Here is a 54,466-nt window from a genome sequence, read left to right as displayed (position 1 = left end):
ATCAATGTGATCAGCGGTGCGGTGGTGGCCGGGTTCCGGCACATCGGAGTGCTCAAGGCCATGGGATTCACCCCACCTCAGGTGGTCGAGGTCTATCTGCTGATGGTGTGCGCCCCGGCGATCCTCGGCTGCGGCGTCGGCACCGCCCTCGGCAACGTCCTGGCGATGCCGCTGCTGAAGAAGGCATTCGAGTCGTTCATCTCAGCGGGTGTCATCCTTCCCGCGAGCGTGAGCCCCCTGGTGGATGTCGCCTGCCTGCTGGGAGTACCGGCCCTGGTCGGCCTGTCCGCGCTCGTCCCCGCACTCCGTGCCAACCGCATGCCCGCGGTGGAGGCGCTCAGCGCGGGCAGCAGGCAGCACGCCGGGCGGGCCATGCGCATCCAGCGCTGGCTCGCTGGCACGCGGCTGCCCCGCTCGGTCAGCCTCGGCCTCGGCCTGCCGTTCGCACGACCGGCCCGCAGCGCCCTGACCATGGTGACCGTGGTACTCGGCGTCACCGTCGTGACGTTCGCCATCGGCCTGACGGGCACGCTCAACAAATTCCAGAATGCCGACCCCTCCCACAACAGCGCTGGTGTCCAGGCCGTACTGCAGGCGGGCGGACCCCAGGGCGAGCGGGAACCCAGGACAGCGGCCACCACGAAGCTCGGTGACGAAGGAACGCAAAAGCTGCTGCGTTCGCTGCCGGGCGCGGTCAACGTGACCGCCGAGGCCGACGTCCCGCTCAACATCGCGAGTTCCACACAGACCATCGGCACCACCTTCTACCGGGGCAGCAAAGGGAACCTCGGCTTCAAGATCGTCAAGGGCCGCTGGTACCACGGTCCGGGCGAGATCGTGCTCTCGTCGAAACAGGTGTACCAAAGCGGTCTCGCGGTCGGCGACGGACTCACCCTGGACCTGAGCGGCAGGCAGACCCACGTGACCATCGTCGGCGAGGTCATGACCGGCCCGGGTGACTCCTTCGCCGACTGGACCACGCTCCAGCGGCTCTCTCCGCACGCCACGGCCCAGAACTACAACGTCCAACTCGCCCACGGCACCGACGTCAGCACTTACCTCACCAAGGCGCAGGCCGCCGATCCCGGCCTGTCCAAGGGACAGCCGCCCACCACCTCCACCACCAACGTGATCATCACCAGCTTCGCCTCACTGATCACCCTCATGCTGGGCACGGTCTCGGCACTCGGCGTCCTCAACACCGTCGTCCTCAACACCCGCGAGCGCCGCCGCGACCTGGGCATGCTCAAGTCGATCGGAATGACCCCCCGCCAGGTCACGGCGATGGTGGTGACATCCATGGCGGCTCTCGGCCTGCTCGGCGGAATGCTCGGCGTGCCGCTCGGAGTCGCCGCACACCGCCTGATCATGCCGCTCACCAGCCGTGCGGCCGAGACCGACCTCCCCAGCTCCATGCTCGACGTCTGGAACGCGCCGATGCTCGCACTGCTGGCACTCGCCGGAGTCGCGATCGCCGCACTCGGGACACTCCTCCCGGCAAGATCGGCGGCACGGCTGACCATCGCCGAGGTACTGCACAGCGAGTGACGAAGTCCGGCCTGAGCACCCCACACCGGCCATGCCACCAGGGGAGATCAGGCCGGACTCGTGGGCAACTATGTCGCACCGTTGGGGCGTGCGCCGCCGTGCGACCGGTGTCACCAAGCACCACTTGTGGCTCCAACGACGCAAAGCGCTCTGACACAAGCTCCACCGTACGGAAACGATTGTTCGCGTTACACCTTGGCGGTGTGTCAGTTTTCGAAGTCGTCTGCACGGATGAGCTGCGGGTTCACCACTGCGTGCAGGGGAGTATGGATACGCCGGGCAGCACGAAGTCGTCTGCACCACGGTGAAGGTGGGCCGGAGTCGCGTGCGCGCCGGAGCGCCGTGGGACGCGGCGGGCTCAGTCGGCGGCGGGTACGGCGCGCAGGTAGCTGTAGACAGTCTCGCGGCTGATGCCGAACTCTCGGGCCAGTACGGATTTCTGTTCGCCGGCGGTGGCGCGCTCGCGCAGTTCGCGGGCTTGCTCGTCGGTGAGCGCGGGCTTGCGGCCGGTGTAGGCCCCGCGCTGTTTGGCTGCGGCGATTCCCTCACGCTGGCGCTCCAGGATCAGTGCGCGTTCGAACTCGGCGAACGCGCCCATCACCGACAGCAGCAGGGTCGCCATCGGAGAGTCCTCCCCGGTGAAGGCGAGGTTCTCCTTGGCGAACTCCACCCGCACTCCCTTGCCGGTCAGCATCCGTACCAAGCGGCGCAGATCGTCCAGGTTGCGTGCGAGCCGGTCCATCGAGTGCACCATCACCGTGTCACCCTCGCGCACGAACGCGATCAGCTCTTCCAGCTTCGGGCGGGCCGCGTCCTTCCCAGATGCCTTGTCCGTGAAGACGCGTTCCACTTCCACGCCATCGAGTTGGCGGACGGTGTTCTGGTCGACGCTACTGACCCTGATGTACCCGACCCGCATCCGCGTGCCCCCTCCGAACCCGACTACCCGCCGAAAACGTCCGAGTGAACTCTAAGAGCCTGCCGGACGAGTGTAAAGAAATTGCTCTAGGGACTCTATTCTGACGCCCTTTCGTGGCCGGGGGCGTGTGGCGTTGGGGTGTACCCCAACGCCACACAACGCCAGGGTCTACTGGGCATCGCGCGAACGATCGTCTGCGTACACAGCGGCAGCGATCCGGATCATCTCCTGCGGGTACAACTGTGCCAACACCGGCAGAGGCGTCAGACACCCTCCCAGCACAAATGCTTGACCCAGCAAGTGACTGGCCCGCGGTAGCCCCACCATCTTTGCCACCTCGGTCAGCGCCCACGCCTGTAGGTTGGGGTCGGTGATGGTCCGGGCGAGCTGCTCGGCCTGCTCAGGCTTGCCGGCTGCGGCCACCGCCTCGGCCACCCCTACCAGAGCCCACGCCTGTAGGTTGGGGTTGGTGATGGCCCGGGCGAGCTGCTCGGCCCATTCAGGCTCGCCGGCTGCGGCCACCGCCCGAGCCACCCCGACCAGCGCCTCCACCCGCTGGTTGGGATCGGTTATGGCCCGGGCGAGCTGCTCGGCGTCGGTGGCCAGTCGGCAGGCCTGCTCAGGCTTGCCGACTGCGGCCACCGCCTCGGCCACCCCTACCAGAGCCCACGCCTGCAGGTTGGGGTCAGTGATGGTCCGGGCGATCTGCTCGGCCCATTCAGGCTTGCAGGCTGTGGCCACCGCCCGCGCCACCTCGGTCAGCGCCTCCACCTGCTGGTTGGGGTTGGTGATGGCCCGGGCGAGCTGCTCGGCCCGTTCAGGCTCGCCGGCTGCGGCCACCGCCCGAGCCACCCCGACCAGCGCCTCCACCCGCTGGTTGGGATCGGTTATGGGTGCGGCTCTTCCGTAGGGAGGGGGTGAGCTGGGAGTTGGGCGCTGGGGCTGTGGTCTTGGGAATGCTGCTTCTACGGTGTGGTCACGACCTTGGGGGCGGCGATGGGTTCGTTGTTCGAGGAACTGGACGCGCGGGAGGCGGCATCCCGCGCACGGATCGGGGAACTGCGGTGGCAGGCCGCCGAGTTGACGCAGGCGATCGAGCACGAGGAAGCGACGCTGTCGCGTTTGGTGATCACTCGGGAGACGGTCACGGAGATCCTAGGCCCGGCCCCGGCCCCGGCCCCGGCCGAAGGCGCGGGCGCGGGCGAATCGCCGACTCAGGTCGGACAGGAGTCCGGGGCCGCTGGCGGCTCGCCGATCGGGGTGTTGACGGTGCGGCCGTGGCAGGCGGGCATCTCGGCGGCCGTGCTGCCACGCGCCTACCAGGACATCCTGGAGGTTTTCGCGGACCACGGGGCAGGGATGCTGCGGGCCGGGCGGGTAGCCGCGGCCGTCGGCCTGGGGAGCGACAAGTCGAAGATCGAGGGGCTGCGGTCGAAGCTGAACAAGCTCGCCGAGCGCGGCTGGCTCGACCTTGAGGGTCCGGGGATGTTCGTGCTGCCGCCGCGGGTGGCCGGGTCCGTAGCGCGCAGTGTTGGGAAACCCGCGCACTGACGGGCTCTTCTTCCTACCGTCGAAAGTGCGACCAATCGATGCGCCCGGAAGAAGAGCCCGATGGAACGGTACGACACTGCTGTGGCAGCTGACCCCTTTGCCCGCGCGACGATCTGCTTCCAGGAGTTACTGTAACTGGAGAGCTCGGCTCCCTGGGGGCGGGTCGGCTCACCCACGACGAGTTGGAAGACCTGCTCACCGAGCGCGGCCGACAGCTGATGCGGCAGTTGCTGCAGGACCACCTCGACCTGCGCGCCCTGCGGGAGGAGGCCGACCATGCCGCCGCTGCGGTGGCGGCCGGGCGGTCGCGCGTCGAGCGGGGGCACGGGCGGGCCCTGGCCACGGTGGTGGGCCCGGTCACCGTGCGCCGCCTGGCCTTCAGGGCTCCAGGGAAACCGAACATCTACCCGGCCGATGACACCCTGGCGCTCCCGCTTACCCGGCACAGCCTCGGTCTTCGCCGCCTGGCGGTGATCGAGGCGGCTCGCGGCTCCTACGACGACGTGCACCGGGCGGTCGAGCGCCGGTGCGGGCAGGTGGCCGGCAAGCGGCAGCTGGAGGAACTGGTCCGGGCCGCCGCGGTGGACGTGGCCGCCTTCTATACGGCGCGCACCCCGGTGCCGTGCACGGGTGAGGTGCTGCTGGTGCTCTCCGCCGATGCCAAGGGCATCGTGATGAGACCGGACGCGCCGCGGCCGGACACCGCGAAAACGGCGGCGGGCAAGAAGCGCGGACGGGGCGTCTTCCGCACTCGCCTCGCGTCCGGGGAGAAGAGCTGCCGCAAGCGGATGGCCGCGCTGGCCTGCGTCTACGACGCCGCCCCGGCACCCCGGCGCCCGCACGACGTGATCGCCGTGCCCGGTGGCCGGACCGGCGGCCGTGCGCTGCGCAAGGGACCGCGTGCCCGGGCCAAATGGCTGACCGCTTCGGTCGACCGTGACGCCGCCGCGGTGATCGCCGCCGCGTTCGACCAGGCCGAGGCCCGCGACCCCGCCCACCGGCGGTGCTGGGTGGTGCTGGTGGACGGCGACCGCCACCAGATCGAACTGGTCGAGGCCGAGGCTGCTCGCCGGAAGGTGACGATCCATCTGATCGTGGATCTGATCCACGTGATCGAGTATCTCTGGAAGGCGTCCTGGTGCTTCCACGCCAAGGACGATCCGGCCGCCGAAGACTGGGTCGCCGAGCATGCGCTGGCCCTCCTGCACGGCCGTTCCGCCGAGGCGGCCGCCCGCATCGCGCGGCAGGCCGACGACCTGGGGCTGACGACCGAGCGGCGCGGGGGCGTCGAGGAGTGCGTGCGCTACCTCGCGAACAAGGAGCCCTACCTGGGCTACGCGCAGGCCCTGGAGCAGGGCTGGCCGATCGCGACCGGGGTGGTGGAGGGCGCGTGCCGCCACTTGATCGCGGACCGCTTCGACATCACCGGATCCAGGTGGAGCGTCGAGGGTGCCGAAGCCCTCCTCCTGCTCCGCTCCGTGATCATCAACGGAGACTTCGAGGAATACTGGCTGCACCACATCGAACAAGAACATCTCCGCACTCGGCAGGCCCGCCACCAGGACGGATACGCCCTCACCGCTTGACCGAGCAGGTCACTACGAAAGAGCTGCACCCATCGCCGATAACCACGTGCAGCGCAACGTGCCCGGCGAGGACGGCGGGGAGTTCATTCTCTGGCTGCTGGTCATCGTGGCCGTGCTGGCGTTGGGCCCACTGTTCCTCGGGGTCTGGATGGTGCCCCACGCCGAGGCGGCCGGCCGGACCATGACGCACGGCCGGTTCGTGCTGCTGCTGGAGATTCCCTGGCTGGCGGTCCTGTGGGGTTGAATGTTCAACGGCGGTGCGGCGGCCTGGTCCTCGGCCGTGGGCACCGCGAGCGCGCTCGGAGTATGGCACGGTACCAGGTCACCGGCGAGGCCAGTGAGGCGCGTGAGGCCGCCAATAAGAAGCCTGAGGAGAGGCGCCTTTGGCGCCGCCGCCAGTAGCCGTCTGACGACCCCGATTTGCTGCGCACCGGTCGACGTCGAGTCGGCCGGAGCGCAGCCGTCTCCGGCATACGTCAGCCCAGGGCCTCGATCGCCTTCAGAACCAGGGCGCGTGCCTCTGGGCCGTACACGGCGAGTTGCTGCAGCCGGGCGAAGCCGCACAGGTAGATGCCCAGTTCGCCGGGCGCGGTGACCGTCACCTTCGCGGCCAGCAGCTCCACATGGACCCTCGTGTCGTCGAAGACGGTGAACTGCTCCAGCGGCCACATGACGTGCTCCCGTGCGGCGGTGGCCGGGATGATGCCGAGCGCGATCGACGGCAGCGCCATGGAGGCGAGAAGGTGGCCGAGCTGGGCCGCCATCACCTCCTGGTCGCCCACCCGGTGGTGCAGAACGTTCTCCTCGAGGAGCGTGGCGAACCGGTGGTCTCCCTCGTGGACGACATGGGAGCGGCGCATGCGCGCCGCGACTGCCTTGTCCAGGTCGTCGGGGGTGTCACGGAAGCCCGCGATGGTGCCCATGAGGGCCTTGGCGTAGCCGGGAGTCTGCAAGTAGCCAGGGACGACGTGGGAGGCGTACACGCGGAACGTGCGGGTGCGCTCGTACAGGGGCGTGGACACCTCCTGCAGGTGCCGCATGCCAGTGCGTTGGAGCCGCTTCCACTGCACGTACATGGACGTCGCGTGTCGGTTCGCTGCCACGAGGTCCGCCGCCTCGTCCACGGCGCCGGACGCCGTACACCAGGCGCGAATGTCCGCGTCCGAGGGCGCCGTGTGCGCATTCTCGATCCGAGACGACTTGGCAACGGACCAGCCGCAGCGGGCGGCCAGTTCCTTGCCGGTGATACCCGCATCCAAGCGCAGCTCCCGCAGGCGGCCTGCGAGAGCTGCGCGCGCTTCCTGCACGCTGGACGTGGGGAACGGGGAGGGCATGGCCGGGCTACTTGACCTCGTACTCGTCGTGCGGGATGGCGCGTTCCCACACCTGCTCGAACGCGGCCTGGCGGATCCCGACCAGGTGAGGGTCGCTGACCAGTTCCTTGCCGGCCCAGTGGCCGTCACCGGAGAAGTGGTGGACGCGCACCTTGCGGTCGTCGAATACCCAGTAGTCGTTGGTGGGCAGCAGCAGGTCCACGGCCTGGTGCCGGGGCAGCCACCGCACCAGCTCGCCGGCCTCCAGGTTGGCGCGGGTCTGGTAGTGCTCCCACCTGATGTAGTCGGTGACCGGCTCCGAGACGATGCGGGCCCGGCGTACGGTCACGCCGCGGGCGACAGCGTCCGCGATGTTCTGGTGGTACGGCCGCCACCACGAGGCGCGGTCGTCCCAGTCGACGCCCTGCCCGTTCTGCCACGCCTCGAGGCGCGGGTTGCTGAAGTAGACGTCCCGCATCTCCAAGTGGACGGCCGATCGTCGGCAGTCGGCGATGAGCTCAGCGAACTCCGGAATCGAGCTCATCGCACGCCTTCCTGATGACCGGAATCATCCGCTTGGGGATCCGGATGACGGTCTCGCCGGCCGGGATCGGCGCCTGGGCCGGGGAGAACCGGTCGCACGTCGCAGTGGTCTCCTCGTCGGCCTGGTAGCCCTGGATGAGCAGGTCTTCTGTGCTGTCGTCCACCCACACGGTGGGGCATCCGTCCTCGTCCGTGTCGGGGTCTATCCCAACGAACCGAATGTTCACGGCGGTTGACCCTTCTGCGCTTACCGATTGCACGGAATTACACCACGGTCTCCGGATGGAAGGTGCTCCGTCAAGAGGGCGCGGTGTCGGGGAGCTGTGCATCTCAACTCGCGTGTAATTCTGTGCAACTTCGTGGCGTGCGCCTGACGCGGGTTTCTAGCGTCAGGGGCTACTGACGAGATCCCCGGTCGCTCGACTCGCCCGGGGTGTAGTGACGCTCGAGGAGCGGTGACATGACGCGACCCGGGGGTTCCTGATGACCGACGTGATGCAGACGGAGAACAGCATCCAGCCGGTGGACATCGCCACGATGCGACAGACCATCGGCCAGCTACTCCCGCCCGACGCCAAGCCGGCCGGCATCAGCGAAGTGGAGACCCTGACCAACCTGCTACGCGACCACATGCAGTTGATCATCCCGGAGATCGAGCAAGCGGCCGGGAAACTGCCGACGGATGATGTGCCCCGGTACTGCGCACTCGCCTGCATCGGCGAGGCCCGCGCCAAGCTGCGGACCGCCGCCGGCCACGGGCCGCACCGGGCTGTGGCCTACGCCCGGAAGCTGGCACGCTCCCTGGCAGCGTTGTGTGACCACTACGAGGCGCTGACCGGCGTGGAAATGTGTCTGGCCTGCGACCAGCCGATCCGTGACCGTGCGGACTCGGTGGCCTACGGCCAGGTCAGTGCCTCCGGTGGTGCCACCAGCGCAGGGCACATCCACACCCGGTGCGCCCACACAGGCCGCCGCCGGTGACCGGCACTCCTCAGCCCGGCAACCTTGCCCCATGGCGGCCACCTCGAGGGCCGTGTGCGTGGGCGTGGACTGCCACCGGGCGCCGACCACCTCGGGTCGCGGGACGTACACGGTTTGTCCCCGGTCGGACGACGGCGCACGAGGCCACTTGGACACCTTTCGCGGCGGCACCACGATCGCCGCCCACCCCCACTAATTCCGCCACCCGCATCTGCATCCCGATGGAATCATTCGATGAGCGCCCACCCCACCGGCCCGACAAGCCCCACCACGAGCCTGCTCGTGCCCTATATCACCAGCCGCGAGGGCGAAGAGCCCGACCTGCTGTCCTCGCTACGCGCCCTGCACGGCCCCGACGGAGACCTGCAGCTGGGCTACTGGGACGAGCTCCGTGAGGACCGTGACCTGCGCGGCGTGCTGTGGGGGCGCTGCTCCCAAACCATCGGCGCCGGCGGCCTGCCCACCGGCCGGCCACGCTGGCGGATGGTCCACCCCTCGAGGCAACGCGAGACCATGCTGCAGTTGCGCTGCCAGGTGCGTGCCCAGAGCGCCCGCACCCGCCACGGCATCGTATTCCTCGCCGGACCGGGTGAGGCGCGGTCCGAGGATGCGGTGGTACGCACTGCGCAGCCTCCGGTCTGCCTCGAGCACGCCCGCCTGGCCGCGGAACAGTGTCCCCACCTCGCCGGGAGGCCAACCGTCCTTCGCGTGCACAGTGCCCCGCTGTACGGGGTGATCGGCACCCCCTACCAGTACGGCCACGGCGGTCTCCAGGCACTGCCCGCCACCGACGAGGCACTGCCCTACGGGCATCCCAGCCTCAGCTGGTTCCTCGCCTCGCAGATGGTGCGGCAGCTACGCGCCTACACCATTGTCGGCCTGGGCGACCTCCCCGACCTGTGACCGCTCAGCTTCCTCAAACCCCCGCCCCCTTGCTCTGGCAGCCCCCGGCCGGACGCAGGGGGCGGGCCCCACCCCGGTGCCGGGCCGCTCCCCTTCCCCCCGGCCCGGCACCGGGGCTCCCACCATCTAACAGCGCATCCGCCACCTGCCCTGCCCGGTTCGCCACGACTGAACGACCTGTTGACGAAGGCGACTTGGTCGGTCACGGTGCCTGCCCGGTGGCCACGGATCCGGTGAGGCTTCGGCCATCGGGCAGCACCAACTGTCGGCGCGTTGAGCCGATGGCCGCGGCACGCCCCTTCCAACGATCCGTCCCTGTACGTCATCGGCTCACGAGAGCGTCTCAACGTCCGCACCAGCCCCACGTGCATCCGACCCGGCGTTTCGGCCACATCCGCATTGCGGGACACCTCGGCGGATCAACGGTCCGTGGCGCTTACACCGGCCGCTTTTCGCTTGGCCATGCGGATTCCTCGCCGTCCGAAACACGTGTGTTCGAACCGGTGGCCCGCTTCGTTGACCCCGATGTCGCCGCAGCACGTCCTCAACGCCGAACCGGAGGAGCCCCATTTTGGCCTCGACACAAACCACCGAAGAGCAGGTCAGTAGCATTCCTCCGCCGCCGCCCGCTGAGATTACGTACTCGGGCGAGCACTCCGTCAACGCGCTCGGCGAAGCATCGTTTGGGAAGCTGAGCGCGCAGATCCCCACCGTGCTGCGCCGCATCGTCCGCATGGCGTGGCGTATCGACCACCGGGCCGTGGTGCTGCTGCTGGCCTGCCCAGTACTCACCGGCATCACCGCAGCTGTGCTGCTGGCGGCGACCGCCCAGGCCATGCGGCCCTGGGACCGCTCGCCAGCAAGGACGTCGTCGAGCGGATGCGGTCAATTGGTGTGGAGATCGTCAACGTCGTGGAAGTGCCGCGCCCGTCCCGGGCCACGCAAGAGCAAGCGAATCTCCTCGGCATCAGCGTTGGCGACCTGGTCCTCGTCATCGAACGCACGTACTACGACGCAGACGGCCGCGCTGTAGAAACCGCTGACATCTTCGTGCCCGACGTCCGCTGGGAAGTGGCCTACGAGTTCGCCGTCGACCGGCCAGCACCGGCCTGAGGGCCTTCTCGGCGAAGGAATCTCGAGGCCTGGGACGGCGCGGGGGCCTAGAGCGTGCGGAGGACCCCGACGACCTTGCCCAGGATGCGCACATCGTCAGCAGGGATGGGTGCGTATGCGGCGTTTCGAGGCATGAGGAGGACCTTGCCGTCCTGCCGCCACAGTTGCTTGACCGTGGCCTCGTCCCCCAAGAGCGCGGCGACGATGTCGCCGTGGTCAGCGGTTTCCTGGCGGCGGACGGTGACGATATCACCGTCACATATCGCCGCTTCGATCATGGAGTCGCCGACAACCCTGAGAGCGAAAAGGTCGCCGTCGCCGAACAGATGGCGCGGCAGCGGGTAGACCTCCTCGACAATCTCCTCCGCCAGCAGGGGTAGGCCGGCAGCGATCCGTCCGACGAGCGGCACATCCACCGTGGGCGCCGCCGTGTCGCTCAGGTCGGGTATCCAGGGGGAACGAACTCGGTAGGCCCGCGGCCTATTCGGGTCTCGGAAAAGGACGCCCTTCCGCTCCAGCGTCACCAGTTGGTGTGCAACCGATGAGGTGCTCGCGAGTTTCACCGCCTGGCCGATCTCGCGCATCGATGGCGGGTAGCCCTGCCGCTGGACCATGGTGGCGATGAACTGGACGATAGCCGCCTGGCGGCTTGTCAGTTCCCCCGCGGCGGGCTGGATGCCCGGCGGCCGACCCAGGCGCGCTGGTGTGCTGTTCTCCATTCCGGGCACCTCCGTACAAGATCTCGCAGAGCGAGACCTTAACCCGCCAGCCCTCATAAATGGAACACTCGTTCGCCGCCCCTAATACTCCAGCTGTACATCGTGATCTTCATGTCTGGGACGCGGCTTGTCGCCGGTAATGGCTGGTGCGTGATCGCTGCTGATGGCGGCGTCGCCAGTCGGACCAGCCGAGTCGGTGGGCCATGTCGTGCAGGGGCTGGACGGCGACGATGAATAGGCGCTGGATCTCGTTGCAGGACAGCGGGACCAGGTCGGCGGGCCCGGAACGGCGGGCGTGTTCGTCGGCGCGGACGACAGCAAGGAAGGCATGGGCGAGCATGGCCAGGGTGACCCAGCGGGCCCAGGAGGGGTAGCGGCGGACCTGGTGCTCATCGAGTCCCGCCAGCCCCTTCTCGGTCTGGAAGGTCTCTTCCACACGCCACCTGGAGCCGGCGACCCTGACCAGGGCGGCCAGTGGCGCCGGCTCGGTGCAATAGCAGCGGTAGTAGGCGAGTTCACCGGTGGTGCGGTTGCGGCGGATCAACAGCTGGCGGCTGCCTGGTGCCGCCTCGACGAGGTCGATGACGGCCCAGTCGTAGAACCGCTGCCCCTTCGCACCGGGCCCGGCCGACAGCTTCTGCCAGGCCCGCTTCGGCACCTTCCGCGCCAGGGCGTCAGCGCGGAACGTGCCCGCGCCGGTGGTCACTTCGGCCGAGCAGGCCACCGCGAGGACATAGCCGATACCGCGCTCCTCCAAAGCCGCCCGCAGCTTCGGATTGCCGCCGTAGACCTCGTCCCCCGTGATCCAGCCGACGCGGTGTCCGGCGTCCAGGAACCGTTCGATCATCACCCGGGCCAGTTCCGGCTTGGTCGCGAAAACGGTGTCCTCGCCGAGCCCCGCTGCCCGGCAACGATCCGGGTCGCACGTCCAAGAGCGCGGGATGTACAGCTCCCGGTCCACCGCCGCATGCCCCCGTTCGCCCGCGTAGATGAGGTAGACCGCGACCTGGGAGTTCTCGATCCGCCCGGCCGTTCCGGTGTACTGGCGCTGGACACCGACGGTGTGGGTGCCCTTCTTCACGTCCCCGGTCTCGTCCACGACCAGCACCGCGGCCTCGTCGCCGAGGTGCTCGACCACGTATTCGCGCACGTCGTCACGGACGGCATCGGCATCCCAAACGGCCCGGCACAGCAGATGCTGCATGCCGTGCGGGCCGGCCTCCCCGGCCCACTCCGCGATCGTCCAGCAGTTCTTTCTCGGCAGGTCCGACAGCAGCCCGAGCACGAGCCGCTCGGCCCGGCGCCGGGGCTCAACCCGCTTGAACCGGCCCGCGATCCGCCCCAACAGACCCTCGAACGCCTCCCGCCAACGCGCGGGATCTATGCTGTGACCTGCGGCCACCGTCTCTTCGTAAGTCCACACAACTCACGATGATCAACGGTGGCCGCACCCGTCTCCGCACCGGCCCCACCAGCAAGATCACGATCTACAGCTGGAGTACTAAGAGCTCAGACCAAAATGGGCGCCCGGTTGGGACACGGCTGCGATCGTCGACGTCGGCAGCCGCCCTGCCGGGTCAGGTCGCGGGTGCCGTGGTTAGCATCCAGTGGCTGAACGCGGCGTCCCGCTGCGCGAACGCGGCTGCTCCGTCGGCGTGTTCGGCAGTTGCGGCGTACTCGCGGGCGGCGTCGAACCGGGCGGCGCGTGCGGCTTCGTGCCGCGCGAACGCCTTCGTGGTGTCGGGCTCGGCCGCCAGGGAGGCACGCAGCACACCGGCGTCCTCGATGCCGAGGTGCCGCCTGCGGAGATGTGCGGGGACAGGCCATGCGGGTTTCGTCGTCGGGTTCGACGGCCGGTGTCCAGGCCTCGGATCGTCGTCGCCATCTGACGGCGGTGAGGGCTGTCACAGATCGCGACTCCACCTTGTCTCATGAAGCAGAAGGTTTTGACCACTTATAAATAGCGAGGACCCTCATGAGCGCCGAACACTCGCACCACATCGAGAACCCCAATGCGACCACACCGCCGCCCCAGATCGACGTTATCGGCTCCGTACCCGGCGCTCCGCAGATACCCGAGGGCGCCGAGGCGATGACGCTCCTGGTCACCCTCCCGCCGGGCTGCGAGGGCGCACCGCCGCACCGCCACTCCGGCCCTGCCTACGGCTATGTCCTCAAGGGCGAGATGATCTTCGAGCTGGAGGGCGAGCCGCAGCGCGTCCTCAAGGCCGGCGACACCTTCTGGGAGCCGGGCGGCGACGTCATCCACTACCAGGATGGCAACAACCTTGCCGACGTCGAGTCCGCATTCGTCGTGACGATGTTCTGCGCCCCCGGCCAGCCGATGCTCATCCCGGTCAGCGCGGAGGAGCTCGAGCAGCGGCGGGATCGTCGCGCGCCTCGCCCCTGAGCGCATAGGGGGAGACCGGTTTCGCGCCGGCCTCCCCCGGCATTCCGGCGCCCGACGACAGCCATGAACAAGACATCCTTGAGCACGATCGCGTCGACAGGGCCATCGATCTTGATATGGCGGTCAGGGGAGGTCACTGCCGTGTTCTTGTCGCTGTTGTGGCGCAGGCCGGTCAGGAGTGGGCCCTCCTAGGGCGCGTATCGAGTCGTGATCAATCTTTGGGTTTTGCCCTCGCTCCGAGGCCTGATCCGGTAGATCGTCATGCGTGACGCGAGTGCAACTGACGGACGAAGAGTGGGAGTTCATCGGGCCGTACCTGCCGATCGGCGAGTACGGTCCGTACCCGGAGTGGCTGCGGCAGCAGGCGGCTTCGCTGTTGGGCCTGAGCATCACCCAGTCCCCGGCGTAGTCGACGCGGCGGACGGGACGGTCCAGGAACGACCGCCGCAGACGCAGCGCGGCGGGCGTCGCCTCCGGCAGGCCGAGCGGCCAGCGCACGACGAACGCCGTACGCGTCGCCTCGGTCAAGCTGGGCAGGTACCACTCGGCGCGCGCAGACCGTGGACACCACCTCGTCGTCGGGCCGCTCCAGCAGGTCCGGTGACGCATACGGCGAGACGAACAGGCTGACCAGACCGCGGCCGGGCGGCACCCGGTCGGGTGCCCTGTGGCGGGACCGGGCCGGCGACCGCTTCTCCAGCACCCGGTCGTCGGCCCGCGTCAGACCCGGAACAGGACGAATCCGGCGGCGACCGATCCGAGTGCCGCGCCTCCGTAGCAGCAGGCGCTGATCGGCCCGCGCATCCGCTGGAGCTGGAGTCCGTCGTACAGCGTGTAGCGGAACCGGTGTGCCCAGTGGAACAGGCACAGGACGCAGAGCCCGAGGAGGACCAGCTTGATCGCCGGGTTCCGCAGTACCGCGAGCAGGTGCGCGTGGTCGGGGAACGGGAGCCAGCCCAGAGGGAAGGCCACGCCGAACAGGAACAGCAGCACGGGGACCAGGAGCGCGGCGACCGTGCCGCCCGCGCTGAACAGCAGCCACAGCAGTGGTTCCGGAGACGACTTCCTGCTCATCGCACTACCCGCCCAGGATCAGCCACGCCACGGCCGCCGACAGCAGCGCCCACAGCAGATAGTGCAGGGCCAGGATCCGGCCCGGCCGGACACGGCGGCCCCGCAGCCGCACGACCATGGCCCGCGGCGCGAGCCGGAACCAGGTGACCGTGTGCAGGAGGACGAAGAGCAGCGCGATCACGTTCACCAGCACGACCCACCAGCGCCCGCTCCAGTCCTGGAACCGCGCGTACGCGCCGCCGCCGTCCGCGACCGCGCCCACCATGAGCAGCAGGTACACGACGAACCAGGCGACGAAGACGGCGCTGAGCTCCCGCAGCACGAAGACGACGTAGGAGCGGCGTCCCAGCCACCACAGCGGCGGGACGGGCCTGTGATACATCGGCGGCCGGGCCGTCGGCCCGGGTGTCCAGCTCATCGCGCCCCCCTCGGCCACAGCAGGTCCGTGAGCGACCGCGTGGCCGCCGTGAGCTTGTAGCGCTGGATGGCACCGGCCGGGTCGACCCCTTTGGGGCAGGCCGTGGTGCACTCGCCGACCAGGGTGCAGGCCCAGACGCCCTCGGCGGCGCTCAGGACGTCCCGCCGGTCCTCGGCGCCTTCGTCGCGGGAGTCGAGGTTGTAGCGCTGGGCGAGGGCGATGGCCGCGGGGCCCAGGAAGCCCGGATCGAGCGCGTACACCGGGCAGGCGGCGTAGCAGAGCATGCAGTTGATGCACATGCTGTACTGCTTGTACTCGTCCATCTCGTCCGGCGTCTGCCGGTACTCGCCCTCGTCCAGCGGCTTGTGCTCCTCCCGGACGATCCAGGGCTTGACCTCGGCGAGCTTGTCCATGAAGTCCTCGATGTCGACGACGAGGTCCCGGATGACGGGAAAGTTCGCCAGGGGCTCAACGCGCACCGGGCCAGGTGCCGATTCGGTCAGGAAGGCCGAACAGCTCAGCCGGGGCTCGCCGTTGACGGTCATGCCGCAGCTGCCGCAGATGCCCATGCGGCAGGACCAGCGGTAGGAGAGGGTGCCGTCCACGTGGTCCTTGATGTGGTTGAGCCCGTCGAGGACCGTCCACTCCTTGCGCAGCGGCACCTCATAGGACTGCCAGCTCGGTTCAGCGTCCTGTTCCGGCCGGTAGCGGGCGACCTGGAGGGTGATCCTTTCCGGGTCCCTGCCTGTCCAGGCCAAGGCCCTGTCCGTCATGGCTGCCGCCTTCCGTAGACGCGTTCCCCAGGGGGCCAGCGGGTGACGGTCACCGGCAGGTACGTCACCCGCGCGGTGCCGTCCGGTGCGCGGTGGGCCAGCGAGTGGGCCAGGTAGCGCAGGTCGTCCCGGGCCGGGAAGTCGGTGCGCTGGTGCGCGCCCCTCGACTCCTCGCGGCGCAGTGCGCTGTGGACGACGACCCCGGACACATCGAGCATGAACGACAGTTCCAGCAACGCGATCAGGTCGGTGTTGAACGTACGGCTGTGGTCGTCGACGGCCGCACGGCCGCACCGCTCCCCCAACTCGTGCAGCGTCTCGGCCGCGGCGGTCAGGGAGGGCCCGTCACGGTAGATCCCGACACCGCTCTCCATCGCGTTCTGCATCGCCGTACGGAGTTCCGCGATGCGGTCCCGGCCCTCGGCGTGGCGGGCCACGAGGCCCTCCAGTCGCCGCTGTTCGTCCTGTGCCTGCGCGAGGACGGCGGCGCCGGGGCCGGACCCCGCGTTCGCCGCGGCGGACTCGGCCGCGGCACGGCCCGCGCGGGCGCCGAAGACCAGCAGCTCGGGCAGGGAGTTGGAGCCCAGCCGGTTGGCTCCGTTGATGCTGACGCAGGCCACCTCGCCCGCGGCATACAGGCCGTCGAGGCCCGTGGCGCCCTGCAGGTCGGTGTGGACGCCCCCCATCATGTAGTGGACGACCGGCCGCACCGGGATCAGCTCCCCGACCGGGTCGATGTTCTGGTACCGGAGGCACAGTTCCCGTACGAAGGGCAGCTTCGTGTCGATGAGGTCCGCGCCGAGGTGGCGCAGGTCCAGGTGGACGACGGGACCGTGCGGCGTGGGGAGGGTCCGGCCCTTGTCGAGCTCGTGCACGAACGCCTGCGACAGCCGGTCGCGCGGTCCCAGCTCCATGCTGCGCAGCACCGGCCCCGGTTCCGGCGTGCCGAGGTCGTAGTCCTGGAGATAGCGGTAGCCGTCCTTGTTGAGGAGCCAGCCGCCCTCGGCGCGCGCGGCCTCCGTGATCAGAATTCCGGTGAACGGCAGGCCGGTGGGGTGGTACTGGACGAACTCCATGTCCTTCAGCGGCGCGCCCGCCCGGTACGCCAGGGCCATGCCGTCGCCGGTCTTGATGCTGGCGTTGGTGGTGAACGGGTAGACCCGCCCGCAGCCGCCGGTGCACACGACGACGGCGCCCGCCGTGATGGCCTCGACCCGGCCGGTGGCCAGCTCGACCGCCACGACGCCGCGGACCCTCCCGTCGTCAACCAGCAAGGTGGTGACGAACCACTCGTCGTAGCGCACGATGTCCCGATAGGACAGTGCCGTCTGGAACAGGGTGTGCAGGAGATGGAACCCGGTCTTGTCGGCGGCGAACCAGGTGCGCTTCTTCTTCATGCCGCCGAACGCCCGTACGGCGATGCGCCCATCGGGTCGGCGGCTCCAGGGACAGCCCCAGTGCTCCAGCCGGAGCAGCTCGCGCGGCGCCTCGGCCACGAACGCCTCGACGGCGTCCTGGTCGCACAGCCAGTCCCCGCCGGACACGGTGTCGTAGGCGTGCTCGTCGAGCGTGTCGCCCGCGCCCGCGACGGCGGCGGCCCCGCCTTCGGCCGAGACCGTGTGGCTGCGCATCGGGTAGACCTTGGAGATGATCGCGACGCTCAGCCTGGGATCGGTCTCGGCGACGGCGATGGCTGCGCGCAGCCCGGCGCCTCCGCCGCCGATCACCACGACGTCATGGGAAGCGGTCATGTCACCACCCGATGTCACCACTCCGACGCCACCGTCCCGGGCGCCGACGCCACGGTCCCGGGGTGCTCACCCCGTCCCGGTGCGCGCGCTCGATCAGGCTTCGCACTCGCCGCTGTGCTCGTCCTGCAGAAGGACCCCGTCGTGACGGACGGTCCTGACGCGCACGCTGCCGTCGTGGAACTCGCGCCGGACCCGATGGCACCCACAGGCGTACCTCACCTCGTCGATGACCAGGCCCGCGGCGTCGTCCTCCTGATAGCGCAGCCCGTCGACGATCCGGCCGCACGGAGCCAGCTCCTCGGTGAAGTCGATGGTGTTGCCGACCATCGCCGCCTCCTCGACGACCGCGGCCCACGCCACCCGCGCGCTCACAGCGAGCGTACCGCCGGTGGACCGCCCGCGCAGACCCAGCGCCCGGGGCCACGTAAGGGCCCGGGGCCACCGCTGCCCGGCCCCCCGGCCGCGCTCTGGCTCGGACGGCGGCGCCGTAGAGCCGTCGGTGACGACGGACGCCCAGCATCACTACCTGCGACTCCGAGATCACCGTGCGTGCCATGGCCGCCCGTGCCTGACGCGCTCCGCCACCGACTGGGAACCCCCGGCGTCCTCCGGGGAGTTCCGGGAAGCCCAGGCCCGGTGACTGACCGGCTCCTCGCCGGGAACCCGGTAGAAGGACTGCGGGACCTCGTCGCGAGGGACGTCGGCGCGATCGGCCGACCGGTCCCCGGGATCCCACCCACCGACCGACGAGGATCACATCAACCCGGGCGCGGAGCACACCATGCCCACAAGGATCCTGCTCGAAGGGCGCCCCGGCGTGGGCAAGACGACGGCCATCCGCCGCCTGGCCACGCTGGTGCGCACCCGTGAGGTCGTCGGCTTCACCACGGAGGAGATCCGGCACGGCGGCACACGCGTCGGTTTCGCACTGGAGACGCTGACGGGCCGACGCGCCGTGCTCGCCCACGTCGACTTCCCGGGACCCCCGCGGGTCGGGCGGTACGGAGTCGACCTGGGCGTCATGGAACGGCTGGCGCTGCCGGCGCTGGAGTGGGCGGCGACGCGCCCGGCGCCCGGGCCGCTGGTCCTCGTCGACGAGCTCGGGCGGATGGAGCTGGCCTGTGCCCCGCTCCGGGACACGGTCGGGTCTCTCTTCCGGGCGGACTTCGACGTCGTGGCCACCGTCCACGTGCATCGCGACCCGTTCACCGACGCGCTCAAGGGCCGCCACGACATCAACGTCGTGCCCATCACCCCTGCCAACCGCGACGTCCTCCCCGAGGAACTGGCACGACGGCTGGGTCCCTGAGCGCGTGCGCGAGCCCCGCCGGCCACCATCGTCGCCACCGGACCCACCCCGGACGGCGCAATCCCCGGCGCGCGGTCTGTTCGCCTGGCGCCCACCCTGGCATCGTGGCGTGTTCATGCCCTTCCTGGGGTGGCCGGCCCGTCAGTCACGACGCCGACCTCTACAAGGAGCGGAACACCAACGAGCGCCTGATCAACAAGCTGAAAGCCTGGCGAGGTATCGCCACCCGATACGACAAGACCCCGGACAGCTACCTCGCCGGCCTCCACCTCCGCGCATCGATGATCTGGATCAAGGACCTCACTCGGACCGCCCATTGATCACGACTCAATACGCGCCCTAGTGGACTTGATCAACCAGTTGTCTACAGGTCGTTCATCTAGATCATCGAGGCGCGGAGGTGGAGGACTGCGAGATAGCTCTCGGGGGGCTTGTCGTAACGAGTCGCGATGCCCACCAGACCTTCAGCTTGTTGATCAGACGTGTAGGCCTTAAGTGGGCGCCTGACCGCGTACAGACGATCGGGCCCCGGCCGCTCGACCCGGGCGACGTCCACCCGGCCGCCTGGACGAATCCGGGGCCCGGTCTTTTCCGACCGGGCCCGCGACCGTGCTCGACCTGCTCTCTGTCAGCCGCCCCAGGACCGGAGCCGGTCGGCGACGTCATAGACCGTCAATCGCAGGGCACGAATGTCGATGATCAAGTCCCGCCACTGTTCGTATGGGGCGTCAACGGTTTCCCCCGAGGCCTGGATGTAGGCGACGGCCACTCCGTAAGCGAAGAGCTCGTTGCGTGCTGGCAAGGGCCGCAGCAGTACGAGTTGCTCCATCAGTGCCGCTGCACGCCAGTAGGCGTCTGGGGAACTTTCGTCCAATTGCGGGGTGTTCACCCGATGCCGCGCCACCGCGGCGACCAGAGCCGAGTAGTCGGTGACAGCAAGGTCCTTGCCCAGCAGCTCCTCCTGCCGGTCGAGGAGCCATCGGATGTCGATGTGCAGTTCCAACGTCAGGCCGCCTGGCGGCTGACGGGCGCGGGCAGGCCGCCGAAGTCGCTGTCAAAGGCCTCGGCGAAACCAGGTCGCGTCACTGCCGCGCGGAAGGCGTCGGTAGCCCGGCCTAGCTTGGCCTGGTTCTCCTCAGTGATGGCCAGGTCGGCCAAGTAGGCGCGCACGCTCATGCCGCGGGCCGCGGCCAGGGTCGCGAACCGGTCCCTGGTTTCGGTGTCGATCTTTACGGTGGTGTCGGCCATACCCCCAGTATGCACTCATGACTACCTGCACGAATACCCCTAGCGAGAAAACGCCCGACCTGCAGCGAAAGCGCTACGTGGCTGTGCTGGCGACCGTCAACGACAAGAGAGTCTGAAGCAGCCCGCGCCGAAGGCGATCGTGGAGGAGGGCTTTGCTCCTGAAGGGTCAATGACGCCAGGAACGGCCGCAAGCACGTCCCAAACACACCAACGCGTTCGTGGAAGCGAGCCGACGTCGACACCGCCGCCGAGTTCCTCAAGGCCGAAGCCCACGCCGTCACGTTCTGACCGCCCCACAGGGTACGCGGCGTAACAGGACGGCGCCCCCTGCCGTTCCTAACCCTGCCCGGCACTCATGCCCAAGGAGACGATCGTGAGCACCGACTACCTGCCGCCCGTCCAGCCGTGCACCCACCTGCACCACACCGGCGCGATCCGTGAACAGCTCTGGTGCGCCGGCCCCGACCCCGCCGACCAGCCCACGCCCGAGGAGCGCGCGCTCGCCGACCAGCTGAAGGCCAAGGTCCGCCAGCTCGAGGCCCGCATCCAGGCGGAGGCCCGCGCCCAGGCGTACCGGGCCGCCGCCGACGAGGCTCACGCCGAAGGGGACCGCCTGTACGGCGACATGGGCCAGAAGGCCGCCGAGGGGGCGTGGAAGGTTCGCGACCTGCTGCGCCGCCGCGCCGACGAGCTCGAGGCCGCCGCCGTCGACGCCCCGGCCGTCACCGCGTAGGAGACCCGCCCCGCATGTACGCACTGCTACTGTGTCCGCTCGCTGTCTGCCAGCTCCCCCCAGATCGCCGCGGCAGGCCCTGTCGTACACCTGAGTGCTGCGCCTGGCCCGCCCTCTCCGAGGCATGACCAGCCCCGCCCCTGCCTCCGAGTCGGCTCCGGCCGACGACGCCCCGTTCCGCCCGCTCGACTTCCCCGCCGACCAGCGCACGGCCGCCGAGCTGTACGCCGCCCTGCACGCCCACCAGGCCACGCTCCCGTGATCCCGCGAGGCGCACCCCGGCTGGCCGGACGAGACCGAGCGGGGCAGGGAGCGCCCCGGCCGGCCCGAGACGCCCGGCTGGACCGCGGACCAGGCCGCGGAGTACGACCGGCTGTTCGGGGAGCTGCGCGACGCCACCGCCGCCGTGCTGTGCCACCCGTGGTGGGAGCGTTGCGCGCATGAGGGGATCGAGGGCCCCGACCTGGTCGCCGCCCGGCAGGCCCTCAAGCACGCCGAGGACGTCGTCCCCCTCGGCCAGGGCGACGTCCGCGCGGCCGCCTGAGCGAATCTGGGGCCCGATCCTGTCTGGGAGGGCCCGAGGCCCCGTAACGGGTGAAGGGCGGGCCCACACGGGCCTGTGCCCCCGCTCGAGAGGCAAGACCATGACTGAGCCCGACCGCACCTACCTGGTGATCAACCCTGGCCCGGTGTTCGGCCCCGGCGCGCGCGTCGTCATCTACAGCTCCGCCCCGGCCGGTTCGATCGTCGACCACGTCGTCGACGGCCACCCGGTCTGTGTCCTGCTCACCGACACCCCGCTGCCCGCCTACGGCAACGTGTTCGCCGCGGAGCTCCAGATCCGCTACCTGTGACCGGCAGCCGGGGCACCCATACAGGCGCGCCCCCGGCCCTGGGTCATCGCTTCCGGCGAATGCACGCCTTGGCGAGGCCCACGATCGCGGTCATGGCGATCATGTAGCCCGTGCCCCGGCCGTCCGGGATTATCTTGGCGTGGTCGGCCGCCTCGAGCAGGGTGAGGCCGAAGAGTCCGACCTGGGCGCTCGAGGGCCGCCGGACCCGAAACAGCTCCCGCTCCTCCGCGCAGGCCTGCGACGCGGTCTCCGCGGCGGCCGCACCATACAGGTACACGGGGATGACCCGCCTCACCACGGAACGGGTGGCCCGGTTCCTGCAGGCGCTGAGCCAGCCGCAGACCACAGTCCTCGCGGCCGCGGCCGCCGTCGGCGTCACCCAAGCAGCGATCTACCAGCGGCGAAGGCGCGACACGGAGTTCGCCGCCGCCATGGACAAGGCGCGGGCCGCCGCTCAGGAAGCCAGCCGCGTGTGACGCGGGCGCGGCCGCTTCGTTGGATCTGGTGGCGCGTCTGGTCCGACTCCCTCACTTGGGCCGTCGCGCCCCTCGAGGGCCCCGTTACCCGGGGTGCGGAGCCCTCGAGGGAACCGCGCGACCGTAGGCGGGCTGGTGCCTACCGTGCCCGCCCATGACTGATCTGCCGCCGCTCACCCGGTACGCCGCGCTTGCTGCCTTCGCCCGAGCGCCGCACTTCGCCTTTCCAGACAAGTGCGGCGCTCGGCTTCGACGACAGCCAGGCCCTGCAGGAACGGCTCGATCAACTCCTACTCATCATCGGTGATCCCGAACCCGCCACGCGGGCGTCTACCAGCTCCGACCCACACCCCGGAAACCACATCCCAGACCTTGCTCCGAACCAGGAACACTCCCTAGCGGCACACGCACCGGACCAGTCCTCGGGCGCTCCGCTCCGTCCGCCGCGCCGGCGAATACCCGGTCTCTCTGCGGGTGGGCACGACGACCTAGCGGTGATTTGTTGACCTGGGGCGGAACGTGCGGTAGGCCGGTAGGCGGGGGCGATGTTGTTCGGAGGTGGTCGCGATGGTGACCGCGAGGCGTCCGTGCCCGCCGGCGCCGGGGCCGCTGGAGGGCTACGCGGCCCGGTTCGACGACCTGTTCTCGTCGCTGGCGCAGCGGCGCGGGTTTAGGGAGTACCTGACCGGGCTGCTGGCCCCGCGGGACCGGAACAAGACGCTGACCTGCCTGGCCGGGGCGGAGCCGGTCGTGGGGCCCAGCACCCGGCGGTGCAGCGGCTGCAGTTCTTCCTGTCCGAGTCGACCTGGGACCCTGAGCGGGTCAACGCCCGGCGGCTGGAGCTGCTGCTGCAGGGCGAGGCGACCGCCCCGCACGCCGGCGGGGTGCTGGTCATCGACGACTCCGGGGACCGCAAGGACGGCACTGCCACCGCGCACGTGGGCCGGCAGTGGCTGGGCCGGTACGGCAAGACCGACAACGCCGTGGTCACGGTGACCACGCTGTGGGCCGACGAGCGCCTCTACTACCCGCTGCACGCCGTGCCCTACACCCCGGCCCACCACTTCCCGCGGGGGAAGAGCGACCCGGCCTTCCGTACCAAGTGGAAGATTGCCGCCCAACTTGCCTGTCAGGCCAGGTCCTTGGGGATCGCGTTCCGGGCGGCGGTGGCCGACGGCGCCTACGGGGACCTGGACGACTTCCGGTGCGAGCTGCACGCCGCCAAGGTGCCGTTCGTGATGGCCGTCAAGCGCCGCCGCGGGGTGTGGGCCTACGGCGACCAGGCCCGCACCCCGGTGGACGCCGCCCGCGAACTGGCCTGGCACGGCCCCGAGGAGCCCGGCGCCTGGACGCCGGTGGTGCGCACCTTCCGCGACGGGCACACCGCCACCTGGTGGGCCGCCGACGCCACCTTGGGCTTTTGGGGTCCGGACGGCCTGACGCGGCTGGTGGTGGCCACCGCCGATCCGTCCACCCTGCCGGAGAAGGCCACCTGGTACCTGGCCACCGACCTGCCCCGCCCCGGCTCGCCCCGCGCGGCCGAGTCCCCCTATCCGCCCGCGGACCTGGCCGAGGTCGTGCGGATCTACGGGATTCGAAACTGGATCGAGCAGGGCTACAAGCAGGTCAAGGACGAGCTGGGGTGGGCCGACTTCCAGGTGCGCTCCAATGTCGCGATCCGCCGCCACCAGACCCTGGTCAATTGCGCGTTCGCCTTCTGCTGGGAAGCAGGACGCACCAGCGCGGGACCTGAGAGTACGTCAACACTGGTGCCGGAAGCCGACGCTGGAGAGAGGGGGCCCGGCACTGCCGGCCCCGCCCCCACCACCGTGCTGGCCGAAGGCGATTCGCGCCGTCCGCGGCTGGCTGACCCCGTCGATCGTGCTGCAACGCTGGTGGCGGGCCTGGTCCAACGCGCCCCCTCCACCCGAACTCCAAGCCCTGATCGACGCGGTCACCACCGGACAGACCCTGAACCTCTACCCCCCGAACTAACAAACCACCGCTAGTCCGGGGGCCGGGCTGCTCATTCAGGTAGTCGAGCACGGCGGGGCCGGCTCATGCGCTGACGCGAGCGCACCCGGGGTCGGCAACCTCTCGGAAGGGGAAGTGTGACTGTCATTGGCTCAGCGCTGCCTCCCCGACGGGACGGGTGGCGTGCTGGTCGGCTTCGTACTCGACGAGCAGGTGCCAGGTGCGGGTGAGGAGTTTGCGGGCGATCGCGATCGTGGCGATCTTCTTGCCGCGGCGATGGGCGATCTGCTCGTAGCAGGCGGCGAACTGCGGGGATCGTTTGGCGGTCTGGGCCGCTTCGCTCAGGATCCAGCGCACCCAGGGGTCGCCCTGTTTGGAGATGTGGCCGTAGCGGACGGTGCGGTCCGAGCCGCGGACGGTGGGAGTGAGCCCAGCCCAGGAAGCGAGCTTGCGGGCCGAGGGGAAGCGGCGGATGTCGCCGATCTCAGCCAGCAGGACCAGAGCGGTGAGTGGTCCTACTCCCGGCAGAGTGGTCAGGACCTTCACCCGCGGGTCATTCTTGGCTTCGGCCGTCAGCCGAGCGTCAAGCCGGTCGATGGGAACCTGGACGGCATCGATCAGCTCCAGCAGGTCGGTGATCACTGTGCGGGAGGACGCGGGCAGCGGGAGCTGCTCCAGCCAGCGGCGGCCGGGACCGCTCCAGCAGCTGCGGCTGGTTCCCCGGTCACAGCCGTGATCGGCCAACACGGCATGGATCCGGTTACGCAACAGGGTCCGCAACCGGACCAGTTGGGCCCGATGTCGGAGCACGGCCCGCTGCTGCCGGACCGACGGCGGGCCGATCCAGGCCTCTGGCAACAGATCGGCGCGCAGCAGCTGGGCCAGGGTGGCCGCATCGACCTTGTCGTTCTTCAACCGGGCCGAGGCGATGGCTTTGCACTGCAGCGGATGCACCAGGTGCGGCTCGAAGCCGTGCTCCTGGAGCAGCTCGACCAGCCAGCCCCAGCCGAAGGCGGCCTCGAACGCCACCGGTGTGCCCGTGGGGAGATCCCCGATCACCCCCAGCACCGGCACCCGCCCGTTGGGCACGTTCCTGTTCACGTTGATCCCACCGCCTTGGTCGGCGATGGCGATCTGCGACCTCTTGCGATGCACGTCGATTCCGACGTAGACAGACATCCCGGGCCTCCTTCCCGAGCTCGTATGGACACCCGGAAACAGCATCCACCGGGCTGGCGCGGAAGGGGGCCCGGCCCTCATAGCGTCAGGTAGGTGGCGTGGTCACGTTGGGCGTGGAGGGCATCGGCGGTAACGACCACCCCCGCGAGATCCGCGTCGTCGATCTGGTCGAGAAGAGGTGCGAACTCGGGGATTTCATTGGTCTTCGCGCCGATCTCGCGGGAGGCGAGAGTGACACCGTCGCCGTGACGGACGGCGGACAGGACGAAGACCCGACTGCCGTCCGGGCGCCTCGCGCCACGCAGGCACTTGCCGTCCACCGCGATCGCCCGCCGCCTCAGCCGTGCCGGCTCGGCGCGGGCGGCCGCCCGGTGAGCCCGGCGCTGTTCACGCTCGGTTGCGCCGTCGGGCATCACCGGCTCCGGCCGGCGGGGCTGTGTGGACAGCAAGGGCCGAAGGTAGTCGTAACCGGCCGCGCCGATCTCACCGGGATCGAGCCGCCCCAGGACGCTGCGCAGGGTCTTCTCGCTCGGCACCCGGTAGCGGCCAAGGAGTGGGTGGTAGGGCAGGCCGAAGGCGGCCAGTTCCTCCGGCGTCGCACGTCGGCACCACTCCGCCGCCGCGGTGATCGAGTCGTGGCCGGACGGGGTCATCGCGCAGACCACCAGGGCCAGCAGCGAGGAGAGCCGGTACCGCACTCCGCAAGCCCCTCTCGGGTCGGTGACCGACTCGAACTCCGTGACCAGGCTGCGGACTTGGTCCTTGGCGGCACCCTGGCCGAGGGCTTCCAGGCAGGGCGCATGAGGCACGGGGACAGCGACAGGGGATGATGGAGGAACGAACACGGCACCTTCGTGGATCTTGGAGCGTAGAGAACTACATGATCCACAGGTGCCGTGTTCACCTGCTTCCGGGGCCCACCACCGACATCAACACCCCAGGCCAGGACGATCCAGGCACTCGCCAAAGCCCTGGGTCCGTAGACGTCGTCGCAAAGCTGCGCTGCCCTGCGACCAGACTTGCCATTTCACCCGATTGGTGGCCATCAGAACAAGGCCTGTAAGTGAGTCTGCGTATATCATCGAATGCAGCCATGCCAGCCTTCTCATTCCCTTTCAGCCTGTGTAGCCGTCCTGGAGGTATGCAATGCTCCGTGATTAATTCACATCGGCAACTCGGCCCGACTGTGGCCCTGGTGAAGCTGCCCACATTGCCCCTCCCAGGCGGCGACGGATGAGTCTTGAATGCAGCGCCGAAAGCGAGGATGAGTCGTGCCTGGTACGCGTGGCAGGATCAGATGGAAGCTGTTCGCCTTCGTCACGCTGCTAAGCCTCACTGCCGGCGCGGCCCTCTCCGTGGACATGGCCAAGGGCGTGCTTGCCGCGTCGTTCCTTATCTCTAGTGAGAAAACTAAGATCTCCTCTGAACGCATCAAAGGCGAGGGGCTGATCTCGTACACTGCTTACGACAGGGCATACGAGGGGAAGATTGTTCCCGTCCTGGTCTCGGGCTTTAAGGAGTCAAAGACCATGGGCCTTTGTCAATCCACAGTCGTTCGAGACTTCCCGCTCATCGGCACATTCACGGTAAAGCTTACCGCAGCGCAAGTCGTGGCCCGCGACACATACAACGATGTAATCCAAAGCAGTTCCAGTTCTTACACACTGAGGAAGTCGGTCACCGGCATCGCCGTCGGCGCTAGCAGAAATGGGCCGGGCGTCAGGGCGGGGGACAAAACTAACCCCGCAAGTCGGGCAGAGGAGGCCGATTCCATCCTGGTGACCAACTCCAAGCAAATCGTGGTGGCCACGAGCGCCGATATCGTCACTACGAGCGGAAGCAGGGTGAGATTCTATAGGGGCATCAACGAGTGCTTCTAGCTGAAGGGTTGTCCCGCAACTGCTCTTGGCATGAGAGGGTTTGGTCAGGACTGGATCCTGCGGACCACTGAGGCCCTTCGCCGCCACGGTCGCGTCGTTCTCGTGGCCTGTCCGGTTTGATCACTTGGTGTCCAATACTCCGTCGGCGCCGACTCGTCCTGCCAGACGATGCCGACCTTCGAGCGCCACGCGCGCCCACCGTGGGCGGGTCAGCCCCCAGCACGGTCACCTCGCCCGCGTCCCGGCCGTGATGGCCCTGAAGGATCTCCACGACGGTGGTCTTGCCCGCCCCGTTGGGCCCGCGCCGGCCGAACACCTCGCCCCGCCCGATCCCGAGATCGATTCCATCGAACGCGGTCACGTCCCCGTACTGCTTGCGCAGCCCCCGTACGTCCACCGCAAGTCCCTTCGCGCGTGTGATCATGGCCACGAGCATCGGCCGGAACCCAACACTCCGGGACGACCGTGCGCACCTGCCTGCGTCCACCGAACGGGGGACACACATGCCGGTGCGACACAGCAACCCCTAACCCCAGCTCCACTCCCCCGTACCGGAACCGACACGATCAGCAACACGCCCGTGAAGAACGCCTCCACCGGGCCGACCGAGCCCCAACGCGCCGACATGCCCCGGACCGTGGACGGCAGTCGTACTGCAGGCACAGCTGTACAGCGACCAGGATCCCCTCGAACACAGGGGACGACCACCGGCGGGCGCACGCCTCGGCACGCACCCGCCGACCGTCCCGGCCAGGAAAATGTCAGGGCATCAGCGCGTCCCGGTCTGCGGGCACGCGGGCCGCGCCGTCGACAAGGCCCGGGCTTGCGAGGAACGCAGCGGGCGAGTGCCCAGACACCGATACGGATGTGGCCTGGCACCCGGCCACATCCGCGGAGCGGAAGCGGGATCCCGGCTCAGACAGCCGCGAAGCATCGCCGGGTAGGCGTCCTCACGCCTTTGGCTGCTCGACAGAGATCTCATAGGCGATCTCCCAGCGCACGTCCGGCACGACGATGTCTGCCGTCTCCACAGGCCGACCGTCCCGGTCGTAGTAGGTGCGCTCGATATGTGTCAGGAGATCACCGACGCTGATACCCAGTAGGTTTGCCTCTCGCTGCGTGGCCCGGCCGGGGCGCGGAACCTCCACGGCTACGTCGAGGGCGATGCCGATGGATTGCATCCGCTCAACGACCCCCATGCCGGCGAGCGGCCCCATCTCCGGCAGGACAATGGGCGTTTCGCCAGTGATGGCCATCGGCTCCCACGACTCGCAGAGCTGGACGGGCTGGTTGTCGGCGAGAAACTCGTACGAGGTCTGCACGCACGGCTCGCCGGGTTCGATGGCCAGGCGCCGGGCGATGTACTCCGGCGCGGGCACGCGGGCCTCGCTATGGGACTCCCAGGTGCCGCGTCGACCCTGTTCCTTCATGTCGGCGCGGAAGGGAGAGCCGCCGCGCCACTCGCTGTGACGGGATCGCACCATGCGCAAGCGCTGCCGCGGCTCGGTGACATAGGTGCCTGATCCGGCGCGCCCCTCGAGGAGACCTTCGATGATCAGGCGCTCACTGGCCTTTTTCACCACGTTGTCGCCGACGCCGTACTCACGTGCGAGCTGGGCGCGCGAAGGGAGGCGCTCGCCGACGGCCCATTCCCCTGCCGTGAGGCGGCGCCGCAGGTCGTCTGCGATGACCATGTACGGCGGCGGCTCCGTGCCCATTCGGTGTCTCCGTGCTGCCCACGTCCGGGCGAAGTTGCCAATCCACTTGGTGCATTGACAATCTAGTGCACCAGCTAGAAACTAGTGCACTAGAAACACGCTACGTGATCACACGTTCACCTGAGGGGACCCGTGCGTTCGAAGGCCGAAAGCATCGCCGCACGGCTCGCTGCCGCCGCGGGTTCCGAGGTGCATCGCACGACGGGGCCGGCCGGTATCCGCTTGGAGGCAGACCTGCCCCCGGAACTCAGCGAAGCAGCTCACGAGATCGTCCTGTCCGCCATCGCCGAAGCCGACGCCTACGGCCACGAGCGCACAGGGGATCGCAACTACGTGTGGGCGATGGTGCACGGCGAGAACCCCAATGAAAACCCGGCGGCCGCTGACACGGCCCCGAGAGTGGTCAGCACTCAACCCAGCGAGGGAGCGTCGACATGACGCACACTACGGCTCCGGCACGGCCCGAGGTCAAGATGAGAATCCGCGCCCATTCCGTTAGCGCCGACAGCGTCGTCACCCAGGACCGCGGCACCCTCACGAGCATCCGCGGCGAGGACCTGCCGAGCCACGTGAACGGCTTCATGAACGGCTTCTCGAGGTGCTCCTGCCCGCGCTGTCCTGCTAAGCGGCTTGCCTGAAGTTCTGCGCGTAACTCTTCGGCAGCCAGGGCGAGGCCCAGGGTGCGGCGGTGGTCAGCATCTGGGTGGGTGAGCGCTGCCGGAAGAAGGCGTGGACCTGACGCAGGCGGCCCGGCCAGGTGACGGCGGTGTTGGCAATGTGGGCCTTCAGCGCGGCCCAGATGCGCTCGACCGGGTTGTCGTGCGGGCTGTAGCGGGCGCCGAACAGCAGGCGCAGGCGGGGCTGGTCGGCCAGGTAGGCGGTCACCGCCTTCGCGTGATGAATGCTGTCGTTGTCGCAGACCACCGCGACGACCGGGGCGGCGGGGTAGGCGGCCAGCAGTAGCTGGAGGAAGGCGACGAAGGCGGCGGCATTGCGGCGGCCCAGGGTGTAGACCCAGGCGCCGGTGGCCACTTCCAGGGCCCCGAAGACGGTGGCCTGCCGGTTCTTGCCTGGGGTGGCCACCTGCTGCCGCGTCCCGCGCAGGATCCAGCTCGCCCGCACGTGCGGCAGTAGGTGCAGGTGGGTCTCGTCCTCGGCCCAGACCACCGACCCGTGGGGCAGGGCGGCGAGTTGGCGGCGCAGGGCGGCGAGGGTGCGCCTGCGCTCGGGGTCACCCCTGGCCACCAGGCGGGGCCGCCGCCAGGCCGCCTGTTCGCGAGTGTGCCGGTACACGGTGCGCAGGCTCATCTTCGGCCGGCCCAGGCGGCGCCAGATCCGGCGGATGGTCCACGGCCCGGGGCGGGTCAGCAGGCGGCGGATGCGCTCGCCCAGCCTCGGCCCGCCGAGCCGGGGCCGCCCCGCGCGGGGGCGATCGGCCAGGCCCGCCAGGCCGGCGGTGTTGTAGCGATGGATCCAGCGGCGCACCGTGGCCGGGTGGTAGCCGAGCAGCTCGCCGATCTCTCCTGCGGTCATGCCGGCCGCGGACAGCAGCACGATCACCGCGCGGGAGGCCTCTCGCCACCGGTGATGCAGCAGGTGATACAGGTGCTGGTACGCCGGACCGGGGCGGTTGGCGAACACGGATGCCGGACGCATACTGGCCTTGACCTCGCCGGTTTTGTCGTAGTTTGGTCAACCTCGATACAACACCCGGCGAGGTCTTCTCGTCATCGAGGCCATCGCGCCAGGCCGCCGCTGCCGCTCCAGATTCCGCGCAGAACTTCAGGTCATCCGCTTAGGCAGGCGGTGACGTCATGACCGGCGCTGTCCACACAAACAGCGAGACCGGCGCTCCGGACATCGAGACGATGCGTGAGACCGTCAACCGTCTCTTGGACCCGGACACCGTCCCCGAGACACTGCCGCCCGCCTCCGACGAACTGGACACGCTGACCCTCCAGTTGCGAGGGCATTTGGACCTGCTCATGCCCGAGGTTGAGCAGGCGGCCGGCAAGCTGGCGAGGAACAGCGTCCCGAGGTACTGCGCACTCGCCTGCCTAGGAGAAGCCCGCCAGAAACTCGCGGCTGAGCCGAGCCCCAAACTGGGGGGTGACCTCGCGTACGCCCGCCGCCTGGCTCGCGTCCTCAACGCCTTGTGCGACCACTTCGAGGCCCTCGACAAGGTCCCGCTGTGAAGACGATCACCGGCCTGCTTGTCTACGTGGCGGCCGCGACCGCCCCCGTCCTCGCCCTGGTGCTCGCGCGGACGCCGAACTGCCGCACCCCCACGGTGGCCGCTGCGGGCCGGGGCCGCACCCGCCATGCCGCCATCCCACCGGGTTCCACAAAACCTGGCGAGGCGGGAACCACCCACCCCGTCGGATCTCCGCAAGCCTCCGGCGGGTCACGACTACAACCACGAGGACAACATGACCGCCGTAGTGGAAGCACCCACCCGCACAGCCCCGGGCATGGTGACATTCCTCGAGCTGGAGATCACCCGCGAGTGCCAACGAACCTGTGCCTCTCACTGCTACGCGCAGGCCAGCCCGGGCGTCGGCCACGGCTCGAGACCGGAGACGCCTGGCGGCGCATCATCACCGACGCGACACGCGTCGGGGTGACGAAGATGCAGTTCATCGGAGGAGAGCCGACACGGCACCCCGACTTCGACCACCTGCTGCGGCACACCCTAGGCGAAGGCCTCGACGTGCAGGTGTTCAGCAATCTATTCCGCGTCCGCCCGAAGTGGTGGAAGCTGTTCGCAGACTCCCGCGCCTCCGTCGGCACGTCGCACTACTCCGACGACCTAGTAGGGCTTGGTTAGGTTGGGATGGGCTTGGTGTGTCTGGGTGGGGGCAGCGGCGTCCGGCACAGCGGGCAGCGCCCGGCCCAGCAGGCCAGCAGGACCTGCAGTCCGGCCACGACCTGGTAGGTCGTCAGGCCGTGGCCGCCGCTTTCGGGGACAGTCGCTCCAGGGTGCAAAACGCCTGGGCGACCGAGGCCAGGGTGAGGTGCCGGTGGAAGCCGTTCCAGGTGCGGCCCTCGAAGTGACCCAGCCCCAAGGCGGTCTTCAGCTCGCGGTAGTCGTGCTCGACCCGCCAGCGGAGCTTCGCCGAGCGCACCAGGTGCCGCAGGGGGGTGTCCGCGGGCAGCGTGGAGAGCCAGTACTTGGTCGGCTCCTTCTCGCCGGCGGGCCACTCGGCCAGCAGCCAGCACACCGGCAGGTCCTCGCCGGGGTGCGCCCGGCGCAGCCGCACTCCGGCGGGGCGCACCCGCAGTGCGGCGAACCGCGAGCGCAACGGGCCCTTGGAGCCCTGCCGCCAGGTCACCCGGTGCAGGGCGCCGTGCCCGGCGTCCTGCACCAGCGTGCGCACCGAGGTGGGTGCCTGCCGGTAGCGGGGCACCGGGGGCCGGCCGGTGCCCGACCAGGCCGGAGCGGTACGCGTGGCGGTCTCGGGCAGCACCGCGGTGTCCGAACGCACCCCGACCACGTAGTCGATGCCGCGCTCTTCCAACGCCAGCCGGAAGGCACCGTCTTGACCGTAGCCCTCGTCGGCCACGATCAGCGGCGGGTCCAGCCCCCAGCACCGCAGCTCGTCGACCATGTCGACGGCCAGCTGCCACTTGGCGACATGCCAGACCTCGTCGGGGATGTGGGCCCGGCGGCGGCGCTTGGCCACCTGGTCGGCGTCCTCGGCGGGCGCGGCGGTCACGTCCCACTGCTCGGGCAGGAACAGCCGCCAGTTCACCGGACAGGAGGCCGCGTCGGTGACCAGGTGCACGCTCGGGGCGACCTGGCAGTTGGCGGTCTTGCCCAGCGCCCCGCAGTACTGCGCGGCCACGCCGGGCGAGGCGTGGCCGTCCTTGGGAAAGGACACATCGTCGATCACCCAGGCGGCCGGGCGGATGACCGGCTCCATGCGCCAGGCCAGCTCGGCCAGCACCATCTGATGGGACCACGGGGCGTCGGCCAGGAACTGCTGCAGGCCCTGCCGGTCCACCCCCAGCCGGGCCGCCATCGGCTCCATCGACTTGCGGCGGCCCGCACCGAGCAGCCCGCGCACATACCGCTCGCCCCACCGCCGCTGGTCGGACCGTCCCAACGGGGCGAACACCTCGGCCGCGAACGCCGCCAACCGGTCCTGGGCCTCCACGAGCTCCTGCGGAGTCATGGCCCTCACCTCCGCGAGGCCAACACGCCCTCCTTCCCCCAAGATAACCAAGCCCTACTAGACGACCACGGGCCATACCGGCAGCCACGCCAAGACCCGGGCGAACATCGTCGAGGCAATCCTCCGGCGCATCCCCATCAACGTCGGATCATCCACATACGGGACGGCCGGCGCACCGACCAGGCCCGGGCGGAGATGCTAGCGCTCGGCGCGAACGCGTGCACATCGACCACGTGCGCGGCATCGGCAACGCGGCCCGCGTCCTGCTCTCCGTGACCTAGCTAGGTTCGATGAGATTGCTCAAGCTTGGGTGCGATGGGACACCAACGGCGAAGTCGGCCTCGCGACCATCAGATGCGCGGCCGGCCACCTCATACCCGGTTCGTCGCGTGCCTGCCTGGAGTGGGCACGTGCACCGCCCCGTCTGCGCCGGCCAGGCCATGCTCATTGCGCGTGTCACACGCGATTCGCCCGCAGAGCTCATCACCCTGAAGACCGGCACGAACGTCGTCGATCAGGCTGCAATTCATGAGAGGAGCACCGTGAAGATCTCCAGTGCATTCGCGTCCTCCTTGGACGCACCCGCTCACATCGTCACCGCAGAGCGCCTCGGCTACGAGCGTGCGTGGCTCTACGACACTCCCCACCAGAGTCCCGATGTGTGGATGCTGCTGGCTCTCGCGGCGGAACGTACCGAGCGCATCGGACTCGGGCCGGGTGTGCTGGTACCGATTCTCCGCCACCCGATGGTGAACGCGGCAGGGGCCGCGGGTCTGGCCGCCCTCGCCCCGGGACGGGTCGCTGTCGCTTTCGGAACCGGTTTCACCAGCGCTCGCGCCATGGGCACCAAGCCCGCCACCTGGGCATTCCTGCGTGAATACATCGCCGCGTTCCGAGGGCTGCTGGCGGGGAAGACAGTGGAATGGCAAGGCGCCCGCCTCCGAATCTGCCTAATCCGAAAGCTGCGGGGCGGGAAGACGGCAGTCCACTGCAGTTGCGCTCATTCTCATGACGACGCGGGAGGGCCCCGGGCTCGTCCGCGCGCAGTGGCGCCGGCGGCGCCCTTCAGGTCTTTGAGGAGCGTGGTGCAGCCCCTGATCAGCGCATTTCGTCGGTCCCCCGGTGTCTGCGCGCCGTTATGGGGGTGCGTACCACGGGAGATCGCAGCTGCCGGGCCGCCACCGGCCGTGTAGCGGCTCGGGAACGGCCGCTGCCCCTGCCCGCGGTCGGTGTCCGTGAGCAGGGCCGGCGGGGAAGGGGCCGTTGGCGTGTCACCTACCGCGGCGCGGCTCCCAGGTAGAGGCGGGCCACCTCCGGATCGTCCAGCAGTTCGGCACCGCTGGCGACGAGGCGGACCCGGCCTGCTTCGAGGACGGCCCCGACGTCGGAGGCGGCGAGACCGGAGCGTGCGTTCTGCTCGACCAGGAGCACGGTGCGGCCGTCGGTGGCGAGTTGCCGGATGCTGGTGAAGACCTGCTGCCGGGATTTGGGATCCAGGCCGATGGAGGGCTCGTCGAGAAGGATGAGTGCGGGGTCAAGGATCAGGGTCCGAGCAAGTTCGACTTGCTTCTGCTCCCCGCCGGAGAGTGAACCGGCGTGCTCCCGCGCCCGTTTGGTGCAGATGGGAAAGGTCTCGACGGCCCGTTCGATGCGGGCCTGCATCACCATGTGGTCCTTGAGCGTGTAACCGCCCATGAGGAGGTTGTCCCACACGCTCATCGCTGGAAACAAGCTGCGGTCTTGGGGGACATGGACGATACCGAGCCCCAGCCGTTCCCTGGGCGAGAGCTTGCCCAGGGGTTTGCCGCGAAAGGCGACGGTGCCTTCTTTCGGCCGCAGCAGCCCGCTGATGGCCTTCAAAACGGTTGACTTCCCTGCCCCGTTGGGGCCGATCAGGCAGGTGACGGTCCCGGATTCGACGGTCAGGTGGACGCCCTTGAGGATGTCGCCGGCACCGTAGCCGGCCACAACGGCGTCGAGGGTGAGGATCGGGGCCACGGTCAGCTCCCCAGGTAGGCGTCGAGGACGAGAGGGTTGGTTTGGACCTCGCCGGGTGTGCCGGTGAAGATTCGCTTTCCCTGGTCGAGCACGATGACCGGGTCACACAGCCGCATGACGAAAGTCATGTCGTGCTCGACGATGAGGAAGGTGACTCCAGCCGCGTGCCGTTGCCGGATGTGGTGTTCCATGGTTTCGATCATGACTGGGTTGACGCCCGCGGTGGGCTCGTCCAGGAGCACCAGCTCCGGGTCGCTCATCAGTACGGCGGCGAACTCCAGCAACTTGCGCTGCCCATAGGAGAGTTCGGAGGCCAGCAGGTCAGCGACGGGTGCCAGCCGGAACTCCTCCAGCAGCTGGCCCGCCCGCTGGCGGTCGGCCCGGCTCACCCGCCGGGTCAGCAGCTGCCGCCAGCTGTAGCCGCCGGCGACCACCAGGTTCTCCTCGACGCTCAGCTGCGGGAAGACCCGGGCCTGCTGGAAGGTGCGGGACAGGCCGCGCCGGTAGAGGCTGCCCGCGTCCAGGCCGGTGATCTCGCGGCCGTTGAAGCGCACCTGGCCGCCGTCGGGCCGCAGGTATCCGGTGATCAGGTTGAACAGCGTGGTCTTCCCCGAGCCATTGGGGCCGATGAGGGCGGTGACGGTGCCGTGCTGGACGGCGAACGAGCAGGAGTCGACGGCCAACGTTCCACCGAAGGCCTTGGTGGCGTCGGTTACCTCGAGCAGTGCGGTCACGGGTGGCTTCCTTCTGTCGTCGGCACGGCGGCGCCGGGGGCCGGACGCGCGGTGGACAGGCCCGCGTCGACGACTCTGGCCCGGTTGCGCCGCCGGATCATGTCCTGGACAGTGGGCAGGATGCCGCGCGGCAGCAGCAGCATGATCAGCAGGAACACCAGAGCGTAAGCGATGAGGTAGACCTGGCTGCCGCCGAGCTGGTAAGCGAGGTACTGCTGGGCGGATTCCAGGATGAAGGCGCCGATGACCGGGCCCCACAAGGTGGCACGACCTCCGAGGAAGGTCATCAGGACGATCGCGATCGTGATCAGCGGGTCAATGGCGAACTGCGGGTAGATGAAGCCCTCGTAGTAGCCCCAGACCGCACCCACCATGGCCGTGAAGCCGACGCTGAGGGCGAAGGCCAGCAGCTTGACTCCGGTGGTGCGCACGCCGATGCCGCGAGCCTTGTCCTCGTCCGCGCGTATCACAACCAGACTCAGTCCGACCTTGGTGCGCGTGATCGCGTACGTGACTGCCATCGCCATCGCAAGCAGCACGAGCAGCACGTAGTAGAAGGGCCGGTCGAAGCTGGCACCCGAGAAGGGCGGCTGCGGCAGGGCCAGCCCCTGTGCGCCTCCAGTGATGCTGTGCAGGTTGAACGCCAGGGTCTGGGTGACGAACAGCAGCGTGATGGTGACGATGGCGAAGACATCGGCCCGAGTACGCATCGCCACTGCCGCGATGGGCAGGCCGAGGACGGCACCGAGCAGGCCGATCACCGGCAGCGCCCAAAATGGCTCGTAACCGCTGGTTACGGAGTGGTGGGCGAACCACAGTCCTTCCACGTAGGCGCCGATGCCGAAGAAGGCGGCGTGGCCGAGGGAGGGATAGCCGGCGAATCCGCCGACGATGTTCCAGGCGCTGGACATCACCGCGAACATCAGGGTGAAGATCAGCATGTTGAGCGCCCAGTGCGCCAGATTGAACGACGGCAGGGCCGCCAGCAGCGCAAAGAAGACGATGGCGCGTGCTGCGCCACGAAACGCTTTCATATGGCCCCCCTGGTCGCAGTGCCGAACAGGCCTCGCGGCCTCAGGAGAAGGATGAGGAGGATAATGACGAAATACGTCATGCCGGACCAGGACGGTGAGAGTGTCGAGGCGACCACGGCGGAGGAGACCGACACGATCACCGCACCGATCACGGCCCCGACCACGCTGCCCAGACCACCGAGCAGGACGATGGACAGCAGCAGCGAGATCAGGTCGTAGTGACTGCCGGAGTTGAAGGGATACAGCAGTCCGTAGACGGAGCCGGCTGCTGCCGCGGTTGCCGACCCGAGCCCGAAGCCGAGGGCGGACACGCGCTGGGCCTCGACGCCGAGCAGGCGGGCGGCGTCCGGGTTCTGCACCGTGGCGCGCACGGCTCGGCCGAAACGCGTCCGGTTCAGCAGCAGGTACAGAAGGCCGAGCGCCACGAGCGAGAGCAAGAAGCCCCACAGTCGCACCAGCGTGATCTGGTAGCCGAAGACGGTCCAGCTGGCGTTGACGTAGGAGGTGCTGACACTTCGGTAGTTGGTCTTCCACATCACGCTCATGACGCCCTCGATGAGCAGGGCGACGGCGAAGGTGACGAGCAGGCTGAGTTCGGAGCGGTCCTCCCTCTTCAGCGGCCGCAAGAAGCACACCTCGACCGCCACCCCGAGCGCGAACATCACGACCATGGTGATCGGGATGGCCAGGAACGGGTCGATGCCGAAGGAGGTGAACAGTTGATAGGCCAGGTAGGCGCCCAGGATGACCATGGCTCCCTGCGCCAGGTTGACGACCTTCATGATGCCGAAGATGAGGGTCTGCCCGGAGGCCATGAGCGCATAGACGCCGGCGGTGAGGATGCCGAGGATGAGGGCCTGGATGAGGCTGTGCATGGCCTGTGTCACCCGCCCCAGTTCGGCTTGGGATAGACCGGGGCGACCTGGGCGACACCAGCGGGGTAGACGGGCACGAGCTTGCCGCCCTGCCACTGGACGAGGGAGAACCCGCCCGTCGGAGAGCCGTCGGCCTTCCAGGCCATGTTCCCGAGCAGAGTGGGCCAGCTCCCCGAATGCAGGGTCTGGGTGATCGTGGCGTTGTCGATCTTGCCGGTCTTCTTGGCGACCTCTTCCAGCAACTGCCCGCAGGCGTAGGCCTCGGCGGACGTGTTGTCGATCTTCTGCGGGGTGCCGCCGTACTTCTTGAGGTAGGCGGCGGTGAATTCGGCGCTTCCCTGTGCGGTGGACCCCGGATACCAGTCACCGGAGGACATGACACCCGTGGTGTTGCGGGCACCCACCTTGTCGGGGAACTGTTGCGGGGAGTTCGCGCCGTTCGACTGGAACATGAACTTCGGGTTGAAGTGCAGCTGCACCAGTGCCTTGACCTGCTGGTAGGCGTCCTGAGTCTGGGTGCCACCGACCAGGACGTCCGGGTGAGCTGCGGCAACTCCGGACATCACCGGGGAGAGGTCCTGGGTCTCGGCCGGATACACCTGCTTGTAGACAGTCTTGATGCCCGCGGCCTCGAACTTGGCTCGAACGCTTTCGGCTACCGGGGCGGCGAACGGGTCGTCCAGCTCCGCGTAGGCGGCGGTCTTCGGCCGCTTCTCGGCCGGGAGAGACAGCATCCAGTTGGCGAACACGTCACCGGAGCGAGTGGAGGGCGCCGGTTGGACGAAGAAGAGGTTGTTCAGGTGCTGTTCGAAGACCTTCGGACCGCCGCCGGCCGGCTCGAGGAAGGCATATCCGTATCGCTTGGCGACCTGCGCCGCCGGTATCGTGAGCAGGCTGGAGAAAGGGCCGAATACCAGATCGACATGGTCCTGGTTGATGAGATTCTGGTAGTTGGTGATGACCTGGGTGGGGCTGGACAGGTCGTCGACGATCTTGATCTGCACCTTGCGGCCGAGCAGGCCGCCCTTGGCGTTGACCGAGTCGGCCCACAGTTTGTAGCCGCGCTGAACAGCCTCACCGGAATCGGCGAAGTCCCCGGTGAGCGACACCGAGGCACCGATCACGAGCGGGCCATGGGCCGATCCGGCGCCATCGGAGCCAGAGTTGGCGCAGCCGGTCGCTGCCAGTGCGCAGGCAGCGACAACCGCGGTCCAGGCATTCCGGCGACGTGCGTTGCGTTTCATGGGTCGTCCTTGTGAGTGGTGTGTGGAGAGGTCATCGCACCAACCAGGGCTGTGGCCGAGCTGGCCGGCCCGCAGCGCAGCTGGGCGGACCCGGTGGAGCAGTTACGAGGAGGCGGGCTGCGCGGCCGCCCTCCCTTCAGCGGGGTTGCGCAATGTCACCGGCGCAAGTTGGTGGCGGGCGAGTGCCTCAGGGAATCCACGATCGCGACACCGCGCGCGGCAGTGATTCGGCCTTATCGCGGGTGCGGGTGGTCTACGACCGGGTTTGACATGCTGCCTCATCTCTTGAGAACGGCACACCCACCGGCCGATCCTTGCAATCGGATGCGGCACCGCCCCGATCCTGGCGCAGCGCCCGATCAAGAAGGAGGCGGGTGGCTGGACAACAGTCGCCTGATCGTCACAGTGGAGTAACCACCGCGGTTGCGACCAGATGATTGGCAATCGATTGCACGACGCCCCATGTTGTGCAGTACGCCACACGGTGTCAAGAGGTCGGAGAACCCGTCTTGCCGCTGGTCCGCCTGCAACCAGGCGGCCGTGCAGGGTGCCGTGTGCGAACGGTTGCAGCGAGGGCTGGGACTTCTTTAGAGTGCTGGGGTGAGTAGCCGCGCGACGATATCCGATGTGGCGCGCCTGGCGGGGGTGCACAAAGCGACCGCCTCCCGCGCCCTGAATCCCGCCACCAGCGGTCGGGTGAAGGCGGCCACGGCTCGGCGCGTCCAGCAGGCGGCCAAGCAACTGGGCTACACCCCGAACGCGGTCGCCCGAAGCCTGCGCACCAACCGCTCGTTCACGGTGGGCGTGCTCCTGCCGGACCTGACCAATCCCCTCTTCCCCCCGATCGTCCGAGGGATCGAAGAGGTACTCAGCGTTCAGGGCTACACGGCTTTGCTGTCGAACACCGACAACGACGACGACCGGGAACGTGCCCAGTTCCAGGCGTTGATCGACCGCCAGGTCGACGGGTTCATCATCGCCACCGGTCAGCGACGGCATCCACTGCTCGAGGGGGCCTTCGAGGCGGGAGTCCCGGTCGTGCTGGTGAACCGCGGCACCGATCAATCGATGTTCCCGCTGGTCAGCGGGGACGACGGGACCGGGGTAGCGCTGGCCGTCGACCACCTGGTCGAGCTCGGCCACAGGGCTATCGCCCACCTGGCGGGCCCGCCGGGACTGACCACCAGTCTGGTGCGCACTCGCGCCTTCCGGCAGGCCTCTCAGGCGCATGCTCTGCCCGCCGACCTGACTCCGGTGGTGGCCAGCGCCGCGTACGAGGAGAAGGCCGGCGCGCGGGCCGCCGAAGAGCTGCTGGATGCTCACCCGGAAGTGACGGCGATCGTGGCAGGCAATGATCTCATCGCCCTCGGCGCGCTCCACACACTGCGGGCACGCGGCCTGTCATGTCCACAGGACGTGTCCGTGATCGGTTTCAACGACATGCGCTTCGTCGACGAATTCCAGCCGCCGCTGACCAGCGTCCGTGTGCCGCACCAGGAGCTCGGCGCCGAGGCCGCCCGCCTTCTGCTGGAGCAGCTGCAGTCGGACCCGGAGCAACCACGCTCACGCCGGCCGATCCCCAAGACCGTCATGCTGCCGGTCCGGCTCGTCGTGCGAGGATCTACGGCCTCTCCCCGGACCCAGACTTCCTAGTCCTGTCGCTGGGCCGCTGTGCTGTCATCCGTGGCACCCGGCCCACAGCCGTGCGCGGGTCCACCCGCCGCGAGGGCGGGGCAGCGCGCGGGAGATCATCACTACTTGCCTCGCTGCTGCTGCTCCCCATGACCTCGCGCTGGGCAGTTCACCTATGTCAGGGTCCCTCGTGGGGCCCGTCCCGCCCAGGCAGCCATCGTTCCGTTCATCGCCATGACTCCCGCGTTTCTATGTGGCTGCCGGCCTTCCAGCACGGGTGGAGTGCCACCGCATGCGCCACGCTCCTGTGCGGCGCATGCGGTGGCGACTTGGGGAGAACGCCCGGCCGCCCACACGCTGCGTCCGCGGGCACATCAGCGAGCGCGGTCGGCGGATAGTGGAAGCCGAGATTGCCGTCATTCACCAGCGAGTCGCCGGTGCACACCGTCTGGTCGACCGGTCAGCGACTTTTCCACGGCTATCCGCGTTGACCAGCGGTCCGAGTCGGACACCTTCGTCGAAGCCGAGTCCGGCCCTGCGCGCGGCCATGGCTGGCGGGGGTCACCTCCCGCCACTGATCGCGGACCGGGACAACTCGGCACCAGAACCGGCCGTTTCCGTCGGCCCCCGTTGGGCGTCGATCCACTTCCCACCCCGAATCTCCGCGCGACGACGACGCTGGCCTGCTACTCCCGCGCTAAGCGTCCGGTCGGTGCAACGGTTGAGGAGCACGATGGGTACTCCGGACTTGCGCGCCTCCTCCAGCAGTGGGTGTTTGCGCCGCGCCGTGGCGACGATGAATCCGTCGGCCTGACGCCCCTGCAGGACGTCGAGTTGATGGCGCTCTTTGACCTCGTCGCAGTCTGTATGGGCCAGCAGCGCGGTGTAGCCCCGAGGCATAAGGGCCGCCTCGATGCCCCGTGCCATCTGGGGGAACAGCGGATTGGTGAGGTCTGGCATCAGGACTCCGACCGTGAACGAACTGTTCGTCCGCAGGCTGCGGGCGGCGGTGTTGGGGGTGAACCCCACCTCCTCCGCTACGACCCTGACCGCCTGGCCGTCGCCGGGCGCACCCGCCCGCTCGTGCGGGGATCGAGGGCGCGGGACGCCGTGGCCTTGTGGACACCAGCAAGTCGTGCGACGTCGGACATGGTGCGGCGCTCACTCGCAGGCGCAGTCTAGGGACGCCGGCCACGTCACCACAACCGATCGCCATGCGATGCAACGCCCACCACTTCGTCCCCTTGCGCCTCCTTCCGCCCCCTTCCAGATTCTCAGTCGCGTTCCGCGAAAGACCGCACGCCCCTTGACAGTCCTGCAGCTACAAAGCCAGCATTTGGCAATCGGTTGCACACTGGCGCGGGCGAGTGACGCGCCTACTCCGCTCGCCACGGACACGATCTGCAATCACCGCAGATCAAACGTTTGCTTTCTCGTTGCGCACTAGGCTCGAACGATATTTTCTTCGAGCAATCGAACGCATGTCACCAAGCCTCTTTCGGCTTCTCCGCTGCGGCGGGGACTGCCGCCGGTCGGCATGCCGACCCTGCTGAGCCGTCTTCCAGGAGTGAGGAACAAGCATGACGTATGTCGCCACGGACCGCCCCCGCATCGGCTGGATCGGTACCGGCCGTATGGGATACCAGCTGGCCGGCAGGCTGCTCGACGCCGGCCACGATGTCGCCGTCTACAACCGGACCCGGGCCAAGGCCGAGCCGCTGTCCGAGAAGGGCGCGACAATCGTCGACCGGCCCGAGGAACTCGCTGGCCGGGACGTCGTCTTCGTCATGGTCTCCGCCTCCGCGGACCTGGAGTCGGTCACCACCGGCCCCGGGGGCGTGCTCACCGCGGAGAACGCCGCACCGGGCGTGCTGATCGACAGCTCCACGGTGTCCACCCAGGTCTCCGCCCTCGTACGGGAAGCGGCCGCCAAGCGCGGCACCGACTTCCTGGCTGCGCCGGTCAGCGGCAACCCGAAGGTGATCACGGCCGGCAAGCTGACCGTCGCGGTCTCCGGCCCACGCGCGGTGTTCGACGCCGTCGAGCCGCTGCTGAACCTGCTGGGACGCGGTGTGACCTACGTCGGTGAGGACGAGGTGGCCCGCCTGGTGAAGATTGCGCACAACGTCTTCCTGGGTGTCGTCACCCAGTCGTTGGCCGAGATCACGGTGCTCGCGGAGAAGGGCGGAGTCAAGCGCTCCGCGTTCCTTGAGTTCCTCAACGACTCGGTGATGGGCTCACTCTTCTCCAAGTACAAGTCGCCGGCGTTGGTCAACCTGGACTTCAAGCCGACCTTCACCAACGTTCTGCTGCGCAAGGACTTTGACCTGGGACTGGCCGCCGCCCGCGAACTCGACGTCCCGATGCCGGTGGCCTCGGCCACCGCGCAGCTCGTCCAGGCGGCGATCGGCGCCGGTCACACCGAAGAGGACTTCGCCACCCTGATCCTCGAGCAGGCACGCCGCTCCGGTATCACGCTGGCACCGGAGAACGTGACGATGGACGACGGCCTGACCTCCCAATCCTGAGTGCTCGGCCGAACCTGCACCAGGAGCCCTGGCAGGTTCGGCAAGCCCGTCGCCAGGCGACAACGCCCTCCCTCGACCGCCCGGACGGCCCTTCGCCGGTTTCCTGGGCAACGTGACAAAGGATGTACCACACGATGAGAGTGACGAGCGCGAGCACCTCGCGCCCCATCCCGGCCCACGGCCACAGCGCGGTCGATTACGAAATGCGCGTGGACTACGACCGGCTGCGGTCCTACCGACTGGAGCGCGCTCGTGGCGTGCTGGAGGCCAGCGAGTGCGGTGCTTTCCTGCTGTTCGACTTCTACAACATCCGCTACACCACGCAGACATGGATCGGCGGCGCCCTCGGGGACAAGATGACCCGTTACGCCCTGCTGACCCGTGGCGGAGACCCGGTACTGTGGGACTTCGGTTCCGCCGCCAGGCATCACCAACTGTTCGCCCCGTGGCTGAAGCCCGACAACTCCCGTGCCGGCATGCTGGGCATGCGCGGCGCCATCGCCCCGGATGCCGGTCTGATGGCCTCGGCGGTCCGTGAGATCAAGGGCATGCTCGAGGACGCCGGTGTGGCGGACCTGCCGGTCGGTGTCGACATCGTCGAGCCGCCGTTCCTGTTCGAGATGCAGCGGCAGGGTCTGAAGGTCGTCGACGCCCAGCAGACGATGCTCGACGCCCGGACCATCAAGTCGCAGGACGAAATCGCCCTGCTGTCCATGGCCGCGGCCATGGTGGACGGGGTCTACCAGGACATCGTCGACGTGCTCAAGCCCGGCATCCGGGAGAACGAGATCGTCGCGTTGGCCAACAAGCGCCTGTACGAGATGGGCTCCGACCAGGTCGAGGCCATCAATGCGGTCTCCGGCGAGCGCTGCAACCCGCACCCGCACAACTTCTCCGACCGTCTCATCCGCCCCGGCGATCAAGCGTTCTTCGACATCATCCAGTCCTATAACGGCTACCGCACCTGCTACTACCGAACCTTCGCGGTCGGCAGCGCCACCAGCTCGCAGCGTGACGCCTACACCAAGGCCCGTGAGTGGATGGACGCCGCCATCGCCGTGGTGAAGCCGGGGGTCGGCACCGACGAGGTGGCTCGGGTGTGGCCGGCCGCGACCGAGTTCGGTTTCGCCAACGAAATGGCCGCCTTCGGCCTGCAGTTCGGCCACGGACTGGGCCTCGGTCTGCACGAGCGGCCCATCATCAGCCGGCTGAACAGCCTGGAGAACCCGGTGGAGATCCAGGAGGGCATGGTCTTCGCCCTGGAAACCTACTGCCAGGCCTCGGACGGCTTCTCCGCGGCACGCATCGAAGAGGAAGTCGTGGTCACCGCCGACGGACCGCAGATCCTCACGAAGTTCCCGGCGCAGGAGCTGTACGTCGCCAACGCGTACTGAGGGGACCCGCCCAACGGCCGGGCCCGTGCAACGGGCCAGCGCCATGGCACACGCGGGCATCATGGGCCCGTGCACCGCAGCCCATATCGCCCCTCCCCAGAGGCCGACCCCGTATGGAACCGCCCGGCAGCGCTCTGCGCAGCGAACCGTGACGACCGCTGGCCGGGCGGCCCGCCCTGACCCGCGGGTGCGAGGGGAAGGGCAGTCTCCCGAACAACCGGAGACCTGCCGCGAGCCGTTGGGGCGACGGCCAACGATCACGGATGACATCCCGGCTGTGCGGCCGGAGTATCAAACCAGTGTCCGTAATCGCCACTCGGGGTACTCGACGCGCTGGCGGCGTTCGGACTGCGCTGCCCTGAGGACATGTCCGTGGCGGGTTTCAACGACATGCCGTTCCTGACGCGGATGTGCCCGCCGCTGACGACCGTGCACGTGCCCCAGCAGGAAATCGGCGCCGAGGCGGCACGCATGCTGCTGAAGTGCATCGACCAGCCCGGGCCGCCCCGGTCACTGCTGCGTCCGCGCCTCCACTGGTCCGGTGCCGCAGGGCTGACGAACCGGTTGCTCCCGCGCTTGCCCGGGCCAGGGATCTGAGCCGACGGGTGACGCGCGCTTGCCGATACGTGGTGGCGACGCGGTGAGTCCGGTGCCGTGTGCTCGTCGGTCGCGTACGGAGCACGGGTGACGTCGACTGCGAACCGCCGGCTCCCTCTCCACCCGGTCGATCGGCGCCGACTGCCCGACCGCGAACTTTGTCGAGGCGTATATGCCCCAGCCCGGGAAGCTTTGGAAGCCGGCGATCGCTGAGACGTTCACCTCCTAGAGCGAGCGCACCTCGGAGTCCGTGCCCTCCTCGACCGCGCCGAGCAGGCCGCGGCCGGCGTTGTTGACCAGCACGTCGACGCCGCCGAAGTGCTCGACGGCTGCGGCGACCGCGGCGTGCGCGGGCGGACACGGACGGCGAGCGGTCATCTTCAGCCCCCAGCAAGGCAGTTGACTCATCCCACCGGCCTACGACCAACCCGACATGCCGTCAACCCACACCATCACCGGATTTGACGAACTACCGGTAGTTGGCCACTTTGAGTATCACAGTCGGCCGCACAGTTCCTTCGCGAACGTTCTGCCGACCGTCCGTGCGTACCTGGAGCACGATGTTTGGGTGATAACCCGTGCAGCATGGCGACCCGGGAGGACCGACTTACACGTCATTGCTCTTGCCGTAGCCGATGCGATGACGTCACAGTCGTACCTCACGACCTTGGGGGTGGCCGGATGTGGCGTACGCGCGTTCGCCGGGTACTGGTTTCCGCTGCGGGCGCGTGCGCCCTGCTCGCTGTGCCGGGCTGCGATGGCGGCGGAGGGGGAACCGCTAAGCCGTCATCCTCCACAGCGGCATCGCACACGTACACCAGCCAGTCCTTTGGAGCACCGCTCACAATCATCGTCCCCACCTCGCTGGGAAGCCGACCGGTGTCGGACACCCGCACCTTTCTGACGTGGGTGAAGGCCGGCAACAAGGTCCGATTCCTGCTGCCCGCGGTGGTATACCGACCAGGTGGCAGCGGAAGCCCCGAGAAGCCGCCCGCCACCTACCAGGGCTACGTCGCATACCTTCGCGAGCAGGCCGGATATCACGCGAACTGGCGGGACGAGAAGATCACGACCGTCAGTGGCCGGGCCACCACACTCCTGACGGGCGACACCAATGAGCCGATGGACGGATCATTCGGCTGTCCGACGGCCAAGGCTGACCCGGGCAAGGACTGCTTCGGCCTCCAGCCTGATTACGACTTCCGCGTGGCCGTCATCGACGCCCCCGGTGGGCCGCTGGTGGCATGGACGCCCGTCGACACCACTCAGGTCGTGAATACTTCGCCCGTCTTCAGGCGGTTCGAAGGCATGCTCCAGACCCTCACATTTCGATAGTTCGGCAGAAATGATCTCGATCGCCGAGGCCCAGTCGTCCTGATACGACGTGTCCCCGGGCGCTGACGGCCAGGGTGGCCAACTATGGCGCTCAGTGGCCAACTACTAGCTGGACCACCTTCCCCTTCGAAGGCGGCTTCCAGGCCAAGCCGCTGCAGCCGCCCGTCCTGCCCGAGTCCGCCCGCAACGGCGAGGGGATCTCGCCGATTGCCGGACCTGCCGCACCCCGATCACCGAAGCGTTGTGGGTTGATGAGCACTGGCGGCTGGACGCACTCGGCACCCAGCTGCGGCTGCCCGCGGCGGTGTTGCTCCAGCTCCGCGGCCACTGCGCAACGAGATCCTTGTAGGCCTGATCAAAGGTGGTCTCGGCCTCCCCCAACCCCGTCACGTGCTGGCTGCCGAGCGAGATGTGTGGGCTGTTGTATCTGAGCTCCAGGTCATGGATTCGGTCTCGGGCGGTGTCGACCCGTTTCTGCGCCCTCTCGAACGCGCGGCCGTCGAAGGGCGAGACATGCTACCCATAGTGCAGGAGCAGCGCGGGCCGCCGTTGGCAGAGGTCACCGCTGCCTCGCATGTTCATGCTCCGCGTAAGCCGTTCCAGGGCGTCGCGAGGTGCCGCAGCACGGCACGCGCCCGTCCATCTCGGGAGAACCCGTTCCGTCGTGAGCCATTGTCGTCCGCTCCGTCCGCCAGGCGAAAGGAAGCCGCGAAGCGCAGGAGGGGCACCAGATCGTCTCCAGGTCCGAACCCGCGCTGACGAACGCCGGGCTTTGCCGCCGATGCACCTGCACAAACGCCGTCCGGTCGCACATCGCCTCGAACGCCGCCGACACCAGGTCGCCAACCTCGACACCGGGTTCCCCGTACGGGTCGGCCGGACTTCGGAAGTTTCGGCCAAGCCTCGGGGCGCCGGGGTGCGCGGCCGCCGGGGAGTCAATGCTGCCCATGGCGACACGCCGGAGAGGGCTACGACCGCAGCGCGGTCGGGGCCCCCGTGGTGCGTTCGGCGGGCCCTTGCCCGGGGCGGGGGCCGGGCGGCATCACCGCCCAGCCCCCGCCCGGTGAGCCGGGCAGGAATTACTGATTTCGGCGTTTTGAGGTCAGGCTGGGGCTGGTCCTGTTGGCGTCCTCCGGATGCGGCGGTAGACCGGGAGGTATGAGGTACGCAGACGGTGGCGGGATGAACGCCAAAGAGCGTGCACGGCGTGAGGTAGTACGCCTGCGGGCGTCCGAGCTGTTCGCGGCCGGGGCCGGCGTCCCGGAGGTGGCCCGGCAGCTGCGGGTGTCGCCGAAGTCGGTCTACCAGTGGCGGCGGAACTGGGCCGCCAGCGGCCCGGCGGCCCTGGCCTCCACCGGGCCGGGCGGGCAGCGGTGCAAACTCGGCCCGGCCCTGCGCGGGAAGCTGGCCGCCATGCTGGAGCAGGGCCCGGCCGCGCACGGCTGGGATGAGGACCAGGTGTGGACCGGTGCCCGGGTGGCGACCCTGATCGGCCGGAAGTTCCACGTCTCTTACAGCGTCTCGGGGGCGACCCGGCTGATGCGCCGACTCGGCTTCACCCCGCAGAAGCCCGCCCGGCGGGCTGCCGAGCGCGACGAGGCAGCGGTGACCGCCTGGAAGGAAGGCGCCTGGCCGGAGGTAAAAGGACACAGGCGGCCACCGGCGGCTGGATCTGCTTCGAGGACGAGGCCGGTCAGCGTCAGCGGCCGCCCACCGGGCGCACCTGGGGCCGGCGGGGCCGCACCCCGGTGGTGACGGTGTCCGGCCGCCGGTCGGGCCGCATCTCCATCGCGGGCCTGATCGCACTGCGGCCCGGTTCCCGGACCCGACTGTGCTACCGGATCCGCGTCCATCACGGCCGCAGGGGCGAGCGGCGCAGCCTGTCGGAGACCGACTACATGCGGCTGGTCGATGGCGCCCACCAACTGCTGCGGGCGCCGATCGTGCTGGTCTGGGACCGGCTCAGCACCCATGTCTCGAAGGCGATGCAGCAACTGGTGGCCGCCCGCCCGTGGCTGACCGTCTTCTTCCTGCCCACGTACGCACCGGAGTTGAACCCGGTAGAGGGTGTGTGGTCGCAGTGCAAGCGCAGTCTGGCCAACCTCGCCGCCGGTACGGTCGACCGGCTGGAATCCCTGGTCCGCAATCGGCTCAAGAGCCTGCAGTACCGCCCCGCAACACTCAACGGCTTCATGACCGAGACCGGACTCCAACTCGACTCACCACCGCCCTGACCTCAAAACGCCGAAGTCAGTAGACCTTCAGCAAGGTGAAGTCCAGCTTCGTCGTCTCTCCCCTCCTGATCTTCACCGTCGCCGTCTGCGGCTGGTAGCCGCTGAACGCGCAGATCACCTGCAGCGGGTCGTTTCGGATATCGAGCCACAGCTGGTAGTGGCCGCTCGCGTCGGTCCTGAGCGTGTAGTGGCCGGCCGACGTGTTGATTTGGACCGTTGCGCCGGGCAGCGGACCCGACGCTCCGGTGACCGTGCCGCTGATCTTGCCCCAGGACTTGGGCGGGTTGACGGTCATCGACACGGGCACGAGCTGTGTCGGGTACGGCGTGTCCGTCTGGATCACGGCGCTGGCTGTGTACGTGCCGGGTTGTGTGATGTCCGGGACATTCGCGTCGCCCGTCACGGTGACCGTGACGCTGGCCCCCGGTGCGATCGTGAGTGTCGTCGGGTTCACCGAGAGCCAGCTCACGTGGTTCGTCTCGCCGCAGTCGACCATGCCCGGCAGCACCTCGGAGGCGGCCTCCGTCGCGCTGTCGCCGAGACCGTCCGTGAGGACGCCGCCGATCTTGTAGAAGCCGCACGCGCTGCCACCGCGGAAGAGCGCGTTGTTCGAGTTCGCGATCGGCGTCCAGGTGTCGCTGACCGGGTCGTAGGCGAATCCCTGATTGGTGAGGACGCTGCCCTGCTGCGTGAGACCGCCGGAGACCAGCAGCCTGCCCTCGGCCGCCGTGCTCCCGGATCCCCACAGGTCGATCGGTAGATCGGCCACCGCTGCCCACGTGTCGGTGTTCGGGACGTAAACGTACGTGTGGCGTATCGAGCCGCCGTGGTCGGTTTCACCGCCGGCGCAGTACAGCGCACCGGAGATCGCGCCGCAGGACTCCCAGCTGACCGCCTCGGGGTAAGGGGTGCCGTGGCTCCAGGTGTCGGTGGTCGGGTCGTATACCATGACGTCCGTGGTGCCGCACGTGAACCTGTCGCAGCCGCCGACGACGTACATCTTGCCGCTGAGTACGGCGACACCGGCGGCGGCGAACGGATGCGGGTTCGCTGCCGCCGTCGTCCACGCATTGGTTGCCGGGTCGTAGACCTCGGTCGTGCCGTCAGGGGCTCCGGTGTCGCCCCAGCCGCCCGTTGCGTAGATCTTCCCGTTCAGCGCCGCCATCGCCGGCTGCTCGCGGACATCCGCGGGGTCGGCCAGCAGGGACCAGGTACCTGCGGTGGGGTCGTAGGCATACAGCCTGTTCAGGTCCGCGTTGCCGTCGTCCCCGAACGCTGAGTAGACCTTGCCGCCGAGCGAGACAACGCTGTTGTCCTGGATCGGGGTGGGGTAGTCGGCGATCGTGGTCCACGGTGCGTCGGCCGGTACCGCGGTGTTGGGTTTGGCATCGGTCGCCTTGCGGCTCGAGCCGGTCTTGTCGTGCAGGGAATGCGGTGAGTATGTGCCCTTGATCCGCGTGGTGGGTGCGCCGTGCGCGGTCATCGGCGTGGAGCCGCCGACCTGCTCACCGAGGGTCACCTTGGCCGGTGCGGTGCCGGTGTTCTTGACGGTGACGGCCTGGCTGGCCTGCCCCTGCCACGGCGTGGTGAGGCCGATGCCAGCCGGCGTGACCGCGATCCTGCCGGCCTTGAGTTCGAACGGCGTCCGGGTCACCGCGTCCGCCACGACAGTGACGTGGGCGGTTGCCGTGGCGTAGTTCCGCTTTGCCGCCGTGAAGTCGTGCGTACCGGTCAGCGGCGAGAACATCGAGTAGAAGCCACCGGACAGATTCGGGTCGTCCGAATCCGCCGTGGTTGTCACATGCTCGGCCGGTTGGTCGACGCTGGTGACGGCCGCGCCGACAACCGGCTGGCCCGTGTTGGCGTCGGTGACGGTTCCGGCCACCAGGCCGCCGGGGACCAGATCGCATGTGCGGTTGCCGAGGAAGACGTTGTCCACCTGCCATATTCCCTGGAGGACACTGGTGAAGTGGAACCGCACCTGTACCGCGGACTGGTGGGCGGCCATCGGCAGCGGCACGTCCTCGACATCCGGGCCGTACACGGCCGGCTGGTACCCCCGGTGCCAGACGTTCGTCCAGGTGGCGCCGCCGTCCGTGGTGACATCGACGTCCGCGTTGGACTTCCATGGATCGTATTCGGTGTTGAACGTCAGGTCCGGGTGCGCGGAATCGGAGAAGTCGGTCACCGGGGAGATCACAGACATGTCCCCCGGGTTTGCCGCGCTCATGGCCTTTGTGGAGTTGACGGCGAAGCCGCCGCTGCCGCCGGTACGGTTGCCGAGCCGTTGCGGGTCGTTGAACTGCCATCCGCCCACGGCCGTGTTCTGCAGGGTCCAGCCGGACGGAGCCGACGTCCCGTCGAACGTCTGCGTCGTGCCGGTACGGCCGCCCGTGTATCCGGATGCGGTGCAGGCATACACGTCGATCGGGACGCTGAGATCAGCGGTGATGTCGGAGGTCCCGACGGTCACGTCCTTCGACACGGCCTGGTAGCCCGGGTAATTCGCGTTCACGTGGAGCCTGTACGTCTGACCCTGCGGCAGCGTCAGGCTGAAGTGGCCGGTGTACGGGTCGGTGTGGACCCCGCCCGGTACGCCGTCGGCGGTGATCGTCGCATACAGCGGCCAGGCATGGCCCGAGCCGTCGGTGACCGTACCGGATACCGTCGACGTGGGGAGCGGGTCGAGCGCGAAGTTCTCGGTCACCGAGCCGCCGTCGGTGACGGTGACGTCGTTGATCGTCTTGCTCGCGTACCCGTAGTCCGCGGCCGTCGCGCCGTACGTGCCCACTGGCACCGAGGCGCTGTAGTGGCCGGAGGCGTCGGTGATGGCCGTCGCGTCGTTGACCGTTACCGTGGCGCCGGCCACCGGTTTGTTGGTCGAGGAGTTGGTGACGGTACCGGTGACGACGCCGTGCGGACCGGCGGTGAACGCGGCGAGACCGTTCGGCGTGCCGAGCCCGGTCGGGCCGTCATAGCCGGGGCCGGCCGTGCACAGGTACACCGGCGTGCACGCGCCGTTGGAGCCGGCCGTCACGTCGTTCAGATGCGCCGTGTCGGCGTACGGGTACTTCGCCGGGTTCGTGTTTGCGACCGGGGTACCGGCGTCGGCGTACACGCCCGCGATGATCGGCGACGACGCGCTGGTGCCGCCGAACACGTTCCAGCCGCCGATCTGGTAGGAGTCGTAGACAGCGACGCCGGTCGCGGGGTCGGCGACAGCGGAGACGTCCGCGATGGTGCGATTCGTGCAACCAGTGTCATTCTGCCAGGACGGCTTGGGATCGTATGCGGAGCAGCCGGAGCCGGTGCCTTCGCTGCTGGAGGTGTTCCACACCGACTCGCTCCAGCCCCGGGAGTTGCTCGCCCTGGTCAGCGAGGTGCCGCCGACGGAGGTGACGTACTGGGAGGCAGCCGGATACTGGGCACCGTAGCCACTGTCGCCAGCGCTGACGGTGATGGCGACGCCCGGGTGGTTGAAGTACGAGGTATCATAAGTGGTGTCGGAGGAGGACTCCGAACCGCCGTAGCTGTTGGAGACGTACTTGGCACCGAGGCTGACCGCCTCGTTCACCGCCGTGCCCAGGTCGGACATGGTCGCGAAATCGGCCTCGACGAGCACGACGTGCGCCCGCGGGGCCACCGCCGACACCATGTCCAGGTCGAGGGAGATCTCACCGGCCCAACCGGAGTCCGCAATCGGGTAGTTGGTGCCGCCATGCTCGTCGACCTTGCGGAAACACCCATTGGCCGTCGTGCACGGCGGCAGGCCGTACTGGGAGCGGTAGATCGCCAGGTCAGCCTCGGCGTTCGGGTCATCCTGGGCGTCGACGACCGCCACCGTCTGGCCCGCACCGCCGTTGGCCGGCAGCCCGTACGCACTCGCCAGGTCTGCCGGACCGTAGCCGGACACCGCAGCGAGCGCTTGGAAGCCCTTGCGCGAGACGACGTCAGTGCGCCGCTGCGCGAAGCACCGCGCCATACCCTTCTTCTTCGGCAGGGCACATAGCGTGGTGGCGTGCTTCTTCGTCGACGACGCAGGTGGCGCCGCGGACGTGGCGGCCCCGCCCCTCGCGGCGCCAGTGCGCCCGGCGGCCACGGGTGCGCCGGACGACCCAGCGCCAACGCTCGCAGCGGCCGGACAGGCCATACCGAACATCATCAACATGGCGGCCACAACGGCCCCCACTATTCTTCGTCGCAGTCGGGGTGCTTTCCGGATGGGGTCCACGGAGATCCTTCAATAGACATGCACCGGTGGCTCGTTGAGCACCGAGACCGTCGGTGACTCGCCGAGGCCCGATGGGATCCGGTTGAATCCGTGCCTGACACCGTCGTAGACATGCAACTTTCACGACAAGGGATCTTCACGGCGGGAAACAGCCTCACGGCGCAACTTCGCCACCCACGACCCCTTGACGCACACCGTCCACCGCCGCTGACGGCCACTCAACAACCCGCAGGGAGCGCACCGCTGCGGCAGCGGAGGGGTGGAGCAGTTCAATCCCGATCGCGGATGTGGAAGAGCATCCCGAGATCGCTCCGGGAAAGTCGCAGACCATCGATATCTCCGGGTTCGTCGACCTCGACCAGGTCGAGCCTGTGTATTTCGCCCGCACGTACTACCTGGCGCCCAGGGGCGAGGAGTACACCAAAGTGTACGAGCTGTTGCGAGCCGCGCTGGAGAAGGAGAACAAGACCGGGATCGCCACCTTCGTCATGCGGGCCAAGCAGTACCTCGTCGCCCTGCGGGCACAGCACGACGTGCTCGTGCTGCACACCCTTCACTGGGCCGATGAGGTCCGCGACCCGCACGAGGAACTGCCCGCCATACCCAAGCGAGCCACGGGCAAAGGGAAGGAGCTGGAGACCGCGCGTCAACTGATCGACGCTCTGTCGACCGACTGGCATCCCGAGGACTATCACGACACATACGAAGAGCGTCCAAGAGTTCGTGACCGCCAAGGCGAAGGGTCAGGAGATCATCGGCGAGGAGGCTCCGCCGGAGGCCACGAACGTCATCGACCTGATGGACGCCCTGCAGCGCAGCGTCGAACAGACCCGCAAGAGCCGCCGCCGGCCGAAGGCTGGCGGCGGCGGAGCCAAGCGGAAGCCCTCGGGTACCCGCCCGATGCAGAAGAGGACGGTCAGTGCGAGCGGGAAGAAGCTGGAGCAGATGAGCAAGGGGCAGCTGTACGAGCAGGCCACCCAGCGCGATGTCCATGGCCGCTCAAAGATGAACCGAGACCAGCTCATTCGCGCCCTCACCAGAACATCCTGAACGGCGCGGAGCTGCAGGGCACCACCTGCCTGCCGCGAACCTGGCAGGCCGCTCCGCTCGCGCCCCGCACCGGTGGTGCGACTGACCGATCAGCGACCCATTCCGCTCCTCTGGCAGCGCGCACGACCGCACGCTGCCCGCCTATGTCCTCAACCGACCGCGGGCACTCGGTGGGGATTCCATACCGTCTAGGGAGGCGCCAATCATGGTCATTCGGCATCCCCCGTGGGGGGAAAGGGGCGGTTCGAGCGGTTCGCCGAAGCAGCGTCGAACTTCACCAGCTCTCTGCCGTTCTACGTCGTGTGCCTGGTACTGATCGCCTTCTTCATCGCCGCGCACGCAGCAGGCCTGGCAGTTACGTGGCAACTGTCGGCTGGAGACCTCATGACCTCCGTGACCCTGCTGCTGCTCGCCTTGCTCAAGAACGCGGAG

Annotated in this window: 54 protein-coding genes and 10 pseudogenes (2 of these 64 cut by a window edge); 33 read left to right on the top strand and 31 right to left on the bottom strand. The window is 68.6% G+C overall.

Annotated features, from left to right (window positions below):
• Positions 1–1,548, top strand: partial view of an FtsX-like permease family protein gene (locus ACQEXA_RS54170; RefSeq protein ID WP_433133791.1) — the 3' portion only. 789 nt of this gene lie to the left of the window's left edge; the window shows 1,548 of its 2,337 coding nt (coding positions 790–2,337); its start codon lies off the left edge, out of view; its stop codon occupies positions 1,546–1,548.
• A gap of 358 nt (positions 1,549–1,906) precedes the next feature.
• Here the strand turns inward: ACQEXA_RS54170 and ACQEXA_RS54165 are convergent, their stop codons facing one another.
• Positions 1,907–2,467, bottom strand: coding sequence for a recombinase family protein (locus ACQEXA_RS54165; protein WP_433133789.1), 561 nt, complete (start codon positions 2,465–2,467; stop codon positions 1,907–1,909).
• A gap of 168 nt (positions 2,468–2,635) precedes the next feature.
• Positions 2,636–3,337: a hypothetical protein gene (locus tag ACQEXA_RS54160; protein ID WP_433133787.1), complete on the bottom strand. Its 702-nt coding sequence runs from the start codon at positions 3,335–3,337 to the stop codon at positions 2,636–2,638.
• A 126-nt stretch (positions 3,338–3,463) separates the two neighbouring features.
• On the opposite strand from ACQEXA_RS54160, the gene ACQEXA_RS54155 reads away from it, so the two are divergent.
• The 3 genes and pseudogenes from ACQEXA_RS54155 to ACQEXA_RS54145 all read left to right on the top strand — a co-directional run bounded on the left by ACQEXA_RS54155 (position 3,464) and on the right by ACQEXA_RS54145 (position 5,848).
• Positions 3,464–4,018, top strand: coding sequence for a hypothetical protein (locus ACQEXA_RS54155; protein WP_433133785.1), 555 nt, complete (start codon positions 3,464–3,466; stop codon positions 4,016–4,018).
• A 60-nt stretch (positions 4,019–4,078) separates the two neighbouring features.
• Positions 4,079–5,604 (top strand): annotated as a pseudogene (locus ACQEXA_RS54150) (ISKra4 family transposase).
• A 46-nt stretch (positions 5,605–5,650) separates the two neighbouring features.
• On the top strand, positions 5,651–5,848 hold the full coding sequence (locus tag ACQEXA_RS54145) for a hypothetical protein (protein WP_432940025.1): 198 nt from the start codon (positions 5,651–5,653) through the stop codon (positions 5,846–5,848).
• Between the two features lie 232 nt (positions 5,849–6,080).
• Here ACQEXA_RS54145 and ACQEXA_RS54140 read toward each other — a convergent pair whose 3' ends face one another.
• From ACQEXA_RS54140 to ACQEXA_RS54130, 3 genes are read right to left on the bottom strand one after another with little or no spacing between them, the layout of a single operon-like run.
• On the bottom strand, positions 6,081–6,938 hold the full coding sequence (locus ACQEXA_RS54140) for a helix-turn-helix domain-containing protein (RefSeq protein WP_432921389.1): 858 nt from the start codon (positions 6,936–6,938) through the stop codon (positions 6,081–6,083).
• A gap of 7 nt (positions 6,939–6,945) precedes the next feature.
• Entirely contained in the window at positions 6,946–7,461 is a 516-nt protein-coding gene (locus ACQEXA_RS54135; protein WP_433133783.1) for a DUF6879 family protein, read from the bottom strand.
• On the bottom strand, positions 7,436–7,687 hold the full coding sequence (locus ACQEXA_RS54130) for a hypothetical protein (RefSeq protein ID WP_433133781.1): 252 nt from the start codon (positions 7,685–7,687) through the stop codon (positions 7,436–7,438). Before ACQEXA_RS54130 ends, ACQEXA_RS54135 begins: the two co-directional genes overlap by 26 nt.
• Before the next feature lie 256 nt (positions 7,688–7,943).
• On the opposite strand from ACQEXA_RS54130, the gene ACQEXA_RS54125 reads away from it, so the two are divergent.
• The 3 genes and pseudogenes from ACQEXA_RS54125 to ACQEXA_RS54115 all read left to right on the top strand — a co-directional run.
• The gene (locus tag ACQEXA_RS54125; RefSeq protein WP_433133779.1) at positions 7,944–8,441 is read left to right on the top strand and encodes a DUF6415 family natural product biosynthesis protein; all 498 of its coding nucleotides are present in this window, start codon (positions 7,944–7,946) and stop codon (positions 8,439–8,441) included.
• Positions 8,442–8,675: 234 nt separating this feature from the next.
• Positions 8,676–9,344 carry a hypothetical protein gene (locus ACQEXA_RS54120; RefSeq protein ID WP_432921401.1) on the top strand — a complete coding sequence of 223 codons (669 nt, stop codon included), beginning with the start codon at positions 8,676–8,678 and terminating at the stop codon, positions 9,342–9,344.
• Positions 9,345–10,190: 846 nt separating this feature from the next.
• Positions 10,191–10,457 (top strand): annotated as a pseudogene (locus tag ACQEXA_RS54115) (UTRA domain-containing protein); the annotation flags it as partial.
• Positions 10,458–10,504: 47 nt separating this feature from the next.
• On the opposite strand, the gene lexA reads toward ACQEXA_RS54115, so the two are convergent.
• The 3 genes from lexA to ACQEXA_RS54100 all read right to left on the bottom strand — a co-directional run bounded on the left by lexA (position 10,505) and on the right by ACQEXA_RS54100 (position 12,948).
• The gene (gene lexA, locus ACQEXA_RS54110; RefSeq protein ID WP_432921404.1) at positions 10,505–11,233 is read right to left on the bottom strand and encodes a transcriptional repressor LexA; all 729 of its coding nucleotides are present in this window, start codon (positions 11,231–11,233) and stop codon (positions 10,505–10,507) included.
• 52 nt (positions 11,234–11,285) lie between these two features.
• Positions 11,286–12,578 carry an IS701 family transposase gene (locus ACQEXA_RS54105; RefSeq protein WP_433134805.1) on the bottom strand — a complete coding sequence of 431 codons (1,293 nt, stop codon included), beginning with the start codon at positions 12,576–12,578 and terminating at the stop codon, positions 11,286–11,288.
• 175 nt (positions 12,579–12,753) lie between these two features.
• The gene (locus ACQEXA_RS54100; RefSeq protein WP_432921407.1) at positions 12,754–12,948 is read right to left on the bottom strand and encodes a hypothetical protein; all 195 of its coding nucleotides are present in this window, start codon (positions 12,946–12,948) and stop codon (positions 12,754–12,756) included.
• 203 nt (positions 12,949–13,151) lie between these two features.
• Here ACQEXA_RS54100 and ACQEXA_RS54095 point away from each other — a divergent pair, with 203 nt between their 5' ends.
• Both ACQEXA_RS54095 and ACQEXA_RS54090 read left to right on the top strand, forming a co-directional pair.
• Positions 13,152–13,586, top strand: a complete 435-nt coding sequence (locus tag ACQEXA_RS54095; protein ID WP_432921410.1) for a cupin domain-containing protein — start codon at positions 13,152–13,154, stop codon at positions 13,584–13,586.
• A gap of 265 nt (positions 13,587–13,851) precedes the next feature.
• Complete coding sequence (locus ACQEXA_RS54090) at positions 13,852–13,995, top strand: hypothetical protein (RefSeq protein WP_432940028.1); 144 nt, start codon at positions 13,852–13,854, stop codon at positions 13,993–13,995.
• Positions 13,996–14,306: 311 nt separating this feature from the next.
• Here the strand turns inward: ACQEXA_RS54090 and frdD are convergent, their stop codons facing one another.
• From frdD to ACQEXA_RS54065, 5 genes are all read right to left on the bottom strand, one after another.
• Positions 14,307–14,660, bottom strand: coding sequence for a fumarate reductase subunit FrdD (gene frdD / locus ACQEXA_RS54085; RefSeq protein WP_432921413.1), 354 nt, complete (start codon positions 14,658–14,660; stop codon positions 14,307–14,309).
• A gap of 4 nt (positions 14,661–14,664) precedes the next feature.
• A complete protein-coding gene (locus tag ACQEXA_RS54080; RefSeq protein ID WP_432921416.1) occupies positions 14,665–15,078 on the bottom strand; it encodes a hypothetical protein in 414 nt (137 codons plus the stop codon).
• Complete coding sequence (locus ACQEXA_RS54075; protein ID WP_432921418.1) at positions 15,075–15,851, bottom strand: succinate dehydrogenase/fumarate reductase iron-sulfur subunit; 777 nt, start codon at positions 15,849–15,851, stop codon at positions 15,075–15,077. The genes ACQEXA_RS54080 and ACQEXA_RS54075 overlap by 4 nt, the downstream gene beginning before the upstream one ends.
• Complete coding sequence (gene frdA, locus ACQEXA_RS54070) at positions 15,848–17,602, bottom strand: fumarate reductase (quinol) flavoprotein subunit (RefSeq protein WP_432921421.1); 1,755 nt, start codon at positions 17,600–17,602, stop codon at positions 15,848–15,850. The genes ACQEXA_RS54075 and frdA overlap by 4 nt, the downstream gene beginning before the upstream one ends.
• Positions 17,603–17,695: 93 nt before the next feature.
• Positions 17,696–17,974 (bottom strand): hypothetical protein, encoded by a 279-nt coding sequence (locus tag ACQEXA_RS54065; RefSeq protein ID WP_432921424.1) that lies wholly within the window; start codon positions 17,972–17,974, stop codon positions 17,696–17,698.
• A gap of 409 nt (positions 17,975–18,383) precedes the next feature.
• Between ACQEXA_RS54065 and ACQEXA_RS54060 the strand changes: the two genes are divergently transcribed.
• Together ACQEXA_RS54060 and ACQEXA_RS54055 are read left to right on the top strand one after the other, a co-directional pair.
• Complete coding sequence (locus ACQEXA_RS54060) at positions 18,384–18,911, top strand: nucleoside-triphosphatase (protein ID WP_432921427.1); 528 nt, start codon at positions 18,384–18,386, stop codon at positions 18,909–18,911.
• A gap of 128 nt (positions 18,912–19,039) precedes the next feature.
• Positions 19,040–19,231, top strand: a pseudogene (locus tag ACQEXA_RS54055) (IS5/IS1182 family transposase); the annotation flags it as partial.
• Between the two features lie 308 nt (positions 19,232–19,539).
• On the opposite strand, the gene ACQEXA_RS54050 reads toward ACQEXA_RS54055, so the two are convergent.
• Positions 19,540–19,914: a toxin Doc gene (locus ACQEXA_RS54050; RefSeq protein WP_432921430.1), complete on the bottom strand. Its 375-nt coding sequence runs from the start codon at positions 19,912–19,914 to the stop codon at positions 19,540–19,542.
• 2 nt (positions 19,915–19,916) lie between these two features.
• On the bottom strand, positions 19,917–20,159 hold the full coding sequence (locus tag ACQEXA_RS54045) for an antitoxin MazE7 (RefSeq protein ID WP_432921433.1): 243 nt from the start codon (positions 20,157–20,159) through the stop codon (positions 19,917–19,919).
• 373 nt (positions 20,160–20,532) lie between these two features.
• Here ACQEXA_RS54045 and ACQEXA_RS54040 point away from each other — a divergent pair, with 373 nt between their 5' ends.
• The 4 genes from ACQEXA_RS54040 (at position 20,533) to ACQEXA_RS54025 (ending at position 21,746) form a co-directional block, all read left to right on the top strand.
• Positions 20,533–20,892 carry a hypothetical protein gene (locus ACQEXA_RS54040; protein ID WP_433133777.1) on the top strand — a complete coding sequence of 120 codons (360 nt, stop codon included), beginning with the start codon at positions 20,533–20,535 and terminating at the stop codon, positions 20,890–20,892.
• Positions 20,893–21,016: 124 nt separating this feature from the next.
• Entirely contained in the window at positions 21,017–21,154 is a 138-nt protein-coding gene (locus tag ACQEXA_RS54035; RefSeq protein ID WP_432921439.1) for a hypothetical protein, read from the top strand.
• A 144-nt stretch (positions 21,155–21,298) separates the two neighbouring features.
• Complete coding sequence (locus tag ACQEXA_RS54030) at positions 21,299–21,436, top strand: hypothetical protein (protein ID WP_433133775.1); 138 nt, start codon at positions 21,299–21,301, stop codon at positions 21,434–21,436.
• Positions 21,437–21,536: 100 nt separating this feature from the next.
• Positions 21,537–21,746 carry a hypothetical protein gene (locus ACQEXA_RS54025; protein ID WP_433133773.1) on the top strand — a complete coding sequence of 70 codons (210 nt, stop codon included), beginning with the start codon at positions 21,537–21,539 and terminating at the stop codon, positions 21,744–21,746.
• 43 nt (positions 21,747–21,789) lie between these two features.
• Here ACQEXA_RS54025 and ACQEXA_RS54020 read toward each other — a convergent pair whose 3' ends face one another.
• Positions 21,790–22,023, bottom strand: a complete 234-nt coding sequence (locus ACQEXA_RS54020; RefSeq protein WP_432921448.1) for a hypothetical protein — start codon at positions 22,021–22,023, stop codon at positions 21,790–21,792.
• Between the two features lie 4 nt (positions 22,024–22,027).
• On the opposite strand from ACQEXA_RS54020, the gene ACQEXA_RS54015 reads away from it, so the two are divergent.
• Positions 22,028–22,222 carry a hypothetical protein gene (locus ACQEXA_RS54015; protein ID WP_432921451.1) on the top strand — a complete coding sequence of 65 codons (195 nt, stop codon included), beginning with the start codon at positions 22,028–22,030 and terminating at the stop codon, positions 22,220–22,222.
• Positions 22,223–22,792: 570 nt separating this feature from the next.
• A pseudogene (locus tag ACQEXA_RS54010) lies at positions 22,793–24,231 on the top strand (IS701 family transposase).
• A 109-nt stretch (positions 24,232–24,340) separates the two neighbouring features.
• Here the strand turns inward: ACQEXA_RS54010 and ACQEXA_RS54005 are convergent.
• A complete protein-coding gene (locus ACQEXA_RS54005) occupies positions 24,341–25,375 on the bottom strand; it encodes an IS110 family transposase (protein WP_432920626.1) in 1,035 nt (344 codons plus the stop codon).
• 86 nt (positions 25,376–25,461) lie between these two features.
• Positions 25,462–26,220: pseudogene (locus tag ACQEXA_RS54000) on the bottom strand (transposase family protein); the annotation flags it as partial.
• 426 nt (positions 26,221–26,646) lie between these two features.
• Here ACQEXA_RS54000 and ACQEXA_RS53995 point away from each other — a divergent pair.
• Positions 26,647–27,255, top strand: coding sequence for a DUF6230 family protein (locus tag ACQEXA_RS53995; protein ID WP_432921490.1), 609 nt, complete (start codon positions 26,647–26,649; stop codon positions 27,253–27,255).
• Between the two features lie 137 nt (positions 27,256–27,392).
• Here ACQEXA_RS53995 and ACQEXA_RS53990 read toward each other — a convergent pair.
• Positions 27,393–27,679, bottom strand: a pseudogene (locus ACQEXA_RS53990) (ATP-binding cassette domain-containing protein); the annotation flags it as partial.
• Between the two features lie 526 nt (positions 27,680–28,205).
• A complete protein-coding gene (locus ACQEXA_RS53985; protein WP_432921498.1) occupies positions 28,206–28,973 on the bottom strand; it encodes a GntR family transcriptional regulator in 768 nt (255 codons plus the stop codon).
• 132 nt (positions 28,974–29,105) lie between these two features.
• Between ACQEXA_RS53985 and ACQEXA_RS53980 the strand changes: the two genes are divergently transcribed.
• The gene (locus ACQEXA_RS53980; RefSeq protein ID WP_433133771.1) at positions 29,106–29,411 is read left to right on the top strand and encodes a hypothetical protein; all 306 of its coding nucleotides are present in this window, start codon (positions 29,106–29,108) and stop codon (positions 29,409–29,411) included.
• Entirely contained in the window at positions 29,408–29,611 is a 204-nt protein-coding gene (locus tag ACQEXA_RS53975; protein ID WP_433133769.1) for a hypothetical protein, read from the top strand. Before ACQEXA_RS53980 ends, ACQEXA_RS53975 begins: the two co-directional genes overlap by 4 nt.
• On the opposite strand, the gene ACQEXA_RS53970 is transcribed toward ACQEXA_RS53975, so the two are convergent.
• Positions 29,595–30,629 carry an IS630 family transposase gene (locus tag ACQEXA_RS53970; RefSeq protein ID WP_432923211.1) on the bottom strand — a complete coding sequence of 345 codons (1,035 nt, stop codon included), beginning with the start codon at positions 30,627–30,629 and terminating at the stop codon, positions 29,595–29,597. The two genes, ACQEXA_RS53975 and ACQEXA_RS53970, sit on opposite strands and share 17 nt — an antisense overlap.
• A gap of 158 nt (positions 30,630–30,787) precedes the next feature.
• On the opposite strand from ACQEXA_RS53970, the gene ACQEXA_RS53965 reads away from it, so the two are divergent.
• Together ACQEXA_RS53965 and ACQEXA_RS53960 are read left to right on the top strand one after the other, a co-directional pair.
• The gene (locus tag ACQEXA_RS53965) at positions 30,788–31,168 is read left to right on the top strand and encodes a DUF6415 family natural product biosynthesis protein (protein ID WP_432921504.1); all 381 of its coding nucleotides are present in this window, start codon (positions 30,788–30,790) and stop codon (positions 31,166–31,168) included.
• Positions 31,169–31,602: 434 nt separating this feature from the next.
• Entirely contained in the window at positions 31,603–31,800 is a 198-nt protein-coding gene (locus ACQEXA_RS53960) for a hypothetical protein (RefSeq protein ID WP_433133767.1), read from the top strand.
• Between the two features lie 112 nt (positions 31,801–31,912).
• Here ACQEXA_RS53960 and ACQEXA_RS53955 read toward each other — a convergent pair whose 3' ends face one another.
• Complete coding sequence (locus ACQEXA_RS53955) at positions 31,913–33,148, bottom strand: IS701 family transposase (protein ID WP_432937488.1); 1,236 nt, start codon at positions 33,146–33,148, stop codon at positions 31,913–31,915.
• A 290-nt stretch (positions 33,149–33,438) separates the two neighbouring features.
• On the opposite strand from ACQEXA_RS53955, the gene ACQEXA_RS53950 reads away from it, so the two are divergent.
• Entirely contained in the window at positions 33,439–34,341 is a 903-nt protein-coding gene (locus ACQEXA_RS53950) for an LLM class flavin-dependent oxidoreductase (RefSeq protein ID WP_433133765.1), read from the top strand.
• A gap of 82 nt (positions 34,342–34,423) precedes the next feature.
• On the opposite strand, the gene ACQEXA_RS53945 is transcribed toward ACQEXA_RS53950, so the two are convergent.
• Genes ACQEXA_RS53945 through ACQEXA_RS53925 form a run of 5 tightly spaced genes read right to left on the bottom strand, consistent with a single transcriptional unit; the run spans position 34,424 to position 39,033 of the window.
• Entirely contained in the window at positions 34,424–35,146 is a 723-nt protein-coding gene (locus ACQEXA_RS53945) for an ABC transporter ATP-binding protein (RefSeq protein ID WP_432921510.1), read from the bottom strand.
• A 2-nt stretch (positions 35,147–35,148) separates the two neighbouring features.
• Positions 35,149–35,880, bottom strand: a complete 732-nt coding sequence (locus tag ACQEXA_RS53940) for an ABC transporter ATP-binding protein (RefSeq protein WP_432921513.1) — start codon at positions 35,878–35,880, stop codon at positions 35,149–35,151.
• Complete coding sequence (locus ACQEXA_RS53935; RefSeq protein WP_432921516.1) at positions 35,877–36,914, bottom strand: branched-chain amino acid ABC transporter permease; 1,038 nt, start codon at positions 36,912–36,914, stop codon at positions 35,877–35,879. The genes ACQEXA_RS53940 and ACQEXA_RS53935 overlap by 4 nt, the downstream gene beginning before the upstream one ends.
• Positions 36,911–37,789, bottom strand: a complete 879-nt coding sequence (locus ACQEXA_RS53930; protein ID WP_432921519.1) for a branched-chain amino acid ABC transporter permease — start codon at positions 37,787–37,789, stop codon at positions 36,911–36,913. Before ACQEXA_RS53930 ends, ACQEXA_RS53935 begins: the two co-directional genes overlap by 4 nt.
• A gap of 8 nt (positions 37,790–37,797) precedes the next feature.
• Entirely contained in the window at positions 37,798–39,033 is a 1,236-nt protein-coding gene (locus ACQEXA_RS53925; RefSeq protein ID WP_432921522.1) for an amino acid ABC transporter substrate-binding protein, read from the bottom strand.
• Positions 39,034–39,633: 600 nt separating this feature from the next.
• Here ACQEXA_RS53925 and ACQEXA_RS53920 point away from each other — a divergent pair.
• Positions 39,634–40,686, top strand: coding sequence for a LacI family DNA-binding transcriptional regulator (locus ACQEXA_RS53920; RefSeq protein WP_432921525.1), 1,053 nt, complete (start codon positions 39,634–39,636; stop codon positions 40,684–40,686).
• A gap of 540 nt (positions 40,687–41,226) precedes the next feature.
• Here ACQEXA_RS53920 and ACQEXA_RS53915 read toward each other — a convergent pair.
• Together ACQEXA_RS53915 and ACQEXA_RS53910 are read right to left on the bottom strand one after the other, a co-directional pair.
• Complete coding sequence (locus ACQEXA_RS53915; RefSeq protein ID WP_432921528.1) at positions 41,227–41,694, bottom strand: hypothetical protein; 468 nt, start codon at positions 41,692–41,694, stop codon at positions 41,227–41,229.
• A gap of 8 nt (positions 41,695–41,702) precedes the next feature.
• The gene (locus ACQEXA_RS53910) at positions 41,703–41,816 is read right to left on the bottom strand and encodes a LacI family DNA-binding transcriptional regulator (protein ID WP_432921531.1); all 114 of its coding nucleotides are present in this window, start codon (positions 41,814–41,816) and stop codon (positions 41,703–41,705) included.
• A gap of 429 nt (positions 41,817–42,245) precedes the next feature.
• Between ACQEXA_RS53910 and ACQEXA_RS53905 the strand changes: the two genes are divergently transcribed.
• The 3 genes and pseudogenes from ACQEXA_RS53905 to ACQEXA_RS53895 form a co-directional block, all read left to right on the top strand.
• Positions 42,246–43,193 carry an NAD(P)-dependent oxidoreductase gene (locus ACQEXA_RS53905; RefSeq protein ID WP_432921534.1) on the top strand — a complete coding sequence of 316 codons (948 nt, stop codon included), beginning with the start codon at positions 42,246–42,248 and terminating at the stop codon, positions 43,191–43,193.
• A 134-nt stretch (positions 43,194–43,327) separates the two neighbouring features.
• Complete coding sequence (locus ACQEXA_RS53900) at positions 43,328–44,587, top strand: M24 family metallopeptidase (RefSeq protein WP_433133763.1); 1,260 nt, start codon at positions 43,328–43,330, stop codon at positions 44,585–44,587.
• A gap of 327 nt (positions 44,588–44,914) precedes the next feature.
• Positions 44,915–45,184: pseudogene (locus ACQEXA_RS53895) on the top strand (substrate-binding domain-containing protein); the annotation flags it as partial.
• Between the two features lie 225 nt (positions 45,185–45,409).
• Here ACQEXA_RS53895 and ACQEXA_RS53890 read toward each other — a convergent pair.
• Positions 45,410–45,592, bottom strand: a complete 183-nt coding sequence (locus tag ACQEXA_RS53890) for a hypothetical protein (RefSeq protein WP_432921540.1) — start codon at positions 45,590–45,592, stop codon at positions 45,410–45,412.
• Between the two features lie 471 nt (positions 45,593–46,063).
• Between ACQEXA_RS53890 and ACQEXA_RS53885 the strand changes: the two genes are divergently transcribed.
• From ACQEXA_RS53885 to ACQEXA_RS53875, 3 genes and pseudogenes are all read left to right on the top strand, one after another.
• Positions 46,064–46,519 carry a hypothetical protein gene (locus tag ACQEXA_RS53885; RefSeq protein WP_432921543.1) on the top strand — a complete coding sequence of 152 codons (456 nt, stop codon included), beginning with the start codon at positions 46,064–46,066 and terminating at the stop codon, positions 46,517–46,519.
• Between the two features lie 1,158 nt (positions 46,520–47,677).
• Positions 47,678–48,082, top strand: a pseudogene (locus tag ACQEXA_RS53880) (helix-turn-helix domain-containing protein); the annotation flags it as partial.
• Positions 47,980–48,753, top strand: coding sequence for an IS630 family transposase (locus tag ACQEXA_RS53875; RefSeq protein ID WP_432921848.1), 774 nt, complete (start codon positions 47,980–47,982; stop codon positions 48,751–48,753). The pseudogene ACQEXA_RS53880 and the gene ACQEXA_RS53875, both read left to right, overlap by 103 nt.
• Before the next feature lie 16 nt (positions 48,754–48,769).
• On the opposite strand, the gene ACQEXA_RS53870 is transcribed toward ACQEXA_RS53875, so the two are convergent.
• Complete coding sequence (locus ACQEXA_RS53870; protein ID WP_433133761.1) at positions 48,770–52,735, bottom strand: carboxypeptidase regulatory-like domain-containing protein; 3,966 nt, start codon at positions 52,733–52,735, stop codon at positions 48,770–48,772.
• Positions 52,736–53,271: 536 nt separating this feature from the next.
• Here ACQEXA_RS53870 and ACQEXA_RS53865 point away from each other — a divergent pair.
• The 3 genes and pseudogenes from ACQEXA_RS53865 to ACQEXA_RS53855 all read left to right on the top strand — a co-directional run.
• A pseudogene (locus ACQEXA_RS53865) lies at positions 53,272–53,556 on the top strand (Ku protein); the annotation flags it as partial.
• A 151-nt stretch (positions 53,557–53,707) separates the two neighbouring features.
• On the top strand, positions 53,708–54,034 hold the full coding sequence (locus ACQEXA_RS53860; RefSeq protein WP_432940032.1) for a hypothetical protein: 327 nt from the start codon (positions 53,708–53,710) through the stop codon (positions 54,032–54,034).
• 225 nt (positions 54,035–54,259) lie between these two features.
• Positions 54,260–54,466, top strand: a pseudogene (locus ACQEXA_RS53855) (low affinity iron permease family protein) (its annotated part continues 36 nt past the right edge of the window); the annotation flags it as partial.

Origin of the sequence: Streptomyces sp. CA-106110 (assembly GCF_050936285.1) — a bacterium.
GTDB lineage: Bacteria > Actinomycetota > Actinomycetes > Streptomycetales > Streptomycetaceae > Streptomyces.
The sequence above is the reverse complement of the archived record's forward strand: the minus strand, read 5'-3'. Positions and strand labels throughout refer to the sequence as shown.

What these genes read in the sequence shown, in the direction of transcription:
- ACQEXA_RS53930 (WP_432921519.1), bottom strand. Translation starts at nt 37,789, where the DNA reads ATGCACAGCCTCATCCAGGCCCTCATCCTCGGCATCCTCACCGCCGGC.
- ACQEXA_RS54025 (WP_433133773.1), top strand. Translation starts at nt 21,537, where the DNA reads ATGACTGAGCCCGACCGCACCTACCTGGTGATCAACCCTGGCCCGGTG.
- ACQEXA_RS53950 (WP_433133765.1), top strand. Translation starts at nt 33,439, where the DNA reads ATGAGATTGCTCAAGCTTGGGTGCGATGGGACACCAACGGCGAAGTCG.
- frdD (WP_432921413.1), bottom strand. Translation starts at nt 14,660, where the DNA reads ATGAGCAGGAAGTCGTCTCCGGAACCACTGCTGTGGCTGCTGTTCAGC.
- ACQEXA_RS53910 (WP_432921531.1), bottom strand. Translation starts at nt 41,816, where the DNA reads ATGTCCGACGTCGCACGACTTGCTGGTGTCCACAAGGCCACGGCGTCC.
- ACQEXA_RS53870 (WP_433133761.1), bottom strand. Translation starts at nt 52,735, where the DNA reads ATGGCGCGGTGCTTCGCGCAGCGGCGCACTGACGTCGTCTCGCGCAAG.
- ACQEXA_RS53900 (WP_433133763.1), top strand. Translation starts at nt 43,328, where the DNA reads ATGAGAGTGACGAGCGCGAGCACCTCGCGCCCCATCCCGGCCCACGGC.
- ACQEXA_RS53985 (WP_432921498.1), bottom strand. Translation starts at nt 28,973, where the DNA reads ATGGGCACGGAGCCGCCGCCGTACATGGTCATCGCAGACGACCTGCGG.
- ACQEXA_RS54095 (WP_432921410.1), top strand. Translation starts at nt 13,152, where the DNA reads ATGAGCGCCGAACACTCGCACCACATCGAGAACCCCAATGCGACCACA.
- ACQEXA_RS54155 (WP_433133785.1), top strand. Translation starts at nt 3,464, where the DNA reads ATGGGTTCGTTGTTCGAGGAACTGGACGCGCGGGAGGCGGCATCCCGC.
- ACQEXA_RS54165 (WP_433133789.1), bottom strand. Translation starts at nt 2,467, where the DNA reads ATGCGGGTCGGGTACATCAGGGTCAGTAGCGTCGACCAGAACACCGTC.
- ACQEXA_RS54035 (WP_432921439.1), top strand. Translation starts at nt 21,017, where the DNA reads ATGACCAGCCCCGCCCCTGCCTCCGAGTCGGCTCCGGCCGACGACGCC.
- ACQEXA_RS53905 (WP_432921534.1), top strand. Translation starts at nt 42,246, where the DNA reads ATGACGTATGTCGCCACGGACCGCCCCCGCATCGGCTGGATCGGTACC.
- ACQEXA_RS53890 (WP_432921540.1), bottom strand. Translation starts at nt 45,592, where the DNA reads ATGAGTCAACTGCCTTGCTGGGGGCTGAAGATGACCGCTCGCCGTCCG.
- ACQEXA_RS53960 (WP_433133767.1), top strand. Translation starts at nt 31,603, where the DNA reads ATGCAGTTCATCGGAGGAGAGCCGACACGGCACCCCGACTTCGACCAC.
- ACQEXA_RS54135 (WP_433133783.1), bottom strand. Translation starts at nt 7,461, where the DNA reads ATGAGCTCGATTCCGGAGTTCGCTGAGCTCATCGCCGACTGCCGACGA.
- ACQEXA_RS54080 (WP_432921416.1), bottom strand. Translation starts at nt 15,078, where the DNA reads ATGAGCTGGACACCCGGGCCGACGGCCCGGCCGCCGATGTATCACAGG.
- ACQEXA_RS54005 (WP_432920626.1), bottom strand. Translation starts at nt 25,375, where the DNA reads ATGTCTGTCTACGTCGGAATCGACGTGCATCGCAAGAGGTCGCAGATC.
- ACQEXA_RS53935 (WP_432921516.1), bottom strand. Translation starts at nt 36,914, where the DNA reads ATGAAAGCGTTTCGTGGCGCAGCACGCGCCATCGTCTTCTTTGCGCTG.
- ACQEXA_RS54125 (WP_433133779.1), top strand. Translation starts at nt 7,944, where the DNA reads ATGACCGACGTGATGCAGACGGAGAACAGCATCCAGCCGGTGGACATC.
- ACQEXA_RS54060 (WP_432921427.1), top strand. Translation starts at nt 18,384, where the DNA reads ATGCCCACAAGGATCCTGCTCGAAGGGCGCCCCGGCGTGGGCAAGACG.
- frdA (WP_432921421.1), bottom strand. Translation starts at nt 17,602, where the DNA reads ATGACCGCTTCCCATGACGTCGTGGTGATCGGCGGCGGAGGCGCCGGG.
- lexA (WP_432921404.1), bottom strand. Translation starts at nt 11,233, where the DNA reads ATGAGGGCTGGCGGGTTAAGGTCTCGCTCTGCGAGATCTTGTACGGAG.
- ACQEXA_RS54075 (WP_432921418.1), bottom strand. Translation starts at nt 15,851, where the DNA reads ATGACGGACAGGGCCTTGGCCTGGACAGGCAGGGACCCGGAAAGGATC.
- ACQEXA_RS54120 (WP_432921401.1), top strand. Translation starts at nt 8,676, where the DNA reads ATGAGCGCCCACCCCACCGGCCCGACAAGCCCCACCACGAGCCTGCTC.
- ACQEXA_RS54015 (WP_432921451.1), top strand. Translation starts at nt 22,028, where the DNA reads ATGACCCGCCTCACCACGGAACGGGTGGCCCGGTTCCTGCAGGCGCTG.
- ACQEXA_RS54140 (WP_432921389.1), bottom strand. Translation starts at nt 6,938, where the DNA reads ATGCCCTCCCCGTTCCCCACGTCCAGCGTGCAGGAAGCGCGCGCAGCT.
- ACQEXA_RS53970 (WP_432923211.1), bottom strand. Translation starts at nt 30,629, where the DNA reads ATGCGTCCGGCATCCGTGTTCGCCAACCGCCCCGGTCCGGCGTACCAG.
- ACQEXA_RS54045 (WP_432921433.1), bottom strand. Translation starts at nt 20,159, where the DNA reads ATGGCCGACACCACCGTAAAGATCGACACCGAAACCAGGGACCGGTTC.
- ACQEXA_RS53955 (WP_432937488.1), bottom strand. Translation starts at nt 33,148, where the DNA reads ATGACTCCGCAGGAGCTCGTGGAGGCCCAGGACCGGTTGGCGGCGTTC.
- ACQEXA_RS53965 (WP_432921504.1), top strand. Translation starts at nt 30,788, where the DNA reads ATGACCGGCGCTGTCCACACAAACAGCGAGACCGGCGCTCCGGACATC.
- ACQEXA_RS53925 (WP_432921522.1), bottom strand. Translation starts at nt 39,033, where the DNA reads ATGAAACGCAACGCACGTCGCCGGAATGCCTGGACCGCGGTTGTCGCT.
- ACQEXA_RS53975 (WP_433133769.1), top strand. Translation starts at nt 29,408, where the DNA reads ATGACGCACACTACGGCTCCGGCACGGCCCGAGGTCAAGATGAGAATC.